At 60.6% G+C, this 42459-nt stretch carries 42 protein-coding genes (1 of these 42 running past the window's edge); 20 read left to right on the top strand and 22 right to left on the bottom strand.

The features are described from left to right. On the top strand, positions 1 to 397 hold a 397-nt coding region (locus E4P00_RS09135), incomplete at its 5' end, for a hypothetical protein (RefSeq protein ID WP_248131233.1). Between the two features lie 92 nt (positions 398 to 489). Here E4P00_RS09135 and E4P00_RS09130 read toward each other — a convergent pair. Continuing rightward, positions 490 to 1398, bottom strand: a complete 909-nt coding sequence (locus tag E4P00_RS09130; RefSeq protein ID WP_248131231.1) for an acyltransferase — start codon at positions 1396 to 1398, stop codon at positions 490 to 492. 173 nt (positions 1399 to 1571) lie between these two features. Here E4P00_RS09130 and E4P00_RS09125 point away from each other — a divergent pair, with 173 nt between their 5' ends. The 4 genes from E4P00_RS09125 to creD are packed head-to-tail and all read left to right on the top strand — an operon-like array spanning position 1572 to position 5590. Beyond that, complete coding sequence (locus E4P00_RS09125; protein ID WP_005792112.1) at positions 1572 to 2072, top strand: ATP-dependent zinc protease; 501 nt, start codon at positions 1572 to 1574, stop codon at positions 2070 to 2072. Positions 2073 to 2080: 8 nt separating this feature from the next. After that, a complete protein-coding gene (gene creB, locus E4P00_RS09120; protein ID WP_078822503.1) occupies positions 2081 to 2749 on the top strand; it encodes a two-component system response regulator CreB in 669 nt (222 codons plus the stop codon). Further along, positions 2749 to 4188 carry a two-component system sensor histidine kinase CreC gene (gene creC, locus E4P00_RS09115; RefSeq protein ID WP_248131229.1) on the top strand — a complete coding sequence of 480 codons (1440 nt, stop codon included), beginning with the start codon at positions 2749 to 2751 and terminating at the stop codon, positions 4186 to 4188. Before creB ends, creC begins: the two co-directional genes overlap by 1 nt. Positions 4189 to 4240: 52 nt before the next feature. After that, complete coding sequence (gene creD, locus E4P00_RS09110) at positions 4241 to 5590, top strand: cell envelope integrity protein CreD (RefSeq protein ID WP_032879097.1); 1350 nt, start codon at positions 4241 to 4243, stop codon at positions 5588 to 5590. 186 nt (positions 5591 to 5776) lie between these two features. Here the strand turns inward: creD and E4P00_RS09105 are convergent, their stop codons facing one another. The 8 genes from E4P00_RS09105 to E4P00_RS09070 all read right to left on the bottom strand — a co-directional run bounded on the left by E4P00_RS09105 (position 5777) and on the right by E4P00_RS09070 (position 14769). Further along, positions 5777 to 6406, bottom strand: a complete 630-nt coding sequence (locus E4P00_RS09105; protein WP_032879098.1) for a glutathione S-transferase family protein — start codon at positions 6404 to 6406, stop codon at positions 5777 to 5779. Between the two features lie 162 nt (positions 6407 to 6568). Further along, positions 6569 to 6751, bottom strand: coding sequence for a hypothetical protein (locus E4P00_RS09100; protein ID WP_078822500.1), 183 nt, complete (start codon positions 6749 to 6751; stop codon positions 6569 to 6571). Further along, positions 6748 to 7851 carry a PepSY-associated TM helix domain-containing protein gene (locus tag E4P00_RS09095; protein ID WP_248131227.1) on the bottom strand — a complete coding sequence of 368 codons (1104 nt, stop codon included), beginning with the start codon at positions 7849 to 7851 and terminating at the stop codon, positions 6748 to 6750. The genes E4P00_RS09100 and E4P00_RS09095 overlap by 4 nt, the downstream gene beginning before the upstream one ends. Positions 7852 to 7913: 62 nt before the next feature. After that, positions 7914 to 10352, bottom strand: coding sequence for a TonB-dependent siderophore receptor (locus E4P00_RS09090; protein ID WP_216090400.1), 2439 nt, complete (start codon positions 10350 to 10352; stop codon positions 7914 to 7916). 206 nt (positions 10353 to 10558) lie between these two features. Then, positions 10559 to 11527, bottom strand: a complete 969-nt coding sequence (locus E4P00_RS09085; protein ID WP_248127982.1) for a FecR family protein — start codon at positions 11525 to 11527, stop codon at positions 10559 to 10561. Next, on the bottom strand, positions 11524 to 12042 hold the full coding sequence (locus tag E4P00_RS09080) for an RNA polymerase sigma factor (RefSeq protein ID WP_248131225.1): 519 nt from the start codon (positions 12040 to 12042) through the stop codon (positions 11524 to 11526). The genes E4P00_RS09085 and E4P00_RS09080 overlap by 4 nt, the downstream gene beginning before the upstream one ends. A gap of 100 nt (positions 12043 to 12142) precedes the next feature. Then, a complete protein-coding gene (locus E4P00_RS09075) occupies positions 12143 to 12850 on the bottom strand; it encodes a 3'-5' exonuclease (protein ID WP_248131224.1) in 708 nt (235 codons plus the stop codon). Next, a complete protein-coding gene (locus tag E4P00_RS09070; protein WP_348984606.1) occupies positions 12847 to 14769 on the bottom strand; it encodes a putative nucleotidyltransferase substrate binding domain-containing protein in 1923 nt (640 codons plus the stop codon). The genes E4P00_RS09075 and E4P00_RS09070 overlap by 4 nt, the downstream gene beginning before the upstream one ends. 245 nt (positions 14770 to 15014) lie before the next feature. Between E4P00_RS09070 and E4P00_RS09065 the strand changes: the two genes are divergently transcribed. Next, positions 15015 to 15461, top strand: a complete 447-nt coding sequence (locus tag E4P00_RS09065) for a response regulator (RefSeq protein WP_032879104.1) — start codon at positions 15015 to 15017, stop codon at positions 15459 to 15461. A 162-nt stretch (positions 15462 to 15623) separates the two neighbouring features. On the opposite strand, the gene E4P00_RS09060 is transcribed toward E4P00_RS09065, so the two are convergent. Further along, on the bottom strand, positions 15624 to 17801 hold the full coding sequence (locus E4P00_RS09060) for a malate synthase G (protein WP_216090397.1): 2178 nt from the start codon (positions 17799 to 17801) through the stop codon (positions 15624 to 15626). A gap of 267 nt (positions 17802 to 18068) precedes the next feature. Here E4P00_RS09060 and E4P00_RS09055 point away from each other — a divergent pair, with 267 nt between their 5' ends. Next, positions 18069 to 18581, top strand: a complete 513-nt coding sequence (locus tag E4P00_RS09055; RefSeq protein ID WP_005792098.1) for an ACT domain-containing protein — start codon at positions 18069 to 18071, stop codon at positions 18579 to 18581. A gap of 222 nt (positions 18582 to 18803) precedes the next feature. Here E4P00_RS09055 and rarD read toward each other — a convergent pair whose 3' ends face one another. The 5 genes from rarD to E4P00_RS09030 form a co-directional block, all read right to left on the bottom strand. Next, positions 18804 to 19688 (bottom strand): EamA family transporter RarD, encoded by an 885-nt coding sequence (gene rarD, locus E4P00_RS09050; protein ID WP_005792097.1) that lies wholly within the window; start codon positions 19686 to 19688, stop codon positions 18804 to 18806. Positions 19689 to 19814: 126 nt separating this feature from the next. Next, positions 19815 to 20789 (bottom strand): serine/threonine protein kinase, encoded by a 975-nt coding sequence (locus tag E4P00_RS09045; RefSeq protein ID WP_078822493.1) that lies wholly within the window; start codon positions 20787 to 20789, stop codon positions 19815 to 19817. Positions 20790 to 20958: 169 nt separating this feature from the next. Further along, the gene (locus E4P00_RS09040; protein ID WP_078822492.1) at positions 20959 to 22857 is read right to left on the bottom strand and encodes a PhoX family phosphatase; all 1899 of its coding nucleotides are present in this window, start codon (positions 22855 to 22857) and stop codon (positions 20959 to 20961) included. 70 nt (positions 22858 to 22927) lie between these two features. Continuing rightward, positions 22928 to 23692: a TOBE domain-containing protein gene (locus E4P00_RS09035; RefSeq protein ID WP_216090395.1), complete on the bottom strand. Its 765-nt coding sequence runs from the start codon at positions 23690 to 23692 to the stop codon at positions 22928 to 22930. Between the two features lie 57 nt (positions 23693 to 23749). Further along, the gene (locus tag E4P00_RS09030) at positions 23750 to 24487 is read right to left on the bottom strand and encodes a ComF family protein (protein ID WP_248131220.1); all 738 of its coding nucleotides are present in this window, start codon (positions 24485 to 24487) and stop codon (positions 23750 to 23752) included. A 92-nt stretch (positions 24488 to 24579) separates the two neighbouring features. Between E4P00_RS09030 and bioB the strand changes: the two genes are divergently transcribed. The 9 genes from bioB to E4P00_RS08985 all read left to right on the top strand — a co-directional run bounded on the left by bioB (position 24580) and on the right by E4P00_RS08985 (position 34991). Then, complete coding sequence (bioB, locus tag E4P00_RS09025; protein ID WP_005792092.1) at positions 24580 to 25635, top strand: biotin synthase BioB; 1056 nt, start codon at positions 24580 to 24582, stop codon at positions 25633 to 25635. 11 nt (positions 25636 to 25646) lie between these two features. Further along, entirely contained in the window at positions 25647 to 26828 is a 1182-nt protein-coding gene (gene bioF / locus E4P00_RS09020; protein ID WP_248131218.1) for an 8-amino-7-oxononanoate synthase, read from the top strand. Then, complete coding sequence (locus tag E4P00_RS09015; protein ID WP_248131215.1) at positions 26821 to 27552, top strand: alpha/beta fold hydrolase; 732 nt, start codon at positions 26821 to 26823, stop codon at positions 27550 to 27552. Before bioF ends, E4P00_RS09015 begins: the two co-directional genes overlap by 8 nt. Next, entirely contained in the window at positions 27545 to 28357 is an 813-nt protein-coding gene (gene bioC / locus E4P00_RS09010; RefSeq protein ID WP_078822490.1) for a malonyl-ACP O-methyltransferase BioC, read from the top strand. The genes E4P00_RS09015 and bioC overlap by 8 nt, the downstream gene beginning before the upstream one ends. Then, positions 28354 to 29034: a dethiobiotin synthase gene (gene bioD / locus E4P00_RS09005; protein ID WP_078822489.1), complete on the top strand. Its 681-nt coding sequence runs from the start codon at positions 28354 to 28356 to the stop codon at positions 29032 to 29034. Before bioC ends, bioD begins: the two co-directional genes overlap by 4 nt. Positions 29035 to 29139: 105 nt before the next feature. Beyond that, the gene (locus E4P00_RS09000; protein ID WP_078822488.1) at positions 29140 to 29421 is read left to right on the top strand and encodes a pyrroloquinoline quinone biosynthesis protein PqqE; all 282 of its coding nucleotides are present in this window, start codon (positions 29140 to 29142) and stop codon (positions 29419 to 29421) included. A 334-nt stretch (positions 29422 to 29755) separates the two neighbouring features. Further along, complete coding sequence (locus E4P00_RS08995) at positions 29756 to 31561, top strand: acyl-CoA dehydrogenase C-terminal domain-containing protein (protein ID WP_248131213.1); 1806 nt, start codon at positions 29756 to 29758, stop codon at positions 31559 to 31561. A 218-nt stretch (positions 31562 to 31779) separates the two neighbouring features. Beyond that, positions 31780 to 33069, top strand: coding sequence for a GGDEF domain-containing protein (locus E4P00_RS08990; RefSeq protein ID WP_032879116.1), 1290 nt, complete (start codon positions 31780 to 31782; stop codon positions 33067 to 33069). Positions 33070 to 33212: 143 nt separating this feature from the next. Then, positions 33213 to 34991 carry an acyl-CoA dehydrogenase C-terminal domain-containing protein gene (locus tag E4P00_RS08985; protein WP_078822486.1) on the top strand — a complete coding sequence of 593 codons (1779 nt, stop codon included), beginning with the start codon at positions 33213 to 33215 and terminating at the stop codon, positions 34989 to 34991. Between the two features lie 226 nt (positions 34992 to 35217). Here E4P00_RS08985 and E4P00_RS08980 read toward each other — a convergent pair whose 3' ends face one another. Further along, the gene (locus E4P00_RS08980) at positions 35218 to 36117 is read right to left on the bottom strand and encodes a LysR family transcriptional regulator (protein ID WP_005792083.1); all 900 of its coding nucleotides are present in this window, start codon (positions 36115 to 36117) and stop codon (positions 35218 to 35220) included. Positions 36118 to 36326: 209 nt separating this feature from the next. Here E4P00_RS08980 and E4P00_RS08975 point away from each other — a divergent pair, with 209 nt between their 5' ends. The 4 genes from E4P00_RS08975 (at position 36327) to E4P00_RS08960 (ending at position 38742) form a co-directional block, all read left to right on the top strand. After that, a complete protein-coding gene (locus E4P00_RS08975) occupies positions 36327 to 37595 on the top strand; it encodes an aminotransferase class III-fold pyridoxal phosphate-dependent enzyme (protein ID WP_216090391.1) in 1269 nt (422 codons plus the stop codon). Positions 37596 to 37820: 225 nt separating this feature from the next. Then, entirely contained in the window at positions 37821 to 38186 is a 366-nt protein-coding gene (locus E4P00_RS08970) for a type II toxin-antitoxin system RelE/ParE family toxin (protein WP_032879120.1), read from the top strand. After that, positions 38170 to 38490 carry a DNA-binding transcriptional regulator gene (locus E4P00_RS08965; RefSeq protein WP_032879122.1) on the top strand — a complete coding sequence of 107 codons (321 nt, stop codon included), beginning with the start codon at positions 38170 to 38172 and terminating at the stop codon, positions 38488 to 38490. The genes E4P00_RS08970 and E4P00_RS08965 overlap by 17 nt, the downstream gene beginning before the upstream one ends. A gap of 93 nt (positions 38491 to 38583) precedes the next feature. Then, on the top strand, positions 38584 to 38742 hold the full coding sequence (locus tag E4P00_RS08960) for a YqaE/Pmp3 family membrane protein (protein ID WP_003194776.1): 159 nt from the start codon (positions 38584 to 38586) through the stop codon (positions 38740 to 38742). A 5-nt stretch (positions 38743 to 38747) separates the two neighbouring features. Here E4P00_RS08960 and pqqE read toward each other — a convergent pair whose 3' ends face one another. The 6 genes from pqqE to pqqF all read right to left on the bottom strand — a co-directional run. Next, entirely contained in the window at positions 38748 to 39899 is a 1152-nt protein-coding gene (gene pqqE / locus E4P00_RS08955; protein WP_005792079.1) for a pyrroloquinoline quinone biosynthesis protein PqqE, read from the bottom strand. Continuing rightward, the gene (gene pqqD, locus E4P00_RS08950) at positions 39871 to 40146 is read right to left on the bottom strand and encodes a pyrroloquinoline quinone biosynthesis peptide chaperone PqqD (RefSeq protein ID WP_032879124.1); all 276 of its coding nucleotides are present in this window, start codon (positions 40144 to 40146) and stop codon (positions 39871 to 39873) included. The genes pqqE and pqqD overlap by 29 nt, the downstream gene beginning before the upstream one ends. Beyond that, positions 40143 to 40895 (bottom strand): pyrroloquinoline-quinone synthase PqqC, encoded by a 753-nt coding sequence (pqqC, locus tag E4P00_RS08945; RefSeq protein ID WP_017138042.1) that lies wholly within the window; start codon positions 40893 to 40895, stop codon positions 40143 to 40145. Before pqqC ends, pqqD begins: the two co-directional genes overlap by 4 nt. An 11-nt stretch (positions 40896 to 40906) precedes the next feature. Next, positions 40907 to 41818: a pyrroloquinoline quinone biosynthesis protein PqqB gene (gene pqqB, locus E4P00_RS08940; RefSeq protein WP_103735240.1), complete on the bottom strand. Its 912-nt coding sequence runs from the start codon at positions 41816 to 41818 to the stop codon at positions 40907 to 40909. Between the two features lie 71 nt (positions 41819 to 41889). Beyond that, a complete protein-coding gene (gene pqqA, locus E4P00_RS08935; RefSeq protein ID WP_003194766.1) occupies positions 41890 to 41964 on the bottom strand; it encodes a pyrroloquinoline quinone precursor peptide PqqA in 75 nt (24 codons plus the stop codon). 158 nt (positions 41965 to 42122) lie between these two features. After that, a protein-coding gene (gene pqqF / locus E4P00_RS08930; RefSeq protein WP_248131211.1) for a pyrroloquinoline quinone biosynthesis protein PqqF crosses the window boundary here: on the bottom strand, positions 42123 to 42459 show its 3' portion. 2039 nt of this gene lie beyond the right edge of the window; 337 of the gene's 2376 nt are visible here — the last part of the coding sequence; the start codon falls outside the window, past its right edge — the gene reads right to left on this strand; it ends in the stop codon at positions 42123 to 42125.

Genomic DNA, 42459 nt, shown 5'->3' with positions numbered 1-42459 from the left:
GTGGCCGGTAGACAAACCGTTGCCTGAAGGCGGCGTGCACCTTGTGAAGGGTACGGACGGTCAACCAGAAGCAGTCACTGCTGCTAAAGAGTGGCCGGTAGACAAACCGTTGCCTGAAGGCGGTGTGCACCTTGTGAAGGGTGAGGACGGCCAACCAAAAGAGGTTGATGCATCCGGAGTGCCGCGCAGCGATTTGGCAAATGTGCCCTCGTCTGTGCAGGCTTCCGCTGACGCAGTGATTTCCAATCTCGTTGAGGTGTTGGGCGTCCAGGCCGCTGGAGGCGATATCTCGCAAGCATCAGCAAAGATGCGCACTGCTTTGGATTCCCTTTTTGACAGGACCAACCCTACGCAGGTACGAGATGCTCTGCGCAACAGCATAAATGAGCTGGCTTGAGCGGTAGCGTCGAAACAGTAGGGAGCTGCAGGAAGCAAGACACCACTATGGATTACCTTTCAAGGTCTCGTGTATGACCTTGGAAGGTTCCATCATCGTTGGCTTTCGCATTGCATGCCGTCGTTTTCCAGCAGTTCATGGATTCGGCGGTCCTTTTCCGCCCAGAGCTGGTTGACCCAGTTCTGGACGGTCTGGCGAAACGCCGGATCATTCTCGTAATCCCCTTGCCACAACGCCGGGTCCAGCTCGCGGGTGCGGATATCCACGATCACCTTCGGCACCGCGCCACTGATCAAGTCCCAGAACCCCGGGATCTTGTGTTGCGGGTAGACCACGGTGACGTCGAGTACCGCGTCCAGCTGTTCACCCATCGCCGCCAGTACAAACGCGACGCCGCCTGCCTTGGGCTTGAGTAGCCGGGTAAAGGGTGAATCCTGTTGCGCGCGCTTGGCCTCGCTGAACCGCGTGCCTTCCAGGTAATTGACCACCGTCACCGGCTGGCGCTTGAATAGCTCGCAGGCCTCTTTGGTGATTTTCAGATCCTGCCCTGCCAGTTCAGGATGCTTGGCCAGAAATGCCTTGGTATAGCGCTTCATGAACGGGTAATCCAGCGCCCACCAGGCCAGGCCGAGGAAGGGCACCCAGATCAGCTCTTTTTTCAGGAAGAATTTGAAGAACGGCGTGCGCCGGTTCAGCGCCTGGATGAGTGCCGGAATATCGACCCAGGATTGGTGGTTGCTGATGACCAGGTAGGAGGTGTCACTGCGCAGGTCCTCACCGCCGCGGATATCCCATTGGGTTGGAATGCACAGCGAGAAAATCAACTTGTCGATCTCGGCCCAGGTCTCGGCGATCCACATTACCGCCCAGGATGCATAGTCACGCGAGCGGCCCGGCGCCACCAGCTTGAGCAGGGCAAAGACCATCAAGGGGCCGATCAGGATCAGCGTGTTGAGTAACAGCAGCAGTGTGACCAAACAGCCGGTGAGCAGGCGGCGCATAAATAACTCTTGGAATCTTGTGGGTGGGCCATGATAAGCAAGGTCAGTCTAGAGGCCAAATCGCAAATCAGCGGACGAATGTTTCACAATGTGCCGTGTAGGGTGGCAGTCACTAACCAAGTGCCGCGTTTGCGGTCTAGAATCCGCCTACTTCTTTCCGAGGAACTCACTTCGTGAAACTGTTATTTGCCTCCCTCGCTCTGCTGGCCCTGCCTGTCATGGCTGCCGAACCGACCCTTTATGGTCGCTACGAATACATCCAGTTGCCGGAGATCGGCGAAACCTTCAAGGCCAAGATGGATACCGGCGCGCTGACCGCCTCGCTGTCGGCCCGGGACATCGAGACCTTCACCCGCGACGGCGACGATTGGGTGCGCTTCCGCCTCGGCGGCAAGGACGCCGGCAACAAGGTCTACGAGCACAAGGTGTCGCGCATCAGCAAGATCAAGAGCCGTGCCGACGAAGACGATGACAAGGACGAAGCCAGCGTGGCCAAGCGTCCGGTGATCGATCTGGAGATGTGCCTGGGTGACGTCAAGCGCACCGTAGAGGTCAACCTCACCGACCGCAGCAGCTTCAACTACCCGCTGTTGATCGGCGCCAAGGCCCTGCGTGAATTTGGCGCGGCGGTGAACCCGGCACGTCGCTACACTGCCGACAAACCGGACTGCTGATTGAACCCATGCCGCACATCCTGATTGTCGAAGACGAAGCGGCGATAGCCGACACGCTGATCTTTGCCCTGCAAGGCGAGGGCTTCACCACCACCTGGCTGACCCTTGGCCAGGCGGCGCTGGAGCATCAGCGCCAGAGCCCGGCCGACCTGATCATTCTCGACATCGGCCTGCCGGACATCACTGGCTTTGAAACCTGCAAGCACCTGCGCCGGTTCAGCGAAGTGCCAGTGATGTTCCTCAGTGCCCGGGATGCCGAGATCGACCGGGTGGTGGGGCTGGAAATCGGTGCCGACGATTATGTAGTCAAGCCCTTCAGCCCTCGGGAAGTAGCGGCGCGGGTCCGGGCGATTCTCAAGCGTGTTGGCCCGGGTGCGGCCCCGATGCTGTTCCAGGTGGACCTGGAGCGCATGCAGATCCACTATCGCGGGCAACCCCTGAGCCTCACGCGCCATGAGTTCCGCCTGCTGCAAAGCCTGTTGGAACAACCCGAGCGCGTGTTCAGCCGCGAGCAACTGCTGGACGCCGTCGGTGTGCCCGCCGATGCCGGCTACGAGCGCAATATCGACAGCCACATCAAAAGCCTGCGCAGCAAATTGCGTAGCGTGGCGGCGCAGGCCGAGCCGATCCAGACCCATCGCGGCCTGGGCTACAGCTACAGCCCGAGCCACAGCTGATGCGCCTGGGGCTGCGGATTTTCCTGGTGTATGCGCTGTTTATCGGCCTGACCGGCTACTTCGTACTCAACACGGTGATGAAAGAAATCCGCCCCGGCGTGCGCCAGTCTACCGAAGAAACATTGGTAGACACCGCCAACCTGCTGGCTGAAATCCTGCGCGAAGATGTGAAGAACGGCACCCTGGGCCAGAGTCATTGGCCAGCGCTGCTCAAGGCTTACGGCAATCGCCAGCCGGGTGCGGTGATCTGGGGCCTGCCGAAAAACCAGGTCAACCATCGTATTTATGTGACCGACGCCAAGGGCAGGGTCCTGCTTGACTCCAGCGGTGAAGCGGTGGGTCAGGACTATTCGAAGTGGAACGACGTGTACCTGACCCTGCGCGGCGAATACGGTGCGCGCTCCACCCGCAGCGACGCGGACGATCCCACGTCATCCGTGATGCACGTGGGGGCGCCGATTCGCGATAACGGCCAGATCATCGGCGTGGTCACCGTGGCCAAGCCCAACAGCTCGTTGCAACCCTACGTGGATCGTACTGAGCGTCGCCTGCTGTGGTACGGCGCGGGGCTGGTGATTCTGGGCCTGTTGCTGGGGGCGCTATTGTCGTGGTGGCTGACCGTCGCCCTCAGACGCCTTACCGCCTATGCCGAAGCCGTGAGCGAGGGCCGCCGCGCCGAGTTGCCGCATTATCGCGGCGGCGAGCTCAAGCAGTTGTCCACCGCCGTGGAACACATGCGCACGCAGTTGGAAGGCAAGGCTTACGTAGAGCGCTACGTGCATACGCTGACCCATGAATTGAAAAGCCCGTTGGCGGCGATTCGCGGTGCGGCGGAGCTGTTGCAGGGCGATATGAGCCGTGAGCAGCAGCAGCGGTTTGTCGGCAATATCGACAGCGAAAGCGCGCGCCTGCAACAGTTGATCGAACGCCTGTTGAACCTGGCCCAGGTTGAGCAACGTCAGGGGCTGGAGGAACAGTCGAACATCCCGCTGGCGGTGTTGGTCGATGAGGTGCTCAAGGCCCAATGTGCGCGAATCGAAGGCGCCGGCTTGCAGGTGGAGCAGGTCATCGCCGCCGATGTGAAGGTGTTTGGCGAACCCTTCCTGCTGCGTCAGGCCCTGGGCAACCTGCTCGACAATGCGCTGGATTTCACCCCTCCCGGCGGCACGCTGAGATTCAGCGCCCAGGTGCGGCATAACGATGTGCAGGTCAGTCTGTTCAACCAGGCCGCGGCGATTCCCGATTACGCGCTGCCGCGCCTGAGCGAGCGGTTCTACTCGCTGCCACGCCCGGCCAGCGGGCGCAAAAGCACGGGCCTGGGGCTCAACTTTGTCGAGGAGGTGATGAAGCTGCACGGCGGCTCGCTGCAGATCGGCAATGTGCCAGGCGGCGTGCAAGCAGTGCTGCATCTCCACACAGTCTCCACATTGCCCACATAAATCCCCCATACCGGCTGGGCAGACTCTCCCCCATTCAAACAGGGAGAGACTCATGAACCGCAGCCTGCTTTTCAAACTTGGCGCGATTGCGCTGCTGATCCTGCTGTTGCTGATTCCGTTGCTGATGATCAATGGCATCATCACCGACCGCCAGCAACTGCGCGACGGCGTATTGATGGACATCGCCCGCAGCTCCAGTTACGCCCAGCGCCTCACCGGGCCGGTGATGGTGGTGCCGTTTCGCAAGACGGTGCGTGAATGGAAGCTCAATGAAAAGCTCAATAAACGCTACGAAGAAACCCGTGAAGAGCGTGGCCGGTTGTATTTCCTGCCGGAGCATTTCGAGCTCGACGGCAAGGTGCAAACCGAACTGCGTGCGCGGGGTATCTACCAGGCGCGGTTGTTCCATGCCGACAACCGTATCAGCGGGCGTTTTGAATTGCCTGCGCAGTTGGGAATCACCGAAGACTTTGCCGATTACCGCTTTGAGCCTGCGTTTCTGGCGGTGGGCATCAGCGATATTCGCGGCATTGAAAACGCTTTGAAGCTGGAGCTGGGTGATCAGCGCCTGGAGTTCTCGCCGGGCTCGCAGGTGGACTGGCTGGGCGAGGGCGTGCATGTGATGTTGCCGACGCAAGACGGCAAGAAACCTGCCGTGCTGGATTTCGCCTTCGACCTGCGTCTGCAAGGCACCGAACAACTGCAAGTGGTGCCGGTGGGCAAGACCAGCCAGGTGTCCCTGGCGTCCAACTGGCCGCACCCGAGTTTCATCGGCAACTTCCTGCCGGCTCAACGGGAAGTCAACGACCAGGGCTTCAGTGCCAGTTGGCAGACCTCATTCTTCTCCACCAACCTTGAACAAGCGCTGCAAAGCTGCCTGGACCGCCAGGGCTGCGAAGACTTCAACAACCGCAGCTTTGGTGTGAACTTCATCGACCCGGTGGACCAGTACCTCAAGAGCGACCGTGCGATCAAATACGCGCTGTTATTTATCGCCCTGACCTTCGCTGGCTTCTTCCTGTTCGAAGTGCTCAAGAGCCTGGCGGTGCACCCGATTCAGTATGCATTGGTGGGCGTGGCGCTGGCGTTTTTCTACCTGTTGCTGTTGTCGCTGTCCGAGCATGTGGGCTTTGCCTTGGCGTACCTGATATCGGCCAGTGCCTGTGTGCTGTTGATCGGTTTCTACGTGTGCCACGTGCTGCGCAGCGTCGTCCATGGGCTGGGGTTCTCGGCAGGGTTGGCGGCGTTGTATGGTTTGTTGTTCGGGTTGCTCAGTGCCGAGGATTACGCGCTGTTGATGGGCTCGCTGTTGCTGTTTGGCCTGCTGGGCACGGTTATGGTGCTGACGCGCAAGCTGGATTGGTATGGGGTGGGTAAGCGCAAGGTGGAGCAAGTGCAATGATTGGGTTGCGGGAGGATCAGCAAGCGGGGGCGCAGTTGGCCTTAAGGATCGCCACCTTCCTCAATACCACCACCGTCCCCTGTGGGAGCGGGCTTGCCCGCGATAGAGGTGGTTCAGAAGCAGATGTACTGAATGACACGCCGCAATCGCGGGCAAGCCCGCTCCCACAGGGGGTAGGTATGCATGTCAGGCGGGCGGTTGGGTCTGCTGCATCGAAGGCCGCTGGCTGACCTCGGCGTACCAGGCGGCGAGCTTGGGGTTGTCCGAGCGCCACTGCATATCCGGATGGCGAAAGTCGAGGTAGCCCAGGGCGCAGGCGACGCTGATCGAAGCGATATCGAAATGGCTGGCCAGTTCGGCGATGGCGTCCTGCTCCAGCTCGGCGAGAGCGCGACGAATCTTGTTGCGCTGTTCGTCGAGCCATTGATCCCAGTGTTTTTCCAGCGGGCGCATGGCGGTCTCGTAACGCACCAGCACGGCGGCATCCATGATGCCGTCAGCCATCGACGCCAACGTCAGGCGCCGCCAGCGCGCCGAGCCATCGCGAGGGATCAGCGGGTTGCCGACATGCTGGTGGTCGAAGTAATCGAGGATCACCCGGCTGTCGTGCAGTACTGAACCGTCGGCCAGGCGCAGGGCCGGGATCTTGCCCACCGGGTTGCCTTGCAGCACTTGGGCATCCGGGTTGACCGGTGTCGGCAGGCAAGCGTGCAGGGCCACGCGGTCCTGCTGGCCGGTCTCGCTCAGCAGCACGCGGACTTTGCGTACGAACGGCGAAGCGGGGTTGTGGAACAAGGTCATGCTGGGGGCGGACATGGGCATTCCTCGAAATGGACTGGGGCTAGCGTAGATGCTTGCGCAGTGGCTGGCGAGGGGGATTTTTGTGATCCAGAGGGCCTCATCGGGGGCAAGCCCCCTCCCACAGTGGACGGCGTTCACAAATCAAATGTGGGAGGGGGCTTGCCCCCGATAGCGCCCTCAGCCGCGCCGCTTGCCCAACGCCCAAGCGCCAATGGCAGCAGGTACGCCCAACCCCACCCAACTCAAAGAATCCCACACCCCATCCCCCAGCAACGCCGCAAACAACCCGGCGGCACTGAGCAGGCCAATCCCCATTGGTATGCCAAACACCTTCCAGAAATTCGACTGCCGAGGCTTCATACCTTGGCCGCCTTGCGCCGCACGATCCACAAGTAAATGCCGCTGACCAGCACGACGATGGTCAGCACATCCAGCACTGCCCACAAGATCTTCATCGGCATCCCGCCGTAATCACCGAAGTGCAGCGGTTGGGACATGCCCATGGCGTCCATGTACCAAGGGCGCTCGGCGATGGCGGTGACGGCCAGGGTGCTGGCGTCGATCAGCACCGGCGTGAGCAGATGGGAGGTGAGGTGCGTGCTGCCTTTCATGAACACCGCATAGTGATGCTCGCTGGAGAAGCGTGTGCCGGGGAAGGCGATAAAGTCCGGCTCCATGCCCGGCGCTGCCTGGGCGGCAATGCTCAGCAGCTCGGTGGCCGGTGCGCGGTGGGTCAGCGGCGGGGCGTTCTGGTAGGGTTCGATCATGGCGCTGAGGCTGTCCTGGCGCCAGGCGGCGATGATCAGGTCGGCGCAGGCGCTGATCACGCCGGTCACGCCCACCACCAGCGCCCACGTCAGGGTGACCACGCCGATCAGGTTGTGCAGGTCGAGCCAGCGCAGGCGGGTGGACTTGTCCTGACGCACGGTGGCGAACTTCAAGCGGCGCATGAACGGCAGGTACAACACCGTGCCCGAAACAATCGCCAGCACAAACAGAAGGCCCATGAATGCCAGCAACAACTTGCCCGGCAGGCCGGCGAACATGTCCACATGCAGGCGCAGCAGGAACAGGGTCAGCCCGCCATTGGCCGCCGGGGTTTCCACTGCTTCGCCAGTGCGGGCGTCAAGCATGAAGGTGTGCGACGAATTCGGTTCGGTGCCGGCCGTGGCGGCCATGATCGCGATCACACCGTTCTTGTCGTCTTCGTCCCACGCCAGGTACTGCATGGCCTGGCCGGGTCGATGGGCCTGGGCTTTGGCCACAAGCTGCTCAAGGTTGAGCTGCGGCGTATCGGCCGGCATCTGTGCCAGCTCGGGCTCGTTACCCAGCAGGTGGTCGATCTCGTGGTGGAACACCAACGGCAAGCCGGTGAGGGCGAGCAGTAGCAGGAATACGGTGCAGATCAGGCTGGTCCAGGTGTGGATGAAGGACCAGCGGCGGATGGTTTTGCTTTTCATCACGGCTCCAAGGCAAAAGGGCCGCAGTTCAGGCGGCCCTTCATAAGCGGTTTTTCACCGTCTTAGAATTTGTAGTTCACGCTGGCGACCACGTTGCGCTGGTCACCGTAGTAGCAATAGAAACCGTCGCAGGTGGAGAGGTAGTCCTTGTTGAAGATGTTCTTGGCGTCCACGGCCACTGTGACACCCTTCATGGCGCTGTTCACACGGCCTAGGTCGTAGTGCACCGAGGCGTCGTAGACAGTGTAGGAACCTACATGGCCGAGTTCGGTGTTGGCGGCGTTGCCGTAGGTATCGCCAACGTAGCGCACGCCTGCACCCACACCGAAGCCGTCCAGTAACCCACTGCGCCACGTGTAATCGGCCCATCCTGTCGCCTGGTTGCGTGGTAGCTGGTTCATGCGATTGCCTTCTTCACCGGTCGCGCCCTTGGTGATCTCGCTATCGTTATAAGTGTAGGAGCCTACCAGTTTGAGGCTGTCGGTGACGTCGGCGCTGGCTTCCAACTCCAGACCTCGATTGCGCACTTCACCGATCTGGCGCGTGATGCTGCCCTCAGTCACCGTGGAGTTCTTTTGGGTCAGGTCAAATACCGCCGCTGTAAGCAAGGCCTTTGTGCCCGGTGGCTGGTACTTGATCCCTGCTTCGTACTGCTTGCCTTCGGTCGGCTTGAAAGCCCCGGTGCTGGCCACTTGTGTACCGGTACCAGCTTGGAACGATTCGGCATAGGACAGGTACGGCGTGATGCCGTTATCGAACACATAGCTCAGCGCGGCATTTGCGCTGAAATGCTTGTCGCGTTGTGTGTTGGTGACGTCGTTCAGGTTATGGAAAGTAGTGCCGGTGTGTACCCAGTCTTCCCGCCCGCCTAACGTCAGTCGCCAATTGTCCAGTGCCATCTGGTCTTGGATATAAAGGCCGGTCTGTTGGGTCTTCTGGGTGTAGTCATACATGGTGAAGTACTGGACATTGGAGAAGTCCTGTCCATACACCGGGCGATTGAAATTGATGGTTGGCACGCCGGTCGAGCCCCAGTCCCAGCGCGCATTGCTGGTGGAGCGCTGATGGTCCAGACCCAGCAGCAGTGTGTGGTTCACGGCGCCAGTCTTGAAGTCGGCCTGCAAGTTGTTGTCGACCGCGAACTGACTGATGTCCTCATCGACCTTGCCGGCTGAACGACGCACGTTGCCGTCAGCGTCAACCGCGGTTTCCGGGCCATTCGGAAAGAACGCACCACCGGCGGTCAGGCCCTGGAACGACAAGTCGTTCTTGGTATAGCGCAGGTTCTGGTGGAACTGCCAAGTGTCGTTCAGGCGCGTTTCAAACGCGTAGCCCAGTGCGTAGTAAGTGCGGTCATAGAACTCCCAATCTGGATCGCCCAGGTTCTTATGATGGGAAATCTTGCCGGCTGGCGAGCTCAATTTGGTGCCTTGCAACGGCAGGAACTGGCCGGTAATACCGGTATCGTCGCGAGTAAACTGGGTGAGCAACGTCAGCTTGGTGTCGTCGTTGATATTCCAAGTGAGACTGGGCGCAACGTTGTATCGCTTGTCCGGGATGTGGTCCACCGCCGTATTGCTGTCGCGCACGACGCCACTGACTCGGTAAAGGAACTGGCCTTCGTCGTCGATTTTTCCGGTGCTATCGAAGTTGATCTGCTTGTGGTTATTGCTGCCGGCCTGTACTTCAATTTCGTTTGAGCTTTCGGCCTGGGGGCGACGGCTAACCATATCCAATAAGCCGCCGGGTGGGGTTTGCCCGTAGACCGACGAAGCGGGACCTCGCAGGACAGCGATACGCTCTAGATTCCAAGTGTCGATTTTCGGCGTTGCGTAGTTACCCTTGGGCAGTGGTAGGCCATCGAGGAATTGGGTGGGGACAAAGCCGCGAACCAGTAACCAATCACTACGCGAGTCGGAGCCATAGCCACTGCTCTGCACGCCGGCGGTGTAGCGCAAGGCGTCGTTGAGGTTGAGAACGGAGCGGTCTTCCATTTGCTGGCGAGTAATGACCGTGACGGAACGGGGCAACTCGGCAATAGGTGTATCAGTCTTCGTGCCCGCTGCTGTGCGAGTAGCCACATACCCCTCCACCGGCCCCCAAGCGCTTTCATAGTTGCCCTGGCCGGTGATGTTGGTAGTCGGCAAGGCGACGACGCCCTCCGGAACCGGCACCAGGGTGTAAGTGCCCGTACTGCTTTGTTCCAACTGCAAGCCAGTACCGCGCAAGGCCTCGCGCAACGCGCTCTGTGCATCGAACTGGCCCTTGACCGGGGCCGAGGTCTTGCCGGCGGCGAGTGTCGGGTTGAGGGTCAGCGCCAGGCCAGCCTGGCTGGCGATCTGGTTCAGGGTGCTGGCCAATGGGGCTGCCGGCAGGTTATAGGCGCGCACGCTCAAGGCTTGTTCAGCAGCGATCAGCGAAGTGCTCGCCAGCGGGGCGCTGAGGGCGATGGCCAGGGCTAACAGACTGGGACGCAACAAGGTGTCTAGCGTGCGGGACATAAGGGCAGCTCCTGAATGGAAATATTTCTCAATTGCCTAGGTGCCGAGCGAGAATCGGAAAGTGATAGGGTTGGGTGAAACTATTTTTTGGCGGTGTGTTTCAGGGCCTCATCGGGAGCAAGCCCCCTCCCACATTTTGATGTGTGAGTACCTTCCAATGTGGGAGGGGGCTTGCTCCCGATGGCGATTGCCCGGTCACCACAGAACTAAGGCTTGGCAGCTACAGTCACCCACCACGGCGTGTGCTGCTTGATCTGCACCGGCAAGGTCGGCAACAGCGCATTCAACGCCAGCGTGGTGTCGTGCAGGGGGAAGCTGCCGGTGATGCGCAGGTCGGCCACGTTGTCATCCACGCCCAAGTGCCCGGTGCGGTAGCGGCCCAGTTCTTCGATCACATCGCCCAGGCGGGCGTTGTCGACCACCAACATGCCGCGGGTCCAGGCGTCGGTGGCGGGTGTCACGGCCAGCAGCGGGCCAAGGCCATCGCTGCGCATCAACACTTGCTGGCCTGCTTTGAAAACGTGCTCCTGATGCAGCGCTTCAGGCTGGGCGGCTACGGCGGACTGCAACACGCTCAAGCGCGTAGCGTCGTCTTCGCGCTTGACGATAAACCGGGTACCCAGCGCTCGCAGGCTGCCGTCGCGGGTTTGCACATAGAACGGGCGTGAATCGTCGTGGCCGGTTTCGACGAGGATTTCGCCCTCCTGCAACACAATCAATCGGCGCTGTTCGTCGAAGCGCACATCTATGGCGCTATGGGTATTGAGGTTGATGGAAGTGCCATCGTCCAGTTTCAGTGTGCGTTGCTCGCCGGTGGCGGTGCGCTGGTCGGCCAGCCAGTAGTGGATCGGCACGTAACGCTCGCCGGCAAACAAGCCCAGGCCACACACCAGTACGATACTCGCCAGGCCACGGCCCAACTTGCGTACGCGCTGGCGAATGCCGTGGCGCGATTGCAGCAACGCCGCCCGGGCCGGGCCGGCGGCCACGCTGAAGCGCTGATCGAGCATGCCCAGTTGGCGCCAGGCGCGGGCATGTTCCTCATCGCTGGCCAGCCATTTGGCGAACTCTTGCTGTTCCACCGCGCTGCCGTCGCCCGAGTCCAGAGACAGTTGCCAGGCAATCGCGGCATCCAGCACCCGTGCCGAAACCGGTTTGGAGCCAATGGGTGTCACGAGGGCTCGCCATACAGCGCGATGTAGCACTGACGTATACCTTGGGCCAGGTACTGGCGCACACGGGGCACCGACACACCGAGGCGCTGGGCGATTTCTGCGTGGCTCAGGCCGTCGAGGCGGTTGTAGAGGAACGCGGCGCGGGCCTTGCTCGACAGCTTGCCGAGCAGGCGGTCGATGGCCTTGAGGTCTTCAAGGATCAGTTGCTGTGCTTCCGGCGAAGGGTGTTCGCTTTCGGGGATCAGCATCAATTCGGTGAGATACGCCTGTTCCAGAGCGGTACGACGGAAGTAGTCGAACAGCAGGCCCTTGGCGATGGCCACCAGGAACGCCCGGGGCTCACGGGGCTCGCGCAAGCCGTCGCGGCCCAGCAGGCGCATGAAGGTGTCCTGGCTCAGGTCCTCGGCGCGGCTCGGGCAGGCTACATTGCGGCGTAGCCAGGCCAACAGCCAGCCACGATGGTCGCGATACAACGCGCCAACAAGCTCACTGTGTGGGGTCTGAACCGACGACAAGGCATCACCGAATAAATAGTAGGTTTAAACTAACGAGAATTATTCGCGATTGTGTCAGAGGCGTGGGGTGGGCGCAATTGGCGTCTGTCGGGAGGTGACATTAAAACGATGGCGCTTGTTGGCGCCGTTTCCACTGGGCCAAACGCTCTTGCAGCGCGTGGGGCGTGTCGATCTGCTGCTGCCGTGCACGGCTGAACAGGATCAGCATCAGCTCCGCTGTGACCAGTGCATCGGCGCTGGCGTGATGACGCTCGCCGACCTGCAGCTGGAAATGATTGACCCAGTCGTCCAACCCGGCCTCGCGCAGCGTGGCGTCGGGGCACAAGAGCGGCGCCAGGTCGGCCACGTCGAGAAACGGGTGGGCCAGTCGATAACCCAGGCTGTCCTTGAGCGCCCGGCCCAGCATGTGTTGATCGAACGGTGCATGGAAGGCCAGCAACGGGCTGTCGCCCACGAATGCCATGAAATCCAGCAGTGCCTCGGCCGGGTCGCTGCCGGCGGCAATCGCACTGGGGCCGAGACCATGAATCAATACGCTGGGGCTGAGCTTGGTGTCGGTGCGTTGCAGGGTGCGTTCGAACAGTTGCGAAAAATCCACCGCACCGTCCTCGATCACCACGGCGCCGATGGACAGCACCTGGTCACGGTTTAGGTTCAGGCCGCTGGTTTCCAGATCCACCACGACCCAGCGTTGGTTGCGCAACGAACCATCGCCCAATGCGCCAGGCTTGGGCAGTTGCTCCAGACGCTGTTGTTGCGCGGCATTCAGCTCGGGTTTTTGCTTATGAAACCAGCCGAACCAACTCACAGTTGATACCGCAAGGTCAGGCTGCTTTGCAGGCGCTGGGCCTGGCGCAGGGATTCACGCAGGATACGTCGGTCGAGGTGGTTGAGGCTGTCGGGGTCGACGCGGTTGGAGTAGGGCTGGTTCTCGCGGGTCTGCAATTGGTGCTGCTGCATACGGGTTTGCTGAATGAAGTGGTAGGCCTCTTCGTAGGCCGCGCCATCCAGGGGCTCAATCACTTGCTTGTCGACCAACTGACGCAGGCGCTCCAGGGTGTTGTTGGCGTGGATACCATTGGCCAGGGCGAGCAGGCGTGCGCCGTCGACAAAGGGGGTCAAGCCTTGCACCTTGAGATCCAGGGTGGCCTTTTCGCCGCCCTTGCGGGTCAGCACGAACTCGCGAAAGCGTCCCACCGGCGGGCGCTGGCGTAATGCGTTTTCGGCCAACATGCGCTGGAACAAACGGTTGTCCGCGACCTGATCGAGAATGCCCTGACGCAGTTGCTCGCAACCACGCTCGTCGCCCCACACTGCACGCAAATCAAAATAGATGCTCGAGCTAAGCAGGTTCTCCGGCGTCGCCTCGCGAATAAACGCGCCGAAGCGCCGCGCCCACTCCACTCGGGACAAGCACAGCTCGGGGTTGCCGGCCATGATATTGCCTTTGCACAGGCTGAAGCCGCACAGCGCCAGGCTTTGATTGATGTGCTGTGCCAGGGGAAGCAGCCGCTCACGGATCTGGGCAGCTTCGACTGCGTCCTTGGCCTCGAACAGAATGCCGTTGTCCTGGTCGGTGTACAGCGTTTGCTCGCGGCGGCCTTCGCTGCCGAAACACAGCCAACTGAATGGCACGCCGGGGTCGCCTTTTTCCGCCAGGGTCAGCTCGATCACCCGGCAGACGGTGTGGTCGTTGAGCAGCGTAATGATGTGGGTGATCTGGGTGGACGACGCGCCATGAGCAAGCATACGTTCCACCAACTGACCGATTTCACCGCGGAGTGCCACCAGGTTGTCGACCCGGGGCGCATTGCGGATAGTGCGGGCCAGGTGCACCAGGTCCACGCGTTGCAACGAGAACAAGTCACGCTCGGACACCACGCCGCACAGGCGCTGGTCTTTGACCAGGCACACATGGGCGATATGCCGTTCGGTCATGGCGATAGCGGCGTCGAAGGCACTGTGGTCCGGGCTCAGGAAGAACGGCGCCTGGGTCATATGGCCGTCAATGCCCTGGCTGAAATCGCTGGTGCCGTCGGCCACCACCTGGCGCAGGTCACGCAGGGTAAAGATGCCCAGGGGCGCCTTGTGTTCGTCCACGATCACAATGCTGCCGACCTGTTGCTCGTGCATCAACGTGACCGCTTCACGCAACGGCGTGTGCGGGCTGCACGTCACCGGGTGGCGCATGGCCAATTCGCCCAGGCGGGTATTCAGGGAGTATTGGGTACCGAGGGTTTCCACGGCTTTTTGCTGCACTTGCTGGTTGACTTGGTCGAGCAGGCTACTGACACCACGCAAGGCAAAATCACGAAACGGGCTGGAAAGGGCAAACAGCTTGATAAACGCCGGCTTGTTCAGTTGCAGGCAGAAGGTGTCTTGCGCGGCTTTATGTTCGGTGCGGGTCGCACGTTCACCCAGCAATGCGGCGAGGGGGAAGCACTCGCCGGTAGTGATTTCGAAGGTAGGATCTGGCGAGTCTGGCCGCTCGCCAATCACCCGGCCCTGTTTGACGATATAGAAATGCTCGACCGGCCCGCCCGACGGTTTGAGGATGCTCTCGCCCTGGCCATAGAAGCGCAGTTGGCACTGTTCCACCAGAAAGGCCAGGTGCGCCGGTTCCATCTGGTTGAACGGCGGGAAGCGTTGCAGCAATTGCAAGGTGCCGTGGATGTTCTGCAACACAGCAGTTTTACCCGCCTGTGCGAATGCATCAGCTTTACTCATAACAGTGACCGCAGTTTTTTTGTCGTTATCGTGCTGCATGGTCGACTCCTGCACCGCGGGTGCCCATTGGACGTAAGTCTAGGTCGGTGAAAACGCTGCAAAACTAGGGAAAAACCTTACATGACTATCGTCCAAACCCCGTAGAACGCCCACTAGGCAAACTTTCCGACGAAGTGCACATTGTTCGACCTTGCACAGATGTCTGACGAGTGCTGGGAGATTGATTTAGAACTGCTGAGAAACGTATGTCCGACCACGATATTTTGAGTGATGCCGAGCGCGAGGCGCTGAGCGCCGTGATGCTCGAGCCTGATTTACCGCCCCAACGCGTATTGATCGTGGACGACGACAAGGATGCGCGTGAACTGTTGGCGGAAATCCTGGGGCTGGACGGTATTCGTTGCTTGACCGCCGACAGTGGTGAGGCGGCATGGGATTTGTTGAAATCGAGCGGCTCTATCGGTTTGCTGATCACCGACCTGCGCATGCAGCCCAGCAACGGCCTGGAGTTGATCCGTCAGGTGCGTGAGTCGACCCGGGCGGCGCTGCCGATCATCATCATGTCGGGTGACGCCGAAGCGCCGGATGTGATCGATGCGATGCACTTGAGTGTGGTGGATTTCTTGCTCAAGCCGATAGATAGCGTGAAGTTGGCGAAGTTGGTGAAGCGGGAGTTGGGGATGGCTTCCTGATTTTTGTGATGCTGTGATGGCCTCATCGGGAGCAAGCCCCCTGCCACATTTTGAACTGCGAACACTTTTAGAATGTGGGAGGGGGCTTGCTCCCGATTGCGCCAGTTCAGTCATCCTCAACCCAACTAAAAAGCCCTGATCTCTCGATCAGGGCTTTTTCATTTACAGGCCGTTTTTAGCCTTGAACTCCCGACGCCTGCGGTGCAACACCGGCTCGGTATACCCATTGGGCTGCTTGGTCCCTTCAATCACCAACTCCACCGCTGCCTGGAACGCGATATTGCTGTCGAAATCCGGCGCCAACGGACGATACAACGCGTCCCCGGCATTCTGACGGTCCACCACCGGCGCCATGCGCTTGAGGCTTTCCATCACTTGGTCTTGGTTGACGACGCCGTGGCGCAGCCAGTTGGCAATGTGCTGGCTGGAGATACGCAGGGTGGCACGGTCTTCCATCAGGCCCACATCGTTGATGTCCGGTACTTTCGAACAGCCAACGCCCTGGTCAATCCAACGGACCACATAGCCAAGGATGCCCTGGGCGTTGTTGTCCAGTTCATTGCGGATCTCTTCGTCCGACCAATCGGTGTTGCTGGCCAGAGGAATGGTGAGGATATCGTCCACCGAGGCGCGTTCGCGCTTGGCCAGTTCGGCCTGGCGGGCAAATACGTCGACCTTGTGATAGTGCAACGCGTGTAGCGCCGCAGCGGTCGGCGATGGTACCCAGGCGGTGTTGGCACCGGCCAATGGATGGGCGATTTTCTGCTCAAGCATCGCCGCCATCAGGTCGGGCATGGCCCACATGCCTTTACCGATTTGTGCACGGCCTTGCAGGCCGGTGCTCAAGCCGATATCGACGTTCCAGTTTTCGTAGGCGCCGATCCATTTTTCCGCCTTCATGGCGGCCTTGCGCACCATCGCGCCGGCTTCCATTGACGTGTGGATTTCGTCGCCGGTACGGTCGAGGAAGCCGGTGTTGATAAACACCACGCGCTCGCTGGCGGCCTTGATGCAGGCCTTGAGGTTGACCGTGGTACGGCGCTCCTCGTCCATGATCCCGACTTTGAGCGTATTACGCGCCAGGTTCAGCACCTCTTCGATGCGACCGAACAGCTCGTTGGTGAACGCGGCTTCTTCCGGGCCGTGCATCTTCGGTTTGACGATGTACACCGAACCTGTGCGGCTGTTCTTGCGCGTGTTGTTGCCATTGAGGCTGTGGATCGCCGCCAGGCTGGTGATCAGGCCGTCGAGGATGCCTTCGGGCACTTCGTTGCCGTCTTTATCGAGGATCGCATCGATGGTCATCAAGTGGCCAACGTTGCGCACGAACAACAGCGAACGGCCGTGCAGGGTCACGTCGTTACCGTCGATGCCGGTGTAGGCGCGATCAGGGTTCATGGTGCGGGTAAAGGTCTTGCCGCCCTTGGCCACTTCTTCGGCCAGATCGCCCTTCATCAGCCCGAGCCAGTTGCGGTAAATCACCACCTTGTCATCGGCATCCACGGCGGCAACGGAGTCTTCGCAGTCCATGATGGTGGTCAGCGCGGCTTCCATCAGCACGTCTTTGACGCCGGCGGCATCGGTCTGGCCGACCGGAGTGCTGGCGTCGATCTGCAACTCGAAGTGCAGGCCGTTGTGTTTGAACAGGAGCGCAATCGGCTCGGCCGCGGGGCCCTGGAAACCGATCAACTGGGCATCGTCACGCAGGCCGCTGTTGCTGCCGCCTTTGAGGCTCACGATCAGCTTGCCGTCGACGATCTTGTAGCCGGTGGAATCGACGTGGCTGCCCGCGCTCAGCGGTGCGGCTTCGTCGAGGAAGGCGCGGGCGAAGGCGATGACCTTGTCGCCACGCACCTTGTTGTAGCCCTTGCCCTTTTCGGCGCCGTTGGCTTCGCTTATGGCGTCGGTGCCGTACAACGCGTCATACAGCGAGCCCCAGCGCGCATTCGAGGCGTTGAGGGCGAAGCGCGCATTCATCACCGGCACCACCAGTTGCGGGCCGGCCATGCGCGCGATTTCGTCGTCGACGTTTTGCGTCGAGGCCTCAAAGTCTGCGGCTTCTGGCAGCAGGTATCCGATGTCTTGCAGGAAGGCTTTGTAGGCCACCGGGTCGTGGGCCTGGCCGGCGTGAGTCTGGTGCCAGGTATCGATCCGCGCCTGGAAATCGTCGCGTTTGGCGAGTAGGGCTTTGTTCTTCGGTGCCAGGTCGTGGATGACCTTGTCGGCACCGGCCCAGAACTGGTCGGCAGTAATGCCGGTACCGGGAATGGCTTCGTTGTTCACGAAGTCGAACAGGACTTTGGCGACCTGCAGGCCACCGACTTGAACGTGTTCAGTCATTGCTTGCCTCACTCTGCGGAGCTTATGCGCTTTTTCAGATTTTCATTATGTAGTGCACGGTTGGGCATACTACATGATGACTTGCGGTTGTGAAAATTAGACTAAATACGTCGTTTAGCGACCCACTTTGGTCGTACGGTCACAGCGGAGAACCGGATGTTCTCAAAAAACTATTGGATTGTTCCAGATAAATATAAAAATGGTACACGATTTGTTTTCGAGGGCTCCCGGGTCCACCTTGTAGATTGAATTCCAGAGGGCTTCGCCATGGACCATCTTGTACTCACAATTATCGCCGCCGACAAACCCGGCCTGGTTGAACGCATCGCGCAGAACATTGCCGCCCACGGTGGTAACTGGCTGGAAAGCCGCATGGCCCACATGGCTGGGCAGTTTGCCGGGATCCTGCGGGTCAGCGTGCCGACGGAGCAACGTCAGGCACTGGTGGGCGCGCTGGAAGACTTATCCACACACGGCATACGCGTGCTGGTGGGCGAGGGCAGTACAGGGCAGGCGGCAGTGTCCAAATCGATTGTGATGACGCTGGTGGGCAATGACCGCTCGGGCATCGTGCGCGAGATTACTGCGCTGTTGAGCCAGCAGGGTGTCAACGTGGAGCGCTTGAGTACCGATGTACGCCCGGCGCCCATGAGCGGGGACCCGTTGTTCAACGCCGAGGCTTTGTTGCAGGTGCCGTCTACGTTGTCTCTGGAGCGCTTGCAGGAATCGCTTGAGACCTTGGCCGACGATTTGATGGTGGAACTGCGCAACGAGGAATAACCACCCACAAGGTTATGCATGGAAATCTTGCATGGGCCTGTGGATAACCTGTAGAGACCCGACGCCAGGCCACGTCGGCCGGACTTCTCCGTCAGTTGAGCAAAAAACGAGCAGTTTCAAGGGCTTGTGCACAAATGGCGGGGATCAGGTTGTGGATAACCTTGGGGTGAAACGCTGCAAGCCACGGGCGCCGTGGCTTGCAAAGGTTTGTGCGTTATTTGATCAGCGTTTGCGCACCGTCAGCCATGCATCCACGCTGTAGATCACCAGCCCGGCCCAGATGAAGGCGAAGGCAATCAGCGTGGCCGGCGCCAGGTGTTCGCCGAACAGCAATACCGCTTCCAACAGCACCAGGGTCGGCGCCACGTACTGCAAAAAGCCCAGTGCGGTATAGGGCAAATGCCGTGCTGCGGCGTTAAAGCAGACCAATGGAATCAGGGTTACCGGACCTGCGGCCACCAACCACCAGGCTTCGGAGGTGCTCCAGAATTCCAGTTGTGCACTGTGGGCCGATGGATTGAACAGCAACCAGGCGACGGCAATCGGCACCAGCATCCAGGTTTCCACCACCAGCCCCGGAAGTGCCTTGACCGGGGCCTGTTTACGGATCAAGCCGTAAAAACCGAACGTCAACGCCAGCGCCAGCGACACCCATGGCAAGCTACCCACCTGCCACACTTGTTGCGCCACACCGACCGCCGCCAACCCCACCGCCACCCATTGCAGGCGGCGCAGGCGTTCACCGAGTATCAACATACCCAACAGTACATTCACCAGCGGGTTGATGTAGTAACCCAGGCTGGCTTCAAGCATGCGCCCACTGTTCACCGACCACACATAGGTCAGCCAGTTGGCCGCGATCAGCGAACCGCTGAGTGCCAGGATCGCCAGGCGCTTGGGGTTGTCACGCAGTTCGCGAAACCAGCCAGGGTGCTTCCACACCATCAACAGCAAGCCGCCGAACAGCGCTGACCACAGCACGCGGTGCACGATGATCTCGGCGGCGGGCACGCTGGCGATGGCTTTGAAATAGAGCGGGAACAGACCCCAGATGACGTAGGCGCTCAGGCCCAGGATGTACCCCTTGCGAGGGTTGGCGGCTTGCATTGCAGAATCCTTGCTTAGGCAGCTAACAAAGCGCGATTGTAAGGATATTTGTCAGACAATGGGGACTTGCTTGGCAATGGGGATTTTTATGTGGGAGGGGGCTCGCTCCCACATAAAGCAAAGCAGTCAGAAGAGTTTGAGCGGTTCTTCATTGAGCGCCGACAGTTGCTCACGCAACGCCAGCACCTGGTCGCCCCAATACCGCTCGGTGCCAAACCACGGGAAGCTGTGGGGAAACGCCGGATCGTCCCAGCGCCGTGCCAGCCAGGCGCTGTAGTGCATCAGGCGCAAGGCGCGCAACGGTTCGATCAGGGCGAGTTCGCGGGGGTCGAAATCGTGGAACTCCTGATAGCCGTCCATCAGTTCCGACAGCTGGCCCAGGCATTCCTGGCGGTCGCCAGCGAGCATCATCCACAGGTCTTGCACCGCCGGGCCCATGCGGCAGTCGTCGAGGTCGACGATATGGAATATCTCGTCGCGGCACATCATGTTGCCGGGGTGGCAATCGCCGTGCATGCGGATGTTCTTGTGCGGCGTGGCTTTATAAACCTCTTCCACACGCTTGAGCAGGTCGCGGGCCACGGATTCATAGGCCGGCAACAGGCTTTTGGGAATGAAGTTGCCTTCGAGCAAGGTGTTGAGGGAATCGTGACCGAAGTTCTTCACGCCCAGGGCTTCGCGATGTTCGAACGGGCGGGTTGACCCCACGGCGTGCAAACGGCCGAGCAACTGCCCAAGGCGATAAAGCTGGTCGAGGTTGCCTGGCTCCGGCGCGCGGCCGCCACGGCGGGGAAACAGGGTGAAGCGGAAACCTGCGTGTTCGAACAGGCTCTCGCCGTTGTGAATCAGCGGGGCCACCACGGGCACTTCGCACTCGGCCAGTTCGAAGGTAAAGCGGTGCTCTTCGAGGATCGCCTCGTTAGTCCAGCGTTGGGGCCGGTAGAACTTGGCGATCAGCGGTTCGGCGTCTTCGATGCCCACCTGGTACACGCGGTTTTCGTAGCTGTTGAGCGCCAACACGCGCGCATCGCTGAGAAAGCCGATGCTTTCGACGGCGTCGAGGACCAGATCAGGGGTGAGTGTTTCAAACGGGTGAGCCATGCGAACTCCTGCGCGCAGCAGGGCGCCGCGTCCGGCCGGGTATGGTAACGCACCGGGGCTGGGATAGGTGGTGGCTGTGCTATTGCAATCGGGGGCAAGCCCCCTCCCACATTTGAATGTATTCGCAATTCAGAATTGTGGGAGGGGGCTTGCCCCCGATGAGGCCCTGTCAGGCGCCTACGATCCCGCCATCATCCCGCCGAATCGCCATCACCGACGAACGCGGCTTGCCGTTCGGCAGATGTTCAGGCCAAGTCGAACCACCGGTTTCTCCCGGATGCTGAATCCCCACAAACAACGTCTTCTGATCCGGCGCAAAGCTGATCCCGGTGACCTCACACGCCACCGGCCCGACCATGAAACGGCGGATTTCCCCGGTGCTCGGGTCGGCACACAGCATCTGGTTGTTGCCCATGCCGGCAAAGTCGCCCGCGTTGCTGTAGTCGCCGTCGGTGAGGATCCACAGGCGCCCGGCCTTGTCGAAGCCCAGGCCGTCGGGGCTGTTGAACATGTTCTGTGGGTTGATATTGGACGAGCCGCCCTTCGGCGTACCACCGTGCACGCCCGGGTTTCCGGCCACTACGAACAGGTCCCAGGTAAAGTCTGTGGCGCCGTGGTTATCGGCGTCGGCTTTCCAGCGCAGGATCTGGCCGTAGACGTTTTTCTCTCGCGGGTTGGGGCCGCCCACCGGCTGGCCGTCTTCGCCGCGCTTGGCGTTGTTGGTCAGGGTGCAGTAGACCTGGCCGTCGGTGGGGCTGACGACGATCCACTCCGGGCGGTCCATGCGCGTGGCCTTCACTACGCTGGCGGCCAGGCGCGCATGGATCAGCACCTCTGCCTGGTTGGCGAAACCGCTGCCGGCGTCGATGCCGTTTTTGCCATGGGTGAGTTCAACCCATTGGCCTTTGCCCTTGGGATGATCGGCGTTACCGTCGCCCGCATCGAAGATGGCCACGTACAAGGTGCCGTGGTCGAGCAGGTCTTTGTTGGCTTTCGGATTGCTGTGGTTGATCTGATCGCGGCTGACGAACTTGTAGATGAACTCGCCGCGTTCGTCGTCGCCCATGTACACCACGGCGCGGCCGTCGCGCGTTTCGGCCAGCGCCGCGTTTTCATGTTTGAAGCGGCCCAGGGCCGTGCGCTTGACCGGAGTGGATTGCGGGTCGAACGGGTCGATTTCCACCACCCAGCCATGGCGGTTGAGTTCGTTGGGGTTCTTGGCCATGTCGAAGCGTGGGTCGTGCGGGTGCCAGTTGATGTCTTTGCTGGCGGCCACTACGCCGTAGCGTTTCTGCCCGGCGTCGAACGCTTGCTGCGGGTTGCTACTGCCGAAGCAGTCGGTGAAGTTCTCTTCGCAGGTCAGGTAGGTGCCCCACGGTGTCTTGCCGTTGGCGCAGTTCTGGAACGTACCCAGGACTTTCTTGCCGGTTTTGTCGGCAGTGGTTTTCAACCAGTCATGGCCGGCAGCGGGGCCGCTCAAGCGGATTGGTGAGTTGCCATGGATGCGCCGGTTGTAGCGTGAGTCCTGGACGAACTGCCAGGTGTCGCCCTTGCGCCGTACTTCGATCACCGACACGCCCTCGCTGGCCAGGGCCTTGCGTACCTCCTCGGCCGATTGTGGCGCGCCGCCGTGGGCGTAGAGGTAGCGGTAGTTGGTGTATTCGTTGTTGATCGCCATCAAGGCGCGGTTGTCGTCGCCCGGGAACGGAAACAGGCTCATGCCGTCGTTGTTGTCGCCAAATTGCTGTTCCTGGGCCTTGGCCGTGCCATTGCCCGACGGGTCGAAAGCCGGGGCGTTCTTGTGCAGCGGCTGGCCCCAACTGATCAGCACCGAAGCACTGTAGCCAGGGGGCAGGGTAATGGTGTCGCTGGTGGCGGCGGCGATGCTGGTAAAACCCAGCAGCGGGCTGGCGGAGGCAGCATTCACCGCCAGGGCGCTGCGGCTCAGCAGGTTACCGCCGAGGAACATCGCGGCGCCGCACAGGGCGCCCGCGCCGATAAAGCGACGGCGGGTCAGGCCGACCATTTGTTCAAGGTCAGTGGCTTGGTTTTCTTCTAATAGGCTCATCTCAGGCTCCCGCGATTTTTGCAGATACCTTAAGGAGCGGTTGTGACCAAATTGTTGCAGCCTGAAGACGTTATACCGGGGTCCCGAGCAGCACATTGCTGGGTGCGAATTGCACCTGGATCGGCTGGCCCTCGGCAGCGTTGAGTACCAGGAGTGCAGCGGGCGGTGCCAGCGCGCATAACACCTGGCCGTTGGGCAAGGCGATACGCACCTCGCTGGGGCCGTCCTCGGCGTCGAGAATCGTCTCGATCACACCGCTCATGCAATTGTGTCCAGGTGTTTCTGGGTGCCCGATCGCCCGCAACTCCAGCCATCCCGCTTTGATCAGGGCGACCACTTCCACGCCAGCCTGCAGCTCCAACCGTTGGGTGCTGTCGTGGGTAATCTGGGCGTCGAGGTACAGGTCGCCGGCCAGTTGCAGTCGAATCCTGTCGTTGCGGCCCTGGCTGTCGATGGCGATGACCTGGCCGTGCAATTGGTTGCGTGCACTGGTGCGCAGCATCAAGCGGCCGAGCAGGTTGAAGTCACTGGCCGCTTCGTCCGAACCGAGCAGCTCGGCCTGCAGCACTTGCAGGCGCTGATAAAGGCGCAGCACTCGTTCACCTTCTTGCGTCAGCTTGGCGCCGCCACCGCCTTTGCCACCGACGCTGCGTTCCACCAGCGGTTTTTGCGCCAGGTTGTTCAGTTCATCGATGGCGTCCCAGGCGGCCTTGTAACTCAACCCCGCACTTTTGGCGGCACGGGTGATGGAGCCCTGCTCGGCGATATGCCCCAGCAAGGCAATGCGTTGGGGGCGACGGATGATGTGCTGGCTGAGTGGGCTGGGCAGAGACATGGGCATACGCTTGGATGAGATAAGCCGACGTTGCCGCCCTGAAGCAGGGGAGTCAAGTCAGGGGCCGGGTTTGGGGGTGCGGGCCAGGCAGTAGACATCGACCTGGCGTGCGCCGGCGCCCATCAATAACCGCGCCAGGCTGTGGGCGGTAGCGCCGGTGGTGAGTACATCGTCCACCAGCGCCAGGTGTTGCCCTGCGACTTGAGCGCCGGGCGCCAGGGCAAAGGCGTTGAGCAGGTTACGCTTACGCGTCTTGGCGTCGAGGTCTTGCTGCGCCACGGTTTCAAGCGGGCGCAGCAGCGCGTGCTCATTGAGGGGAATGTCGAGCGCGCTACTGAGCCAGCGAGCCACCATCTGCGCCTGGTTAAAGCCGCGTTGGCGCAGGCGTTTGCGGGCCATGGGGACCGGCAGTAGATAGTCGGGGCGGTTGAGTTCGGCGTTATCGAAGCGGTGCTGCAAGTGCTGCCCCAGCAGGCGCGCCAGCATGTGGCCCAGCGGCCAGCGAGCCTGATGCTTGAAGCGGCTGACCAGGGTGTCGATGGGAAAACTGTAGGTCCAGGGTGCGATCACCTGGTTAAAGGCCGGAGGGTGTTTTTGGCACTGGCCGCAGATCAACCCGTCCATCGGCAAAGGCAAGGCGCACTGTTCACAATGCTCAAGCAGCCATGGCAGTTCTGTTTCGCAGGTATTGCATACATTTTCGGCGGAGTCTGTGCATTCGTCACAGATCAGACAGATCTGTTTGTTTTTTGACCAGATGTAAACTTGGTGTTTGTACTCAGGTTGACAGTGCATGAATCTTCCTTAAATATGCCGAGCATCCGTGTCGTGCCTGTGGGTATTGCCCTTCCCGCAGCGTTAGCCAAAGCATAATCAAGGAATCGCCCATGAGCGCCAGCACCTCTGCCACCCTGCGTCACGACTGGTCTTTGGCCGAAGTCAAAGCCCTGTTCGTGCAGCCGTTCAATGACCTGTTGTTCCAGGCGCAGACCGTGCACCGCGCGCATTTCGACGCCAACCGCGTGCAGGTATCGACCCTGCTGTCGATCAAGACCGGCGCCTGCCCGGAAGATTGCAAATATTGTCCGCAGTCGGGTCACTACAACACCGGCCTGGAAAAAGAGAAGCTGATGGAGGTGCAGAAGGTCCTCGAAGAGGCCGCCCGCGCCAAGGCCATCGGCTCGACGCGCTTTTGCATGGGCGCGGCGTGGAAACACCCGTCGGCCAAAGACATGCCCTACGTGCTGGAGATGGTCAAAGGCGTAAAGGCCATGGGCCTGGAAACCTGCATGACTCTGGGTCGTCTCGACCAGGACCAGACCGAAGCGCTGGCCCAGGCCGGCCTGGATTACTACAACCATAACCTCGACACATCGCCAGAGTTCTACGGCTCGATCATCACCACCCGTACCTACAGCGAGCGCTTGCAAACCCTGGCCTACGTGCGTGATTCGGGGATGAAGATCTGCTCGGGCGGCATCCTCGGCATGGGCGAGTCCCTCGACGACCGTGCCAACCTGCTGATCCAACTGGCCAACCTGCCAGAGCATCCGGAGTCGGTGCCGATCAACATGCTCGTGAAGGTGGCCGGTACGCCGTTGGAAAACGCCGAGGACATCGATCCCTTCGACTTCATCCGTATGCTGGCGGTGGCGCGCATCCTGATGCCGCAATCCCACGTGCGCCTGTCCGCTGGCCGCGAAGCCATGAACGAGCAGATGCAGGCCCTGGCGTTTTTTGCCGGCGCCAACTCGATCTTCTACGGCGATAAATTGCTGACTACCGCCAACCCTCAGGCTGACAAGGACATGCAGCTGTTCGCACGCCTGGGCATCCTGCCCGAAGCTCGGGAAGAGCACGCCGATGAAGTGCATCAGGCGGCGATCGAGCAGGCGCTGGTGGAGCAAAAGAGCAGCGAGCAGTTCTATAACGCCGCTGTTTGATCGAGGCCAGCATGTCTTTTGATCTCGCCGCGCGCCTCACTGCCCGCCGTGCCGAACATCTATACCGTCAACGCCCGTTGCTTCAGAGCCCCCAAGGCCCCGAAGTGGTAGTGGATGGCCAGCCATTGTTGGCGTTCTGCAACAACGATTACCTGGGCCTGGCCAATCACCCGCAGGTGATCGAAGCCTGGCGTGCCGGGGCGGCCCGTTGGGGCGTGGGTGGCGGCGCTTCGCATTTGGTGGTGGGCCACGTCACGCCGCACCATGAGTTGGAAGAAGCCCTGGCTGACTTGACCGGGCGCCCGCGTGCGTTGCTGTTTACCACCGGCTATATGGCCAACCTGGGCGCGGTCACGGCGCTGGTGGGGCAGGGCGATACGGTGCTGGAAGATCGCCTCAACCATGCTTCGTTGCTGGATGCCGGCTTATTGTCCGGGGCGCGGTTCAACCGCTACCTGCATAACGACGCCGGCAGCCTGGCCAAGCGCCTGGAAAAGGCCACCGGCAGTACGCTGGTGGTCACCGATGGTGTGTTCAGCATGGACGGCGACCTGGCCGACCTGCCAGCGCTGGCCCGGGAAGCCAGGGCCAAAGGTGCCTGGCTGATGGTAGATGATGCCCATGGTTTTGGCCCGCTGGGTGCCCATGGCGGCGGCATCGTCGAACATTTTGGCTTGAGCCAGGACGATGTACCGGTGCTGGTTGGCACCTTGGGCAAAGCCTTCGGCACCGCCGGGGCATTTGTGGCAGGCAGTGAAGACTTGATCGAAAGCCTGATCCAGTTTGCCCGGCCGTATATCTACACCACCAGCCAGCCACCGGCACTGGCCTGCGCCACCCTCAAAAGCCTGGAGTTGCTGCGCAGCGAACACTGGCGGCGTGAGCACCTCAACGGGTTGATCCGCCAGTTCCGCCGCGGTGCCGAGCAGATGGGCCTGGCATTGATGGACAGCTTTACGCCGATCCAGCCAATCCTGATTGGCGACAGCGCCCGGGCGTTGCAGCTGTCACAGATGCTGCGCGAGCGTGGGCTGATGGTGACTGCAATCCGCCCGCCGACTGTACCGGCCGGCAGTGCAAGGTTGCGCGTGACATTGACGGCGGCGCACAGCGAAGCGCAGGTGCAGCTATTGTTAAACGGATTAGAGCAATGTTTCCGGTTGTTGAACGCAGCGGAGCCCGACCATGCGTGATCGCCTGATACTGCTGCCCGGTTGGGGTCTCGGTGTGTCGCCGCTGGAACCGTTGGCCGCGGCACTGCAGGGCCTCAACGAGCACCTGCGGGTACAGATCGAACCCTTGCCGGCGCTGGATTCCAGTGATCTGGATGAGTGGCTTGACGAGCTCGATGCGACGCTGGCGGACGACGTCTGGCTCGGGGGCTGGTCGCTTGGTGGGATGCTCGCTTCAGAGTTGGCGGCGCGCCGGGGCGAACGTTGCTGCGGTTTGCTGACCCTGGCGAGCAACCCGTGTTTCGTCGCCCATGACGGTTGGCCCCACGGGATGCCCGCCGAGACCTTCGATGCTTTCCTGGCGGGCTGTCACGCTGACTCCGAGGTGACCCTCAAGCGGTTCGGCCTGTTGTGTGCCAAGGGCGCGCAAGAGCCTCGCGGGCTCTCGCGCTTGCTGGTCAGCGGTGCGCCGCATACCGCCCCCAGCGTGTTGATGCCCGGCCTGGAGCTGCTGGCCCAACTGGATACCCGCGCGGCCTTGCAGGCATTTCGCGGGCCGCAGTTGCATCTGTTTGCCGGCCTGGATGGGCTGGTACCTGCCGAAGCCGCCAGTGACCTGCTGGCGTTGCTCCCGGATGTAGAAGTCGGCCTGATTGAACAGGCCGGTCACGCGTTTCTTCTGGAAGACCCCCACGGTGTAGCGGGGGCCATCCAGGCTTTTTTGCATGAGTGTGTTGATGACTGACTTATCCCACCCTTGTTTGCCGGGTGCCTTGCCGGACAAGCGCCAGGTTGCTGCCTCGTTCTCCCGTGCAGCGGCCAGCTACGACAGCGTGGCCGAGTTGCAGCGCGCAGTAGGGCATGAGTTGCTCCGCCGTTTGCCCAGCGAGCTTTCGCCACAACGCTGGCTGGATATGGGTTGCGGCACAGGGTATTTCAGTCGCGTGCTGGGTGAGCGTTTGCCCGGGAGCGAGGGCGTGGCGCTGGATATCGCCGAAGGCATGCTCAACCACGCGCGTCCGTTGGGTGGTGCCGCGCATTTCATGGCTGGCGATGCTGAACGCTTGCCGCTGAAGGCTGACAGCTTCGAGCTGCTCTTCTCGAGCCTCGCCGTGCAATGGTGTGCCAACTTCGATGCAGTGCTCAGCGAAGCTCAGCGCGTATTGCAACCTGGCGGTGTGTTGGCGTTCGCGAGCCTGTGCGTGGGTACCCTGGATGAACTGCGCGAAAGCTGGCGAGCGGTAGACGGCTTGGTTCACGTCAATCGCTTTCGCACCTTCGAGGCTTATCAGCAGTTATGTGCGGCCAGCGGCTTGCGGGTGGTGAGTCTCGCGCGACAGCCCCATGTGCTGCATTACCCGGATGTGCGCAGCCTGACCCACGAGCTCAAAGCGTTGGGCGCCCATAACCTCAACCCCGGCCGCCCCGGCGGCTTGACGGGGCGCGCGCGGATTGTTGCACTGGTAGACGCATACGAGCAGTTCCGTCAGGCTCAGGGCCTGCCCGCCACGTATCAGGTGGTGTACGCCGTACTGGAGAAACCGCTATGAGCGTCGCTTACTTCATCACCGGCACCGACACCGATGTGGGCAAGACCACTATCGCGGCCGGCCTGTTGCATGCTGCCAGGCTCGCGGGCAAAAGCACGGCCGCCGGGAAGCCGGTGGCGTCGGGGTGCCGGTTGACTGCCCAGGGCTTGCGCAATGCCGATGCCCTGGCGTTGTTGGCCGAGTGCTCATTGCCGCTCAGTTATGCCGAGGTCAACCCGGTGGCATTCGAGCCGGCTATCGCGCCGCATCTGGCTGCGCGCGAGGCGGGCGTGGGGCTGACGGTGCAATCGTTGCTCAAGCCGATGCAACAGATCCTGGCCCGTGGAGCCGACTTTACCTTGATCGAAGGGGCGGGCGGCTGGCGCGTGCCCTTGGCCGATCAGGCCAACCTGTCTGACCTGGCCATCGCGCTCAAATTGCCGGTGATCCTGGTGGTGGGCGTGCGCCTGGGCTGCATCAGCCACGCGCTGTTGACCGCCGAAGCAATCGCACGGGACGGCTTGCCGCTGGCCGGCTGGGTGGCGAATATCATCGATCCCAAGACCTCTCGTCTGGAAGAAAACCTCGCCACCCTGGCCGAGCGCTTGCCGGCGCCCTGCCTGGGGCGAGTGCCGAAGCTCAAGGATGCCGGTGCCGCCGCCGTGGCGGAGTACCTGGAGTTGGACCTGCTTGACTGATTTTGGCTATCGCGAGGCATTATGCCATTAGTGTTTTTGACGAGCCTTTTGCCGGTATGTCTGCTTCAATCCACCTTCACGATTCTCTCAAGGCAGGCTTAAGCCATGGAAATCTCTGGAAGCAGCGCGTTTTATTCGGGCCTGAGCAGTATTCAGACCGGGCAGAACCGTGTCGACCAGGCGGCCGGCAAGATTGCCAGCGCCGCAACAGCCCAGCCATCGGCCGCGCAAAGCGATCGTCTGCAAGCCAATGACCGCGCCCAAGCGTCAAACTCGGCGAGCAATATGGTGGAAATGGCCCAGGGCAAGTTTCAAGTCGAGCTGGGGGCAAAAGTCGCCAAGGCTTCGGATGAAATGCTCGGTACGTTGATCGATACCTACGCCTGATCCCCTGCTGAACTCAATTAAAAATGTGGGAGGGGGCTTGCTCCCGATGCGGTGTATCAGCGTGCCCATTCATAGCTGACCTACCGCTATCGGGAGCAAGCCCCCTCCTACATTCGCCTGTGCCTGGCCCTGAGCTAGTTCTCTATTCGTTTTTTGCAGTGGCATCCCGCCGCAGGCCTTGCCGTGCCTGGCGATGACCTGCGTCAAGACAAACGGCATCTGGCCGACGCTTGACAACCCTGGGTCGTAAACGTATGTTTCAAACACCTGTTTGACCGCCATAACAAATCCACGCGGTTGTTCATCCCAGATACATCAGCAGAGGTTTATCGCTATGCCTGACTACAAGGCCCCCTTGCGTGATATTCGCTTCGTTCGTGACGAACTGCTCGGTTATGAAGCGCACTATCAGAGCCTGCCGGCTTGCCAGGACGCTACCCCGGACATGGTCGACGCCATCCTCGAAGAAGGCGCCAAGTTCTGTGAGCAAGTGCTGGCACCGCTGAACCGCGTGGGCGACATCGAAGGGTGTACCTGGAGTGAGTCAGGCGTTAAGACCCCTACCGGTTTCAAAGAAGCCTACAAACAGTTCGTCGAAGGCGGCTGGCCGAGCCTGGCCCATGACGTGGAGCACGGTGGCCAGGGCTTGCCGGAGTCCCTGGGCCTGGCGGTGAGCGAAATGGTCGGCGAAGCCAACTGGTCGTGGGGCATGTACCCTGGCCTGTCCCATGGCGCGATGAACACCATTTCCGAGCACGGCACCCCCGAGCAGCAAGACGCTTACCTGACCAAGCTGGTGTCGGGCGAATGGACCGGCACCATGTGCCTGACCGAGCCACACTGTGGTACCGACCTGGGCATGCTGCGCACCAAGGCCGAGCCTCAGGCTGACGGTTCCTACAAAGTCTCCGGCACCAAGATCTTCATCTCGGCCGGTGAACACGACATGGCCGACAACATTGTCCACATCGTACTGGCCCGCCTGCCGGACGCACCGGCCGGCACCAAAGGCATCTCGCTGTTTATCGTGCCCAAGTTCCTGCCCAACGCCGATGGTTCGGTGGGCGAGCGCAATGCGGTCAGCTGTGGTTCCCTGGAACACAAGATGGGCATCCACGGCAACGCCACCTGCGTGATGAACTTCGACGCAGCCACCGGTTTCCTGATCGGCCCGGCGAACAAAGGCCTGAACTGCATGTTCACCTTTATGAACACCGCTCGCCTGGGCACTGCCCTGCAAGGCTTGGCCCACGCCGAAATCGGCTTCCAGGGTGGCCTGAAATATGCGCGTGATCGCCTGCAGATGCGCTCCCTGACCGGCCCTAAAGCACCTGACAAAGCCGCTGACCCGATCATTGTGCACCCAGACGTACGCCGCATGCTGCTGACCATGAAAGCCTTCGCCGAAGGTAACCGCGCGATGGTGTACTTCACCGCCAAGCAAGTGGACATCGTCAAGTACGGCACCGATGACGAAGCCAAGAAACAGGCCGATGGCCTGCTGGCATTCATGACCCCGATCGCCAAGGCGTTCATGACCGAAGTCGGCTTTGAATCGGCCAACCACGGCGTGCAGATCTACGGTGGCCACGGCTTCATCGCCGAGTGGGGCATGGAACAGAACGTGCGCGATAGCCGTATTTCGATGCTGTACGAAGGCACCACCGGCATCCAGGCCCTGGACTTGCTCGGCCGCAAAGTACTGATGACCCAAGGCGAAGCGCTCAAGGGCTTCACCAAGATTGTGCACAAGTTCTGTCAGGCCAACGAAGGTAACGACGCGGTTAAAGAGTTCGTTGCACCGCTGGCGGCACTGAACAAAGAGTGGGGCGAGTTGACCATGAAGGTCGGCATGGCCGCGATGAAAGACCGCGAAGAAGTCGGTGCCGCTTCGGTGGATTACCTGATGTACTCCGGCTACGCGTGCCTGGCGTACTTCTGGGCCGACATGGCGCGCCTGGCCGCCGAGAAACTGGCTGCCGGTACCAGCGAAGAGGCGTTCTACACCGCCAAGTTGCAGACCGCGCGCTTCTACTTCCAGCGCATCCTGCCGCGTACCCGTACCCACGTGGCGACCATGCTGTCGGGCGCCAACAACCTGATGGACATGAAAGAAGAAGACTTCGGCCTGGCTTACTAAGCCTTACCGGTTCTTTCTGCAACCGCCGCCTCTTTCGGGACGCGGCGGTTTTTTTTGCCCTCCTACAGAGTGCGGGCATAAAAAACCGCAGTGATGCACTCAGGGATTACAACCCGCTGCCGTTACAGTAGTGGCAATGTGATGCGTGTCAGTCCGATTGTGCTTAACTGACTGCATGAAGGCACAGTGCCATTATTTTGCGGGTCGGAGTTTTACCCTTGTCACGCGTGTCTGCTGTACGTTTCAGTCATTTCCTACCTTCGCTGCTGCTGTTGCTGGCCGGGCTTTCGGCTGCGTACGTCAAGGACCTCAACGTCTTCTTCACCTCGCTGTTCAACGTGTTGCCGACCCTGGTCCTGCTGCTCGGCGGCGCGTACTGCGCGGTCTATCGGCGCCAGCGTGAACTGTTCCTGATGATCACGGTGTACGTCGCCTATTTCCTGCTGGATACCCAGACCGATTTCTACCGCGACAATGGCCGCGTGCGTGACGACGCCGCGGTGGTGTTCCACCTGTGTTGCCTGCTGTTGCCGTTGCTGTTCAGCATCTATGCGCTGTGGCAGGAAAAAACCCATCTGTTCCGTGACTTCGTCGCCCGCTGCGCGGTGTTGCTGGCGGTGGGCAGTGTGGCGCTGGCCCTGGAGCAAAGTTTCCCCCAGGCTTTGCTGGGCTGGTTGGCGGAGATTCGCTGGCCGATGCTGCATGGCGCGTGGATGAGCCTGATCCAGCTGTCCTATCCCATGTTCCTGATCGGCTTCCTTACCCTGGCCGCCCAGTATTGGTATCAGCCGCGCCCGCTGCACGCCGCCCAATTGGTGGGGTTTTTGGGCCTGTTCTGGATGTTGCCGCAAACCTTCATCCTGCCGTTCACCCTCAACATCATGTGCAGCCAAGTGATGTTGATGATTGCTGCCGGTGTGGCCCACGAAGCCTATCAAATGGCGTTCCGCGACGAACTGACCGGCTTGCCGGGACGACGCGCCCTCAACGAACGCATGCAACGGCTGGGGCGCAACTATGTGCTGGCGATGAGTGACGTTGATCACTTCAAACGTTTCAACGACACCCATGGCCACGACGTGGGCGACCAGGTGCTGCGCCTGGTGGCGAGCAAGCTGTCCAAGGTCAACGGCGGCGGGCGCGCCTACCGGTATGGCGGTGAAGAATTTGCCGTGGTGTTTGCCGGCAAGACCTTGGATGAATGCATGCCGCACCTGGAGGAGATTCGCGAGATCATTGCCGGCTACGCCATCAAGTTGCGTAACCCGGATCGTCCTCATGACGACCACCAAGGCCGTCAACGGCGTGCGGGCAGCGGAGCCTCCAGCGTGTCGGTGACGGTCAGCATCGGCGTGGCCGAGCGTCAGGCCGAGCAGCGTAACCCTGAAGAGGTGCTCAAGTCCGCCGACCAGGCGCTGTACGCCGCCAAGGGCGCCGGGCGTAACTGCGTGATTGCGGCCGGGCAAACCCGTCGTGGCGCGGTGCGCACGCAAAGCGCTGCGGGTTGAGTCAGCGCGCTGTATTTACTGTGACTTAAAAATACCAGATAGTCACAAGCAGACCCTATGTGTCTGAAAAGTTGTTCGGGTACACTCGGGGTCTGTAAAACCGATCCTATCGAATCACTTTTCATGTTCCCACGAGGTTTGCCATGGCTGATTACAAAGCGCCGTTGCGTGATATGCGCTTCGTCCTCAACGAAGTTTTTGAAGTCGCCAAGACTTGGGCCGAACTGCCGGCATTGGCAGACACCGTTGATGCCGAAACCGTTGAGGCGATCCTCGAAGAGGCCGGCAAGGTTACCGCCAAATCCATCGCGCCCTTGAGCCGCGGCGGCGATGAGCAAGGCTGCCATTGGACCGACGGCGCGGTGCGTACCCCGGACGGTTTCCCCCAGGCTTATGCGACCTACGCCGAAGGCGGCTGGGTGGGTGTGGGCGGCGATCCGACCTATGGCGGCATGGGTATGCCCAAGGCGGTGTCGGCGCAGGTTGAAGAAATGATCAACTCGTCGAGCCTGGCATTCGGCCTGTACCCGATGCTGACCTCCGGCGCCTGTGTCTCGATCAACACCCACGCCAGCGAAGAGCTCAAGGCCGCGTACTTGCCGAAGATGTATTCCGGTGAGTGGGCAGGTTCCATGTGCTTGACCGAAGCCCATGCCGGCACCGACCTGGGCATGATTCGCACCAAGGCCGAGCCTCAGGCGGACGGTTCCTACAAGGTCAGCGGCACCAAGATCTTCATCACCGGTGGCGAGCACGACCTGACCGAGAACATCATCCATCTGGTGCTGGCCAAACTGCCGGATGCACCGGCGGGGCCCAAGGGCATCTCGCTGTTTCTGGTGCCCAAGTTCATGGTGAACGCCGACGGCAGCCTCGGCGCGCGCAACCCGGTGACCTGCGGTTCGATTGAACACAAGATGGGGATCCAGGCGTCCGCGACCTGCGTGATGAACTTCGACGAAGCCGTGGGTTATCTGGTCGGTGAGCCTAACCGTGGCCTGGCGGCGATGTTCACCATGATGAACTACGAGCGTCTGGGGGTGGGCATCCAGGGCCTGGCGTCCGGCGAGCGCTCCTATCAGAACGCGATTGAATACGCCCGCGACCGCCTGCAAAGCCGCTCCCCGCTGGGTGCACAGGCCAAGGATAAAGTGGCAGATCCGATCATCGTGCATCCGGACGTACGCCGTATGCTGCTGACCATGAAGGCGGCCAACGAAGGCGGTCGTGCGTTCTCCACCTACGTGGCGACGCAGTTGGACATCGCCAAGTTCAGCGACGATGCGCAGGCGCGCGAGCGCGCCGATAACCTGGTGGCGTTGTTGACACCCGTGGCCAAGGCGTTCCTCACCGACCTGGGCCTGGAAACCACTGTGCTCGGCCAGCAAGTGTTTGGTGGCCATGGCTATATTCGCGAATGGGGCCAGGAGCAGTTGGTGCGTGACGTGCGCATCACCCAGATCTACGAAGGCACCAACGGCATTCAGGCGCTGGATTTGATGGGACGCAAGATCGTCGGCAGCGGCGGTGCGTTCTACACGCTGTTCGCCGATGAGATCCGCCAGTTCATCGCTGAATCGGGGGCCGAGCTGGCCGAGTTCACCACGCCGCTCAGCGCAGCGGTGGATAACCTGGATGAATTGACGGCCTGGGTACTGGACCGCGCCAAGAGCAACGCGAATGAAATCGGCGCAGCGTCGGTGGAGTACCTGCATGCATTCGGCTACATGGCCTACGCCTATATGTGGGCGCGCATGGCCAAGGCCGCGTTGGGCAAAGAGGCCGAGGAGGCTTTCTACGCCAGCAAATTGGGGACTGCACGTTTCTACTTTGCCCGTCTGCTGCCGCGCATTCATTCGTTGAGCGCGTCGGTAAAAGCCGGTAGCGAATCGTTGTTCCTGATGGATGAAGCACTGTTTTAAGGGCCTGTAGGGCGTGTAAGCAATCTCTTACATGACGTGCTGCTAATCGTCCTCTATCGCCAAATTGGATCCACGGATAATCTACTTCACATGGACGTCGCGCAGGAAGCGCAAAGCAACAACACGGACACGTAGGATTCTGCCAGGACGGCGGAGTGAAATGGATGTCAGGGAAACAGTCTGCAAAGCCCCGCTTCGGCGGGGTTTTCTTTTGCCCGCGAAAAAGTCAGGCGCTTGCCTGCGGGGCATTCATCACGTCTTCCAGCAGGGTGCGCAGCAATGCGACGGTGGCCTGTTGGCGTTGCACATCGCGGCACACCAGCCCCACCTTCAATGGCACCCTCGGTTCGCTCAAGGGTTTCCACAAAAGCGCCTGGCTGTTGTGTTCGTCCTGGGAACGCCCCGGTAGCACCGTCGCCAGCTTGGTGTGGGGCAGGCTGTCGAGTATTCCCACCATGGTGTTGAGCTCCGCTTGCACCTGCGGGCGCCGCCCCAGGTTGGCCAACTGGCCCTGCCAGATCTGCCTGACTTGAAACTCCTCCCCCAACAGCAGCATCGGTAACTCGGCAGCTTGTTTGAGCGAGACTTTCTTGAATTCGCGCAGCGGATGGTCGTCGGGAATCACCACCTTCAACTCATCTTCATACAGCAGCACACCGTGCAGGCCTGGCTGGCGTGGTGGCAGGTAGCTGATGCCAATGTCGAGGGAGCCGTTGAGCAACCGCCGCTCAATCTCAAGCCCCGTCAGCTCGTAAATCTGCACCACCAAATGAGGCTGGGCCTTGCGCACGCGCTCAAGCATTTGCGGCACCAGGCTGGTGTGCACGGTTTGCAGCACGCCGATGGCCAGGGTCCGCATGGCCTGGCCCTTGAAGTTGCGTAGCGCTTCGACGGCTTGCTGCATGCCATCAATGAGCGGCAACGCGTGGTTGTATAAGGTGTGCGCCGCCAGGGTCGGCAGCAGCCGCTTGCTGCTGCGTTCGAACAGACTTACATCAAGGTTCTGCTCCAGCTGGCGAATCTGTTGTGACAAGGCCGGTTGCGAGATCGAAAGACGCTCCGCAGCACGCCCTACGTGGCCTTCCTCATACACCGCGACGAAATAACGCAGTTGCTTGAAATCCATAAGGCTTACTTATCGAAAAAGCTGGAAAATCGAAATGGCCGCTGGCCCCCGAGACGCCTAGTCTAGCGCCTATTCGCAGGGCTTACAGGGCCGGATCGGACAATGAACAGCGTTTTTGTTGATAGCGTTTACATAGGCAAGGCAAAAAAACCTCAGGTGCAATGGTCCGGCCGTAACCACCAAGGTCAGGTTGCCAATGGGGGTAAGTTGTGAATCTGTTCAACATCCGCCGCCCCGCCCCGAGCCTGGATGACCTGATCCAGGATGCCCCACGCGACACGCATTCAACCGAGCATTTGATGCCCACTGTGGCGCGCCCACCTCAAGTGTTTGTGCGAGGCCAGGGCTCGTGGCTGTGGGACAGTGATGAGCGTGCCTATATGGACTTCAGCCAAGGCAATGCCGCCAACAGCCTGGGCCATAGCCCACAGGTATTGATCAAGGCCCTGGCTGCGCAAACCCAGGCGCTGATCAATCCCGGCAATGGCCTGCATAACCGTGCCCAACTCAATCTCGTCGAGCGCCTTTGCCAGCATACCGGCAGCGACCAGGCTTACCTGCTCAATAGCGGCGCGGAAGCCTGCGAGGCGGCAATCAAACTGGCGCGCAAGTGGGGGCAACTGCACCGTGGCGGGGCCTATCGCATTATCAGCGCCAGCAACGGTTGCCATGGACATGGCTTCGCTACGCTAGCCGCTTCGGCTGGTACCTTGGTAAACCGCTTCGAACCGCAATTGTCGGGCTTCAGTCACGTTCCCTTCAATGATCTTCCCGCCCTGCATGCTGCCGTGGATGCCCAGACGGTGGCCATTCTGCTGGAACCGATCCAGTGCGAAGCCGGCGTGATCCCGGCGACCGAACACTATCTCAAAGGCGTCGAGCGGCTGTGCCGCGAACTGGGGATCCTGCTGATCCTCGACGAAGTGCAAACCGGCATGGGCCGCTGTGGCACCTTGCTTGCCGAGCAACAGTACGGCGTGCATGCCGACATCATCACCCTGGGCAAGGGCCTGGGCGGCGGTGTGCCGTTGGCGGCGCTGCTGGCACGGGGCAAGGCCTGTTGCTTTGAAGTGGGTGAGCTGGAAGGCACCCATCATGGCAATGCATTGATGGCCTCGGCTGGGTTGGCCGTCACCGATACCGTGCTTGAGCGCGGTTTTCTTGAGCATGTACGCGTGTTGGGCTGTCACCTGGGCGAAGGGCTTGCCCGCCTGGCCTATCGCTACGGCCATGGCCCATTGCGCGGGAATGGCCTGATGTGGGGGCTTACCTTATCGGATGATTCTGCGGATGCGGTGGTAAAAGCCGCGCTGCAAGAGGGACTGATCCTCAGCGCGCCGCAACCCGACTGCCTGCGCTTCACACCGGCGCTGACGGTGAGCAAAAGCAACATCGACGAAATGCTCCTGCGCCTGGCCCGCGCCTTCTCACGGGTGCGCACCGCGCAACTGCAATGCCGAAAGGGCATTGCTGTTTAACCGTCCAATTCCTGAACCGTCTCGCGGTATACGCGGCGCCCTCAGCCTGATTCTTTTGGCTGGGGGCGTTTTTTTGCCTGAGTAATTTCTGGTGTGAAAACGTTTATTGAGTCTCTTTGGAAACGATGGCTTTTTAGCGAGCGTCGGCAAGGACTGCCGGAGGGGCACGACGTGCTCGACTTTTAATCTATACCACTGGGTGGTATGTTTTAGGAAGGGATCTCCATGAGGCTCAGGTTGTTCAAAACAAGGCGATTTGCCGAGGCGGCCACTAAAGTCTGGATCTGCGATTCTGAGTTGAGGAAGGCGTTTGGCGAAATGTTGAGGGGGCAGGCAGATAATCTGGGAGGTGGTGTCTGGAAAAAACGTCTCAACCAGAATCGGCATCGGTCTGTTGTATTGGCCAAGGGCAGGCATTATTGGGTTTATCAGTTTCTGTTCGCGAAGCAGGATCAAAGCAATATAACGCAGAGCGAACTTGTCTGGTTTCGAACACTTGCCAAAACTTATGAAGGGTTAAACGAAGCACAGATTCAGCGCATGCTGGATCTCAGGGAGTTTGTGGAGATACATCATGACCAAGAAGTATAAAAGTGAGGCGCTTGAGTCCATTCATCAGTCTGCCGAAGCGCTTCATGCCATCGGCGCCATCAGCAAAACCACGCTTCGAGAATATGATGAAGCATGCTTATCTGCCATGCCGGACCAAATCCCTGCCGAACAGATCAAGCAACTGCGTGAAAGCAGCCATGTCAGCCAACCTGTATTTGCCCGCTACCTGAACACCAGTGCTTCCACGGTCAAAAAATGGGAGTCGGGCGAGAAACGGCCCAGCGGCATGGCACTCAAGTTGTTGAGCGTCGTGAAGAAGCATGGTCTGCAGATTCTGGCGTGAGATGGCCCGATGCCAGAATCCACTGAACCCTCACGAACCGCCAATGTCGATTAGCTACACGGCTCACACGAGCCGATTTTCTGGAGCTGACCCATGGACATTATTCGTATCATCATCGCTATTCTGCTGCCGCCACTGGGTGTGTTCCTGCAAGTAGGCTTCGGCGGTGCATTCTGGCTGAATATCCTGCTGACCCTGTGCGGTTACTTCCCTGGCATCATCCACGCGGTGTACATCATCGCCAAGCGTTGAAGCCCTCAGCCTTTTGCAATGAGCCGTGAGTTGCGCTCATTGCGAAAGGCCAGTTGCTCGATGGTCTGGGTGGCATGTTCGGCTTCTTCCCGTGCCTGCAGGATGATGCCGTGCTGCTCGGACTTACTGCATACAGGGTCGGCATTGCTGGCGTCACCGGTGAGCATGAACGCCTGGCAACGGCAGCCGCCGAAATCCTTTTCCTTTTCATCGCATGAGCGGCAGGGCTCGGGCATCCAGTCGTAGCCGCGAAAGCGATTGAAACCAAACGAGTCGTACCAGATGTGCTGCATGCTGTGGTCGCGCACATTGGGAAACTGCACCGGCATCTGCCTCGCGCCGTGACAGGGCAGGGCGGTGCCGTCCGGTGTCACCGTCAGAAAGATGCTGCCCCAGCCGTTCATGCAGGCTTTAGGGCGCTCTTCATAATAATCCGGTGTCACGAAGATCAGCTTGCACGGATGACCTTCGGCTTCCAGTTTGGCGCGGTATTCATTGGTGATGCGTTCGGCGCGCACCAACTGGTCTCGGGTCGGCAATAAGCCCACGCGATTAAGCTGCGCCCAGCCGTAGAACTGGCAGGTGGCGAGTTCGACAAAATCCGCTTCCAGCGCGATACACAGTTCGATGATGCGGTCGATCTTGTCGATATTGTGCCGATGAGTGACGAAGTTCAGCACCATCGGGTAGCCGTGTGCCTTGACCGCACGGGCCATTTCCAGTTTTTGCGCGAAGGCTTTTTTCGAGCCGGCCAACAGGTTGTTCACCTGTTCGTCGCTGGCCTGGAAACTGATCTGGATATGGTCCAGCCCGGCCTTTTTGAAGTCGCTGATTTTCTGCTCGGTCAGGCCGATACCGGAGGTGATCAGGTTGGTATAGAAGCCCAGCTTGCGGGCCTCGGCGATCAGTTCGGCCAAGTCCTGTCGCACCAGTGGTTCACCCCCGGAAAACCCCAGCTGTGCGGCACCCATCTCGCGGGCTTCGCGAAACACCTTGATCCATTGCTCGGTGCTCAGCTCTTTGCCCTGCTCGGCGAAATCCAGCGGGTTGGAACAGTACGGGCACTGCAGCGGGCAGCGATAGGTCAACTCGGCCAGTAGCCACAGCGGCAAGCCGATGGCGGGTTTTTCAGGCAAGGGTGATCCAGTGCTCAGCACGGGCGACCTCCATGAATTGCTCGATGTCTTCACCGAGCTCCGGTACGCCGGGGAATTGTTGGTCCAGCTCGGCGATGATGGCTGCCACGTCGCGCTCGCCGTCGATCAAACCGCCGATCAACGCGGCGCTGTCGTTGAGCTTGATCATGCCTTCCGGATAGAGCAGCACATGGCCTTTTTGCGCAGGCTCATACTGGAAACGGTAGCCCTGGCGCCAGGTCGGTATTTTGCTGCGATCAAAGCTCATAGGGTGATCCCTTTATGCCACACCCGCTGCTCGGTCACGCTGTGATAGGGCGGGCGTTTGAGTTCGTAGGCCATGCTCATTGCATCGAGCATGCTCCATAGAATATCCAGTTTGAACTGGAGAATTTCCAGCATGCGCTCCTGGCCCTCGCGGGTGGTGTAGTGCTGCAAGGTGATCGCCAAGCCATGTTCCACATCGCGACGAGCCTGGCCCAGGCGGGTGCGGAAGTATTCGTAGCCGGCCGGGTCGATCCACGGGTAGTGCTGCGGCCAGCTGTCGAGGCGCGATTGGTGGATCTGCGGCGCGAACAGCTCGGTCAGCGAGCTGCTGGCAGCTTCCTGCCAACTGGCGCGGCGGGCGAAGTTGACGTAGGCGTCCACCGCGAAGCGTACGCCGGGCAGCACCAGTTCCTGGGAGCGCAGCTGGTCCGGGTCGAGGCCAACAGCCTGGCCCAGGCGCAGCCAGGCTTCGATACCGCCGTCTTCCCCCGGTGCGCCGTCGTGATCGAGCAAACGCTGGATCCACTCGCGGCGGATCTCACGGTCCGGGCAGTTGGCCAGGATCGCGGCGTCTTTCAGAGGAATGTTCACCTGGTAATAGAAGCGATTGGCGACCCAGCCCTGGATCTGCTCGCGGGTAGCGCGGCCTTCATACATCGCCACATGGTAGGGGTGATGGATATGGTAGAAGGCGCCCTTGGCCCGCAAGGCTGCTTCGAACTCGGCGGTCGTCAGCGGTGTGTCAGTCATTTCAGTGGCTCCTACAATTCAATGCTCATGCCGTCGTACGCCACTTCGACATTGCGCCGCACCAACTCGGCTCGCTCGGGGGAATCTTCATCGAGGATCGGATTGGTATTGTTGATGTGGATAAGCACCTTGCGCTGCTTGGGCAACTGCTCCAGCACTTCGAGCATACCGCCCGGGCCGTTCTGCGCCAGGTGGCCCATCTCGCGACCGGTGCGGGTGCCGACGCCACGGCGCTGCATTTCATCGTCATCCCACATCGTGCCGTCTATCAAAAGGCAATCGCTGCCGCCCATGATATCCAGCAGCGGCGCGTCGACCTTGCCCAGGCCCGGGGCGTAGAACAGTTTACCGCCGGTGCGCAGGTCTTCGACGATCAGGCCGATGTTGTCACCAGGGTGCGGGTCGAAGCGGTGCGGCGAGTAGGGCGGCGCTGCGCTGCGCAACGGCAGTGGGGTGAAACGCAGGTTGGGGCAGGCCGGGATGGTGAAGCTGGCGTCCAGTTCGATGCGGTTCCAGGCCAGGCCGCCGTTCCAGTGGGTCAGCATGGTGAACAACGGGAACCCGGTGCTCAGGTCTTCATGGACCATGTCGGTGCACCATACCTGATGCGGGCAGCCTTCCCGCAGGCTCAACAGGCCAGTGGTGTGGTCGATCTGGCTGTCCATCAGGATGATTGCGCTGATACCGGTATCGCGCAGGGCGCGCCCGGGTTGCATGGGCGCAAAGCCCTGGAGTTGCGCGCGGATATCCGGCGACGCGTTGCACAGTACCCAATTCACACCGTCGTCGGAGATCGCGATGGACGACTGGGTGCGCGCCTGGGCCCGCAGGCTGCCATCGCGAAAGCCTGCGCAGTTCACGCAGTTGCAGTTCCACTGCGGGAAGCCACCGCCGGCGGCGGAACCTAGAATCTGGACAAACATGATCTCTCCATCAAGCGCAGCTCAAAACAAAAACGCCCCGGGCGAACCGAGGCGTTGTATTACTCAGCCAATCAACGGCTGGCGAAGTACATGGTGACTTCGAAACCAATACGCAGATCAGTGTAAGCAGGTTTGGACCAGGTCATATTCTTACTCCTATCAAGGGATGGGACGTTCACTACCAAGTAATACATATAGTCCACCTCCCACTGGAGATGTTCAGATATTGCTGCGCAATGTTACGCAATTCTTTTCAAGTTAGCGCTGTCTCGATGGAAAAAGCCTGTTGCAGGGTTGGCAACGATCATTGTGCCGCTTGCCAGTCATCGCTGATACGCGGGCCGTTAGCTACGCAACGCCAGCCGCCTGCTGCTTCAAGGAGTTGTTGGGCTGCGTGCTGCAAGTCCTCGCGTGTGCGGCTTTGGATCAGGTGTTGAAGTTGATCCAGGTAACTCGACGAATGACCCGCCAACTGCGCGTGCCAAAGCAAATCGGCGGCTTGGCTGACGGGGAGTGCCTGCGCCGTGAATTGCTGCGCAAGAGGCTGATTGCCCACGTCTGCGCTGCGTTCGATCAAAGACGGCAGTTGTTGCAGGAAGGCTTGCAGGTGTTCGGCGATCCTGCCCAGTGACAGGCTGGGC

The sequence above is a fragment of the Pseudomonas sp. B329 genome (assembly GCF_023127835.1).
Lineage (GTDB): Bacteria > Pseudomonadota > Gammaproteobacteria > Pseudomonadales > Pseudomonadaceae > Aquipseudomonas > Aquipseudomonas synxantha_A.
The sequence above is the reverse complement of the archived record's forward strand: the minus strand, read 5'-3'. Positions and strand labels throughout refer to the sequence as shown.

What these genes read in the sequence shown, in the direction of transcription:
- E4P00_RS09130 (WP_248131231.1), bottom strand. Translation starts at nt 1,398, where the DNA reads ATGCGCCGCCTGCTCACCGGCTGTTTGGTCACACTGCTGCTGTTACTC.
- creB (WP_078822503.1), top strand. Translation starts at nt 2,081, where the DNA reads ATGCCGCACATCCTGATTGTCGAAGACGAAGCGGCGATAGCCGACACG.
- creC (WP_248131229.1), top strand. Translation starts at nt 2,749, where the DNA reads ATGCGCCTGGGGCTGCGGATTTTCCTGGTGTATGCGCTGTTTATCGGC.
- creD (WP_032879097.1), top strand. Translation starts at nt 4,241, where the DNA reads ATGAACCGCAGCCTGCTTTTCAAACTTGGCGCGATTGCGCTGCTGATC.
- E4P00_RS09105 (WP_032879098.1), bottom strand. Translation starts at nt 6,406, where the DNA reads ATGTCCGCCCCCAGCATGACCTTGTTCCACAACCCCGCTTCGCCGTTC.
- E4P00_RS09100 (WP_078822500.1), bottom strand. Translation starts at nt 6,751, where the DNA reads ATGAAGCCTCGGCAGTCGAATTTCTGGAAGGTGTTTGGCATACCAATG.
- E4P00_RS09095 (WP_248131227.1), bottom strand. Translation starts at nt 7,851, where the DNA reads ATGAAAAGCAAAACCATCCGCCGCTGGTCCTTCATCCACACCTGGACC.
- E4P00_RS09090 (WP_216090400.1), bottom strand. Translation starts at nt 10,352, where the DNA reads ATGTCCCGCACGCTAGACACCTTGTTGCGTCCCAGTCTGTTAGCCCTG.
- E4P00_RS09070 (WP_348984606.1), bottom strand. Translation starts at nt 14,769, where the DNA reads ATGAGTAAAGCTGATGCATTCGCACAGGCGGGTAAAACTGCTGTGTTG.
- E4P00_RS09065 (WP_032879104.1), top strand. Translation starts at nt 15,015, where the DNA reads ATGTCCGACCACGATATTTTGAGTGATGCCGAGCGCGAGGCGCTGAGC.
- E4P00_RS09060 (WP_216090397.1), bottom strand. Translation starts at nt 17,801, where the DNA reads ATGACTGAACACGTTCAAGTCGGTGGCCTGCAGGTCGCCAAAGTCCTG.
- E4P00_RS09055 (WP_005792098.1), top strand. Translation starts at nt 18,069, where the DNA reads ATGGACCATCTTGTACTCACAATTATCGCCGCCGACAAACCCGGCCTG.
- rarD (WP_005792097.1), bottom strand. Translation starts at nt 19,688, where the DNA reads ATGCAAGCCGCCAACCCTCGCAAGGGGTACATCCTGGGCCTGAGCGCC.
- E4P00_RS09045 (WP_078822493.1), bottom strand. Translation starts at nt 20,789, where the DNA reads ATGGCTCACCCGTTTGAAACACTCACCCCTGATCTGGTCCTCGACGCC.
- E4P00_RS09040 (WP_078822492.1), bottom strand. Translation starts at nt 22,857, where the DNA reads ATGAGCCTATTAGAAGAAAACCAAGCCACTGACCTTGAACAAATGGTC.
- E4P00_RS09035 (WP_216090395.1), bottom strand. Translation starts at nt 23,692, where the DNA reads ATGTCTCTGCCCAGCCCACTCAGCCAGCACATCATCCGTCGCCCCCAA.
- E4P00_RS09030 (WP_248131220.1), bottom strand. Translation starts at nt 24,487, where the DNA reads ATGCACTGTCAACCTGAGTACAAACACCAAGTTTACATCTGGTCAAAA.
- bioB (WP_005792092.1), top strand. Translation starts at nt 24,580, where the DNA reads ATGAGCGCCAGCACCTCTGCCACCCTGCGTCACGACTGGTCTTTGGCC.
- bioF (WP_248131218.1), top strand. Translation starts at nt 25,647, where the DNA reads ATGTCTTTTGATCTCGCCGCGCGCCTCACTGCCCGCCGTGCCGAACAT.
- E4P00_RS09015 (WP_248131215.1), top strand. Translation starts at nt 26,821, where the DNA reads ATGCGTGATCGCCTGATACTGCTGCCCGGTTGGGGTCTCGGTGTGTCG.
- bioC (WP_078822490.1), top strand. Translation starts at nt 27,545, where the DNA reads ATGACTGACTTATCCCACCCTTGTTTGCCGGGTGCCTTGCCGGACAAG.
- bioD (WP_078822489.1), top strand. Translation starts at nt 28,354, where the DNA reads ATGAGCGTCGCTTACTTCATCACCGGCACCGACACCGATGTGGGCAAG.
- E4P00_RS09000 (WP_078822488.1), top strand. Translation starts at nt 29,140, where the DNA reads ATGGAAATCTCTGGAAGCAGCGCGTTTTATTCGGGCCTGAGCAGTATT.
- E4P00_RS08995 (WP_248131213.1), top strand. Translation starts at nt 29,756, where the DNA reads ATGCCTGACTACAAGGCCCCCTTGCGTGATATTCGCTTCGTTCGTGAC.
- E4P00_RS08985 (WP_078822486.1), top strand. Translation starts at nt 33,213, where the DNA reads ATGGCTGATTACAAAGCGCCGTTGCGTGATATGCGCTTCGTCCTCAAC.
- E4P00_RS08980 (WP_005792083.1), bottom strand. Translation starts at nt 36,117, where the DNA reads ATGGATTTCAAGCAACTGCGTTATTTCGTCGCGGTGTATGAGGAAGGC.
- E4P00_RS08970 (WP_032879120.1), top strand. Translation starts at nt 37,821, where the DNA reads ATGAGGCTCAGGTTGTTCAAAACAAGGCGATTTGCCGAGGCGGCCACT.
- E4P00_RS08965 (WP_032879122.1), top strand. Translation starts at nt 38,170, where the DNA reads ATGACCAAGAAGTATAAAAGTGAGGCGCTTGAGTCCATTCATCAGTCT.
- E4P00_RS08960 (WP_003194776.1), top strand. Translation starts at nt 38,584, where the DNA reads ATGGACATTATTCGTATCATCATCGCTATTCTGCTGCCGCCACTGGGT.
- pqqD (WP_032879124.1), bottom strand. Translation starts at nt 40,146, where the DNA reads ATGAGCTTTGATCGCAGCAAAATACCGACCTGGCGCCAGGGCTACCGT.
- pqqC (WP_017138042.1), bottom strand. Translation starts at nt 40,895, where the DNA reads ATGACTGACACACCGCTGACGACCGCCGAGTTCGAAGCAGCCTTGCGG.
- pqqB (WP_103735240.1), bottom strand. Translation starts at nt 41,818, where the DNA reads ATGTTTGTCCAGATTCTAGGTTCCGCCGCCGGCGGTGGCTTCCCGCAG.